Genomic DNA, 57,671 nt, shown 5'->3' on the forward strand with positions numbered 1-57,671 from the left:
AAGAGAAAAAAAACCGTCTAAAGAATACATAGAAGCTCTCAGAAAGCTGATCTATGTCCTGCATACTGAAAAACCAGCTGTTCTTGGAGGACTTACCCATTTTTTTGACCCATCAAGTCCCATGAGACCTGCTTTTTTTAAACTATACAGGCTAAACAATAAAATATATCTATACCTACTGAGATTGGATTTGTCCTTTCATCCCCATGACCATAAGATTACAAAAAGAGGAACCAATGATATAAGCTCCGCTTACAGTACAAAAAAAATAATCATAGAAGCTGATATAATTCCGGTAGATGAAATAGAAGAAAAAGATAATGGCAAGAAAGTTTTTTTAATAAGACAGGTCATTCCTGACACATGGATAGGAGAAACAGGCAGAGGATATTTTATCCAGGGCATATGGCTGGATAGGGATATAACCAGATTTTTTTCTTCCCTGATTTTTCCAGAAGGGGCAAGGAACTATCCGTATTATCCACTGTCATGTAAATACAGAACAATATGTATGTTCCCTCCTGTGTTAAATAATAGTGGCAGAAAACAGTATCTTATGCTATTATCGTATATACAGGATATTCTGGAACCATACATCGATGATATACTTGCTACGCTTAAAAAAGCGGAGTTTTCTACTGATATACCGGTTTATAGAAAAATAAAAAACAATATTCCTGAAAAAATTATTGTGCCGTGGGAAAAAATAAGTATAAAACGTTATTTAAACGAAAATAACATGCGGGAGTACAGAGTTGAAATCAATCGGCAATCTTAGAGGAAAGAAGGTGCTCATAATGGGACTAGGGCTGCATGGTGGTGGTGTTGCTGCAGCCCGATTCTGTGTGGAAGCAGGGGCTCATGTAAGTATAACAGATCTACGGGATGAGAAGACTCTTCAACCATCTCTTGATAAGTTAAAAGGACTTTCCAATATAGAATTTATTCTGGGAACACATAGGGAAGAAGATTTTAAAAAGGCTGACATTGTCATAAAAAATCCAGGTGTTCCCAAGAGCTCTCCTTTCCTTAAGCTGGCAAAATGTGTAGAAACAGACATATCGTTGTTTTTGCGCTTTTCATCATCTCCTGTACTTGCTGTAACAGGGAGCAAAGGAAAATCCACAACAGTATCCGCTCTACATCATATACTCTCTGCATCATTTCCGGATGCCAGACTTGGTGGTAACATCACACATTCTCCTCTCAATTTTTTAAAAGACTTAAAAGGTTGGGAACCTGTTGTACTTGAGCTTTCTTCATGGCAGCTGGGTGACCTGCAGGGTAAGGGGCTTCTCAATCCAAGAATATCTTTGCTGACCAATATTTATCCAGACCATCAAAATAGTTATCTTTCCATGCAGGAATATGTGGAAGACAAGCTCAATATCTGCCTGGAGCAGTCAGAAGACAATATATTTTTGTATCCCGCAGAAGATCCTTGGGGGCCATGGTGTGCAAAAAGAACAAGAGCAAGAACCATTGCATTCTATATGGACTCAGAACCAGAAAAGAATAAAGACGGATTATTCTTTAAAAAATCTTCTGCAATACTAAGATACGAGGGTAAGGAGAGAGAACTTTTCTCAGGAGAGCTAAAGATTCCTGGCAAGCATAATCGCATAAACATAGCGTGTGCAGCTGCAATGGCTTATCTTTATGGTATTGATAGAAAAACAATAGAAGAAAGAGCAAAGGATTTTTCCGGTATCCCCCACAGGCTGGAATATATAGGAAATATAAACGGTGTAAGATGCTACAATGATTCTGCTGCTACAATACCAGATGCTGTTGTTGCTGCGGTTTCTTCTTTCTCTGAGACTGTTCATCTTATAACCGGTGGTACTGATAAAAACTTGGATTTGTCTCCCTATATCAGACTAAAGGACAGGGGAAATAATATCTATCTTATAAGCGGCAGTGCAACAAACAGGTTGGTTCCTATTCTTATAAAACAGGGTATACAATTCAAAGGTCCTTTTATGAGTCTGGAAGATGCAATAGAAGCAGCTATCAGTCAGGCAAAAATAGGTGATGTGCTTTTGTTTTCTCCGGGGGCGGCATCTTTTGAAATGTTTAAGCATGAGTTTGACAGAGGCGATACTTTTAGAAAGCTTATACTAGAAAAATCAGTCTGATAAATCATTCCATAATCTGCTTATGTCATAGACCTCTATGTTGCCATCCAAAAAATCTGAAAACACAAGGAACTTGTCATCCGGAGATATGGCAAGCCCTGTAGGTTGGTTTCTTCCCCATACCCAATCCACAATGCTAAGGTCAGAAGTATCCAAGACATATACTCTGCCAAAATCAGGTCCTTTTTTTAGATAGGTTTCCGGATTGTTATGGCCTCTGGAAGATACAAATAGGAATTTCCCGTCGGAGGATATATCTATGGTATTGAGCTTAGGGCCTATGTATTTTTCTAGCAAAATTTTATCCGTCTTCAGTTCCAGCTTGGCTATTGTTCCTTTGTACATGTCGGATATGTAAGCAAATTCTCCATATCTGTCCATAACGATGTGTCTTCTTGCTCCAAATCCATTGTCTATAGTTTTTATGACTTCCTTTTTTTCTGTATCTATTTTTTCTATAAGTCCTTTCTCATAGTTGCATACATACAGATATTTGTTATCCTGGCTTATGGACATCCCTCTTGGTATTCCTGAGACTTTTATGCTGGATATCAGCCTGCCTGTAAGGGCATCCATAACCGCAATATCTCTTGATTCCCAATTGGAGATATATATTATTTTGCCTTTTCTGTCTGGACATATCACCTTGGGCCAGACTCCCGTCCTGTCTGAGGTGTAGAGGTAGTTTCCGTAGAGGTCAAAGATGTGTATCCTACCTGTTGTCATTTGAGATATCCACAGAAGTCCGTTTACAATAGCAGATTCTACAAAGCCTTTCTCTAAAGCAAACTGCTTTGGCACTTCTGCTCTCTTTATATAGGAGAAATCCTGTCCGTTAAATATATCCACACCATTGTCATCAAGAAGAGCAACATATAGATAGTGTCCGTCGGGAGAAAAGCTAACGCTTTTGGGTTGGCTTCCAGTGGGGTATTCTCCTATCAGAGAAAGGCGGGACGCCGTTCGGTATAATTTATCTTCTATATATGTAGGTTTTATGAGTTTTATATTGATACGCTTGTCGTAATACCCAGGTGCCCTGAGTATTAGCTCATATTTGCCATAGGGTAAATCATAGTAACGTATATTTTCTAAGGTTTTGTAGGGGGATAAAGGTTTCTCGTCCAGTAAAAGTACATAGTCGGTTGGGAATATTTTTAAAGACAGGGTTATTGCTTCTGCCCTTAAAGTAAAAAAAAGAGCGAGAAGTATAAAAAGAGTCTTTTTCATTGGAGAAGGGTCTACCTCCTAAACATTTTTTTTATGCGTTTATGATAAGTCTGTCTTATGTTCTCTGCAAGACGGTAAAATGAGTATGCTGCTTTATTTAAAGGGATATCCCAACAGCCCGCGCGCTTTACTGTTTTTCCTCCAAAACCGGTCTTAAAGCGATACAGACCATACATAGGGTGTGACGGGTCTGGTGCAGGCGGGATGCCATATAGGTCATAGTGTTTTAACCCTGCTTCTCTTGCCATCTTTATTGTTTCCCACTGTAATAAATACGTGGGCATAATGTTTCTGTGCTCATTGGAGCTTGCTCCATACAGATATGTCGCAGTGTCTCCATAAAAAGAGACTATGTTACCTGCAAGAAGTTTATTGCCATAAAAGGCTCCAAGGAGGAACAAGCTCGGGGTAAGACCTTCCCAGTTTTCTGCAAGCCAAAACAATTTTTTGTAATATTCTTTGCTATGGATACTTATCTTATCTCTTTTTGCAGTCTCTAGATAAAGCTCATACCATGCATCAAAATACTGCTCGTAAGGCAAAACAGCTATCCTTACTCCCTTTTTCTTTGCAAGTCTTATGTTATATCTAGTCTTCTTATGCATTGCAGAAAGTAGTTCTTCTTCAGAATAGTTCAAATCAAGAATAACTGTATCGGGAGGTTGTATATCCACAGGAGACTTTATAAAACCTGCCGGGGAAGTAGAATCTGGATGTTTTTCCCAACCGATGTCAATCCGGGTAAATATAATATTATAAGGAGATAAGGCTTCACAGGCAGAAGACAGGTCACAGATAAGCCTGTAATCTGGGCTAGCTTTATAAAAAGGATGTGGTATATAAGCAAGATAAGAGCCGCCTGCAAGTCTGCGATATAAGACAAGGACAGAGCTGCCATGGGAGGACTGCATAGCAAGAGCATCCCAGCCAAAGCATGCTTTAAAAGCCCCCCAGAACCCGCTTTGGAGCAGGTTGGGAGACTCTAGCTCTGCAAGATCTGTTTTTTTCCAGTCCACGTTTAACCAACGCTCCCGTTCTTTACCTTGACAGTAGAAAGAACAGTCTGTCCTGCAACAAGTCTCCTGCCTCCCACGGTTACGGCACCGTCTTCTACCTTTAACGGGATATCAAAAAACTCATCAATTGTTAGACGTCCGGCATCTGTATAAGAAGAAGGATCGTCCCCTTCTACAACAATAAGAGTCCCAGGCGACACATCATCGGCAAATATCACCTCTACAGTATCGCCTTCCTCTGCCGCAAGCAGCATTCCATTGCTCTTCTCTCCTCTAAGCTTTGCAGGCTGTAGATTCTTTACAACAATAACATTATGCCCTAGAAGTTCTTCTTCTGTATAATAGGGAACAAGACCGGAAACAATCTGAGACTCCTCTCCTCCAAAATCTATTTTCTCTATATATAGCTTTTCCGCATTGGGATGTCTTTTTATTTCCGTTATTTTTGCAACAACAAGCCTTACTTTTTGTCTGAATTTTTCATCCAAAGGAAGTTCTTTTATATCTTCACGCTCTTCCACTGTTTTCTCCTCTCTCTCGGATTGAGAGCCGGAAAATCTATCTCTGAGTTTAGATATCAGCTCATCTTCCAGCCTTGCAAAGAGAATCTCCGGCTGAGATATCTTTTCTATACCGTTACATATACCAAGATCAGCCCACGTAGCAGACACTCCTAGGAAGCCCATAATACGTTTTGCAGTGGCAGGAAGATAGGGCTCTATTAGAACAGCAAGATCCCTTACAAGATAAACAAGATTCTTTATAAGCCTTGCAGCTTTTTCTGGCTCTGTCTTTCTTGTCTTCCAAGGTTCACCTGCCTGAAAAGCCTTATTTCCCATATCTGCCAAGGCAAAGATACCACGCATAGCATCCCTAAGATTAGCCCACTCCAGCTTATCCGTTATGACAGCCTCCTGACTCCTTACCTCTTCCCAGAAAGACTCATCAACTGGAGCATCAGGAACCTTGCCATCATAAAATCTGGATACAAAGGACAAAGTCCTATTTACGAGATTGGAAAAATTACCAATCAACTCGCTGTTTACCTTCTCCTGAAAATCCTTCCATGTAAACATATAGTCAGAAGACTCAGGACGATTATAAAAAAGATAAAAACGCCACACATCTGCAGGAATACCGGTATCCATAGCATCAGTACCAAAAACACCGATACCCCTACTCTTGGAAAATTTACCACTCTCGTAGTTAAGATATTCTGTAGAAGACATAGTCTTAAGCATCGTCCAATTCTCACCCGTACCAAGAAGCGAAGAAGGGAAAATTACAGTATGAAAAGGAATATTGTCCTTTCCGATAAACTGATAAAGCTCCACCTCATCTGGATTTTTCCACCAGTCTTTCCACCTATCCGTTAAAGTAGCTGTTATTGATATATAACCTATTGGGGCATCAAACCATACATAAAACACCTTACCCTCAAATCCCTTCTTGGGTACGGGAACGCCCCATTTAAGATCCCTAGTAATACAACGCTCATGCAGTCCATCCCGTATCCAGCTCTCTGTCATCTTAACAGCATTAGTAGCCCATCTCCCTTCAACAGAAGCCTTCTTGATCCACTCTTTAAGCTTGGGAAGAAGAGCCGGAAGGTCTATATAAAGATGTCTGGTCTCCTTGAGAACAGGCGTAGAGCCATCTATCGCACTTCTGGGATTGATAAGCTCAGTAGGATCAAGGAGCTTACCACAATTCTCACACTGATCTCCTCTTGCATCCTCATAAGAACAATAAGGGCATGTCCCATGAACATATCTGTCCGCAAGAAACATCTCTGATTTCTCGGAATAAAGCTGAGTTATAGTTTTTTCTTTGATATAACCTGCCTTATCCAACTTGAGAAAAATATCCTGAGTAATTTGCGTATGTTCTGGAGTAGACGTCCTTCCCCACTTATCAAAAGCAATCTCAAACCACTTATACACCTCGGTATGAATCGCATGAAACTTATCACAAAGCTCTCTTGGACTTACCCCCTCCTCAAGAGCCCTTGTCTCGGTAGCAGTACCATATTCATCAGTACCACAAATATAAAGAGTCTCATAGCCCGCACTACGACAATAGCGCGCAAAAACATCCGCTGATAGAACCTGGATAAGATTCCCCAGATGCGGAACATTATTAACATAAGGCAAAGCAGAAGTAACCAATCTTTTCTTTTTCATAAAGTTACTATATGCATCAGGAAAACAAAGGTCAAGTCAATAAAAAACAATAAAACAAAGACTTAGTCAGCAAATCTAGCAGAAAACACTCCATTATCGGAAGACAGAATCAACACATCTCCGTCAAAAAACACACTGGCAGACTGTTCATTATAGGAAAAATCCACAACACTACCGCCCCTTTCTGACGGAAACAACTCCAAAACAGAATACAAATCCACAGCAACATCCTTATCACTATAGGACACAACAAGAACATTGGCACGAGAAGAAAGAGGCTCTACAACAACCCTAACTGGAACAGAACTATCGGAAACATCTCCACCATGAGAACCAGAATCAGAAGAAGCCCCCATAAGCTCAAACACAACCCTATCCCTATCCAAAAAACACTCATAAACAGAAGAAGGAGAAACAAAAACCCACTCTACCCCCCTTTCGGGAAGAGAAAAATAAGTAACAAGAGCAAAAAACAGATCCAACATAAACCCTCCTAGCCACCTAATTCATTTTACCAGAAAGCAGCACTACAATCCAGTAAAATAAAAAAAACCGAACGGGCTGTCCGCTCCAAAGAGCGTCCAGTCCTTTTTAAAGAAAAAAGCTGTCTGCAACGCAGACAGCCAAAAACAAGGAGGTATAGGAGGGAGTTTATATCAAAAAATCAATCCTTACGCTTTTTGGAAGCAACATCGAGATATACAGCAGCGATAAGCACAACACCTCTTACAATATACTGCCAGAAAATAGGCATATTCATAACACTCATACCATTTATGATACTTGCCATGATAAGAGAACCAACAATAGCACCGAATATGGTACCCTCACCACCCATAAGACTAGTACCACCTATAACACAAGAAGCAATAGTATCAAGCTCATAGTTAACACCAGCATTAACAGTACCAGCTGCAACATAACCCGTAAGAACAATACCAGCAACAGCGGACAATAACCCCATAAGCACATGCACCTTAAAAACAGTCAGCTTTATATTTATACCCGACAATCTGGTAGCCTCTCTGTTGCCGCCGACAGCATATACATAACGTCCAAAACGAGTATTATTGGCAATATACGTAACAATAAGTGCAACAACAGCAAGTAGAAGAACCGGCAGCTGTAGCCCTTTATACAAGTTCATATAAACAATATAAGCCAGAACAATAGCAGAGAAAAAACCCGCCTTTAAAAGATCTGTTGACAAAGAAGGAAGCTCAAAACCATATTTCTCTTTTCTCCTTCTTGACTCAAAAGTAAAGAGAAAAATCAGACCTATGATGATTGCAGCAAGTATTACCCCCGTAGCAGAAGAAAGATATCCTTGAGCAATATACACGAGAGAATCTTCTACTGGAACGATGGTCTTACCATTGGTAACCCCAAGAATACCACCTCTAAAGATAAGCATTCCACCCAATGTAACAATAAAAGCCGGAACACCAAGATAGGAAATAATAGACCCCTGAAATAACCCTATGAGGAGTCCTACCGCAAGCCCAACAATAATTGTAAGAACAGTAGAAATAATACCCATAGTATCCGCCGACATAGCCGGGAAAAGAGAAGGCAGCAAATTGGGGAATACCCTTGCCTGCATAAGCGCAACAACAGCACTTATAAAACCCGTAACAGAACCAACCGACAAATCTATATTACCCAGAACAATAACAAGAACCATACCTGTTGCCAGAAAAGAAATAATACTCATCTGACGAAAGAGGTTAGACATATTTCTGGGAGAAAAGAATATACCACCTGTAAGTACTGCAAAAAGAGCCCATATAAGCAAAAGAGCAATAATCATGGTATAGGTTTTAACATTTGCCCTTACGAGCTTCCTAATGCTGCTCCAGCTGTCTCTATAGCTTTTAACATCCTGCATAAAATCCTCCGCAATTATTGAAAAAGTTTTGTAGCAAGGGACATTATTCTTTCCTGATCAAACTCATTCCGCTCAAGAATTCCTGTTGCATGCCCCTCACACATAACCATAATCCTGTCACTCATACCCATAACCTCTTCCAACTCAGAAGAAATGAGGATAACAGAAACACCATTCTCCACAAGGTTATTTATGAGCTTATATATCTCATACTTTGCTCCAACATCTATTCCCCTTGTAGGATCATCCAATATAAGAACCTTGGGCTCCTTCATCAGCCACTTGGAAATAACGACCTTCTGCTGATTTCCTCCGCTTAACGTGTTAACAGGAACATGTAAAGAATGTGTCTTTACTGTAAGCCTCCTGGAATATTCCTCACACATCTGAAGCTCTTTGAGCTTATCCACATAACCAAAACCGGAGAACAAATCCATATTGGGAAGGGCTATATTCTTAAGTATAGTCTGCTGAAGAATAAGGCCCTGTGTTTTTCTCTCTTCCGGCACAAGACTTATGCCATAGTTCATAGCATCTCTTGCACGCTTTATAAAAAGTTCCTCGCCGTCAAGAAAGATTTTTCCACCTACAACATTACCATATTCACCAAAAATAGACATTACAAGCTCGGTCCGCCCGGAACCCATAAGTCCGGCAATACCAAAGACCTCACCTTTTCTTACAGAAAAAGAAACATCTTCTATAATACTTCTACCGGGTTTTTCCGGATCCTCTACGGTCCAGTTTTCTACCCGCATTATCTCATCACCGCATATAACATTTCTCTCTGGGAAACGCTCCTTCATCTCGCGGCCAACCATAAGAGCTATAAGTTCTTCCGTATTGGTTTTATCCGTAGGAACAGTTTTTATAACCTTTCCATCACGGAGAACTGTTATCTCATCCGTGATACGGAAAAACTCATTTAACCTGTGCGTAATAAATATTGTTGTAACACCTCTGCTTCTAAGTTTCTCCAAAATATTAAGCAAAGTATCAACCTCAGCCTCACTGAGAGCAGACGTAGGCTCATCAAGAATGAGGACTCTGGCATCTTCGGATAGCGCCTTTGCTATCTCCACCATCTGTTGTTTACCCACACTCAGATTACCAACCTTGGCAGCAAAGTGGATATCCAGCCCAAACTCATCAAGAAGCTCCTTTGTTCTTGCATAGAGCTTATCCCAATCAATTGTACCAGCAGGAGTAAGAGGCTCTCTTCCTAGAAAAATATTTTCGCCCACCGTAAGATGAGGAATAAGAGCTAGCTCCTGATAAACAATAGCAATACCTTTTTCTATAGCCTGCCTTATGGCTCCCTGCTCAAAAGCAATCTCCTCCCCCTCCAGATAGATTTTCCCCTCGTATGTTCCGTGAGGATAAACACCCGACAAAATCTTCATCAGAGTTGATTTACCTGCACCATTTTCTCCGCACAGACCATGCACAGTACCCTTTCTTACTGCAAAAGAAACATCTGACAGAGCCCGCACACCGGGAAAATCCTTGGTCACATGCTCGATTTGAAGTACATAATCACTACTACTCATTCGCAGCTCCTTTGCAAAAAGATGAGGGAGCCCTTACAGGGCACCCTCATTGTAAGTCCTTACGGACGGGGAGGTCTCTTATCCTCAGGAACTCCAGCATAAACAGCATCATATGACTGGAAACCTGTCTTTATAACCTCATTGTAAACATTGGTCTTATCAACCTCTACAACAGGCAGGAAGTAACAAGGAACAGAACCGCTAAGAGAATCATCAAGAGTAAGTTCAGAAAGCTTATAATCTTTTATCTCAGAATGATTTGCTTTTATATCCTGTCCCTGAGCAAGTTCAAGAGCAAGCTGGAAAGCAAGCGGAGTAAGCTTGCGGATATCCTTAAACACAGTCATTGTGAGCTCGCCTTCTACAATAGACTTACATCCAGCCTCTGTTGCATCCTGTCCAGAAATAGGTACTTTGCCTGCAAGCCCCTGAGCTTTAAGAGCCTGGAGAGCACCGAGAGCGGTACCATCGTTAGAAGCAACAACAGCATCAACCTTGTTGTTAGTAGCTGTAAGAATATTCTCCATAAGCTTGAGAGCATTAGCAGGATCCCAGTTTTCTACCCACTGGTCAGCAACAACTTTGATCTGGCCTTTGTCGATAAGCGGCTGCAGAACCTCCATCTGTCCCTGACGGAAGAGTATGGCGTTGTTGTCTGTCGGGCTTCCACCGAGAAGAACAAAATTACCACTATCTTTTACCTTGAGTATTCCTCTTGCCTGTGCCCTACCAACTTCAACATTGTCAAAAGACACATAAACTGCAATCTTGTCAGACTTTACAAGACGGTCATAAGCAATAACCGGAACTCCGGCTTCTGCAGCAGAAGCAGCTGCGGTAGCAGCAGCATCACCGTCCTGTGCGATAACAACGATTACATCGGCACCCTGAAGAACCATGTTTTCAATCTGGTCGTTCTGAAGCTTGGGATCCTGGTTGGCAACCTGAGTTATAACCTGAACACCCTTTTCCTGACCAAGCTTGGTAAAAAGTGCAGCTTCATTGGGCCAGCGCTCCGTAGCATAATCGGAAAAAGAAACACCGATTACAATACGTCCGTCATCCTTCTGACCATTGGCAAACATAGCCATAGGAACCAGAAGGAGTACCAGAAACAGAGCAATTAAGATACGTTTCATAGAACCTCCTCAAAGGATTAAGTTTAGAATAAACATTGCAAAGAGCGTGCCAACAAACCATACTCAATATAACACATTATATAATAACAAGATAAATAATATACAATAAATACACCTCACAAACCATGTGCAACACATGCCACATTTTTTTCTCAACATGTGCAAAAATTTACACAAAAATAAAACTTCACATATTCTAAAACTGTGTTATACTTTGCCATATGGGACAAACAGACAATTTTACAATTCTCATTGTTGATGACGAAGAAGAACTCTGCCAATCCCTTGGAGAATATTTATCCGCAATAGGCTATAATACTATAAGTGCAAACTCTGCGGACGAGGCTCTGGCAAAACTAGAAAACAGCATAGTAGATCTTATTATAATGGACATAAGAATGCCACAGAAAGACGGTATAACACTATTAAGAGAACTCCGTTCTTCCTTTGCCGCTTTTCCTATAATAATGATATCTGCTTATATATCCGTTGACAACATAGTACAGTCTATGAAATACGGTGCATTAAATTTCTATCAAAAACCGATAGATTTAAAAAAATTGTCAGATGAGATAAAGCAGCTTGCACAGGCAAAAAAAGCAAAAACAACTCAATCCACATACACACCCATAATAAGCAAAAGTCCAAGAATGGCAGAAATCCTGGACATAATAGAAAAAGCAGCACCTACGGAGGCTTCCGTTCTGATAACAGGAGAGAGTGGTACAGGAAAAGAACTTATAGCCCACTCTATTCACTATAAAAGCAACAGAAAAGATGCTCCCTTCTTAAAGCTCAATTGTGCTGCAATACCAGAAAACTTGCTGGAATCCGAGCTTTTTGGCTATGAGAAAGGCGCATTTACAGGAGCAGACAAACAATACAAAGGAAAGTTCGAACAGGCAGACAGAGGAAGCATATTCCTTGACGAAATAGGAGACATGCATCCCAACACACAGGCAAAAATATTACGCGTATTGCAAGAACAAGAAATACAGAGACTTGGAAGCAACAAGATAATACATACTGATGTAAGAATCATAGCAGCAACACATCAGGATCTCCCATCACTTATAAAAGAAAAAAGATTCAGAGAAGACCTTTTTTACAGACTATCCGTAATAACAATAGAACTACCACCATTAAGAGAGAGGAGAGAAGATATCATCCCTCTTTCCGAGTATTATCTCAAACATTTTTCTCTTATGTATAACAAAGAGATAAAAAAAATAGACAATGAGGCAAAAAATATTCTCATTGCACATGACTGGCCTGGAAACGTCAGAGAATTAAAAAACTGTATAGAAAGAGCAGTTATATTCTCATCAGGAGATACCATAACAATAGAAGAACTCCCTCCACAATATCACAATATACATACAAGCTACCAACTTCCAAATGAGACAAATCTTAACTCTGTGGTAGACGATTTATCCAAGGAAATAATACTTCAGGCACTCAAAAAAGCAGGCGGGAAAAAACAAAAAGCAGCAGAAATACTGGGGATACATAGAAAAACACTTTATAATAAACTTAAAAAACTCGGATTAGAATAAACATGGAAAACATTATTCTCTTCATGAGAAATATCCATTATAAAGAAAACAATACTGCTGTCTTAAATGGAGTGGACTTTGAGCTAAAAAAAGGAGAAGTCCATGCTCTTGTTGGAGAACACCGCTGCGGAAAAACCAGTCTGGTAAAGATACTCACAGGAGAAATAAGACCTGATAGAGGAGAAATATTTTTAAACAAAAAAAAAATAACAATAAACAACCCACAGGATGCCTACAAATATAAAATAGCAGCAGTGTATCAGAGCCCTCAGGTAATCCCCTCTCTCAATACCATAGAAAACATATTTATAACCCGCATGCCAAAGATGTGGAAAAACATAGATGACTACTATATCTATATAGAAAGGACCAGACAGCTTCAAAAACAGCTCAACACAAATTTTGACATATTTGTTCCTGCTGGAGACCTGGCAAGACCTGAGAAAAATCTCATAGACATAATGAGAGCCTTATCACACAATCCTGATATACTAATATTGGACGAAATTTCCAACAGACAGAGACAAGAAGAAATAGAAACGCTCTTTACAATTATAAAGAAAATGACAAAGGAAGGTAAAAGCGTAATATATGTAACCCCCAACGTTGATGAGATATTCTCCATAGCAGACAGAGTAACAGTCTTAAAAAATGGATATAGACAGAGCACTGACGAAGTACAAAAAATAGACAGTCTCAGGCTTTTTCGTCTAACATACTCGCTGATAGCAGAGATAGAAGAATCGGAAGATTCTTCTATCTTTAGCTCTACAAGACTGTATAACGAAAATTTTCTAAGAGAGCTTCCCATAGGGATAGTACTTATAGACCAAAACCATAATATGTTTTATATCAACCCCGCTGCTTCCGGGATGATTGACAAAAAAAACGACTTAAAGAAAGGAACAGCAATACACAACATAATAACAGAAGAAATAAGTCCCAAATCAGCACAAATTCTAAACAGCATATACACGGGCAAAAAAAGACAATGGACAGGAGTACCTTTTGGCAAAGCCATGTTTACTGACATAAGGGTATATCCCCTGGTAGAAAAAGAAGATTTTTTGGGACACATAATAATAATAGAAGACAAATCCAAAGAATACCATATACAGGAGTATCTTTCGTCAACAGAAAAAAGCTTTGCAACCGCAGAAATAGCAGCAGAGGTAGCACATGAGATAAACAACCCTCTGGGAATAATAAATACCTATATTGAGGTGTTAAAACTGCAGGAACTGCCGGAATCAGCCAATGAAAAACTGGGAAAAATACAAAAGGAAATAACCAGAATACAGGATTTTATAAGTTCTCTTACTCAAATAGCAGAAAAAAAACTGGAAACAAAAAAAGAAGTGGACATAGTTTCTCTAATAAAAGATACGATATTCCTTTTTCAGCATATCTTTGACAACAAGAAGATAAACGTAAGCACGCATTTTTCTCACAACAAAATAGTTCTTACAGGAGATGAAGGAAGGTTAAAACAACTGCTTATCAACCTGGTGCTAAACAGTGTGGAAGCAATTCTACACGGAGGATTTATAAAAATATCCGCAGAAGAAAACGACAACAATATAATAGTAAAAATACACGATAACGGACACGGAATACCAGATGATATAAAAGAAAAAATATTTACTCCTTTTTTCAGTACAAAACTAGGTAAGAAGACTACGGGTCTGGGACTTGCAGTATGTGAACATATTGCAAGTCTGCATAATGCAAAGATAGAAGTCGACAGCAAACCAGGAGAATACACATGCTTTAGCATTATATTTGACAAATAAACTTGTACTAAAAAACAAAACCATATATTATATAAAAAAGAGGAAAACATGAATAAAGTAAAAATCTCTGCGTTTCCCATAATAATATTGCTTGGTCTTATAATATCCGTATCATGCGAGAGTGTACCGGGAGAAAAAGACAATAAAAAGCTGGTTTTATCCGAAGAATTCTCAGATAAAGCTCTCAATCCTAGTTTATGGCAGTACAGCATATCCAATCCTGACTGGAGAAAAGGAATACACACAATATACACGAGCGCGGAAGAAAACATATACATAAAAGATGGTAAACTCAATATAAGCGCAATAAAAAACCCCGATACAAGGCAGTGGACAAGTGCAAGGATAAGAACAAAGCCAGAACTTGGCTGGAAATACGGCAGGATAGAAGTATCCGCCCAAATTCCTGCACAGCAAGGTACACGAGCATACATATCGTTATTGCCGACAGAAAAAACAGAGCTCTGGCCAGCATGCGGAGAGATAATACTCCTGTCAGGCACATACAAAGAAAACCGTACCATAGCAGAAGCAGGAATAGAGAACAAAATATACAACAGCCTCCTAGGGACAGAAAAAAAAGCAGGCTATGACATAACACAAAACAAAACAAAAGACGGTTTTCATATATTTGCTGTTGACTGGAGCCCTAACGAAATAAAATTCTATGCAGATGATAAGCTGATACTGAGCTATAAAAAAGAAGAAGATAGCTCAGCTCTATGGCCGTATGACAAAAAATACGGTATTGCTATAGAACTCATGATAACCAATCCTGAAATCGAGCCTCAAGAAAACCCCACACTCAGTATAGATTATATAAGGATATATCAGGCATCGCAAAATCAATAACCCGGATACACCATAAAAAAACAGAAAACGGGCTTTACAATCCCCACTCAAAAAACATAACATATCCATAAATACTCTTACAATGAGAGAAAAATGCCAAGCATAAGATATCCGAATAAAAAAAACCATACCCTGACATCTTTAATGCTTCCTCTCCTTTCTGCTGCTATGATGACACTAAGCATTCCCAATGAGCTGCTTTTCCAAGGGAATCCCCTGCTAGCCCCCATCGCCCTTACCCCCCTCTTTTTTTCTCTACTCGCAAGCACCCTTAGGCAAGCCAAACATTATACGCTCCTGTTTGGTATAAGCTTTACGGTAGCCGCAAACTATTGGCTAGCCAACTTTGGCGATTACTCCATCTGGACACTGGGAGGCGTAACCTTTGCCTACATAATATACTACAGCCTTCTATCCCCCTTGCTATGGCACGCAAGCCGTCAGGAGCCCCACATCCGCCCCATATTTTTTGCAGCAGTGTGGACAGTGTTCGAATACACAAGAAGCATAGGCTTCCTTGCATACCCCTGGGCACTCCTTGCCCACAGCCAACATAACAACCTCCCCTTACTGCAGATAAGCAAAATCCTCGGCATATGGCCAATAACATTCCTACTTGCATGGACAAGTGCAACAGCTGCCCAGCACATCCGTTTCCCCCACACACGCAGGCACACTATAAGAAACATAGCAGCAATAGCTGCACTCACAACACTCTTCCTCATATACGGAATAATAGAGCTCACCACCACCCCCCAGCCCGCAGCGACACTAAGAGCAGCACTGATACAGCAAAACGCAGACTCATGGCAGGAAGGCAACGAGACAAACAGCATACTTACTGCAGAAAACCTAAGCATACAAGCACTGAGAGAAACACCACAGCCCGAGATAATCATATGGAACGAAACAATTCTAACCTATCCCTATCAGTTTAAAAACTACTACGACACACACCCCTCCAGGTATCCACTCAACCGCTACCTTACAGACAGCAAAACACCTCTTCTTACCGGTATCCCTTACAGAGAAGACAGACAAACCTACTATAACGCCACAATGTTAATCTCAGACACACACAAAATCCTGGACTACTATGGGAAAAAACGTCTGGTACCCTTTGCAGAATACATCCCCTACTGGGAAAACCATCTTGTTCGAGACTTCTTTAAAAAAACAATAGGCATCTATGGCACATGGATGCCCGGCAAAAAAGACACAATCTACCATATAAAAACACGCATGGGAAAAATCATAAAAGCTGCAACCCCTATATGCTTTGAGGACGCATTTCCCGATATAAACAGCACCTTTATAAGAAAAGGAGCACAAGTTCTCATCAACCTGACCAACGACAGCTGGTCGGGCCAAAAATCCGCTCAACTACAACACTATGTACCGGCAAAAATGGTCGCAATAGAACTGGGAATAACACTTGTAAGAAGCACCAACAGCGGATACACAAGTGTAACAGACCCATGGGGACGCATCACAGCAGACCTTCCCATGTTTACAAGCACATACCTTGTAACAGATATTCCCATATACCATCCGCAGAACACACCCTACAGTAAGCTGGGGGACATCCTTCCACAGCTACTTATAATACTTATATTTATAAACCTGCTAAGACAAAAAAAGACCGAACGACTTACCTCTGCCATATAAAGATTCCCGGCAAGAATGGCAGAGGTAAGCCTGCCTGCGGCAGATATGCGACAGAACATCACGCAGTCAGCCCTGCACAACTTTTGCAAGGAAAAAGCAGGGGACGATATTGCGTCCCCTGCGTTCGGCATTATTTATTATCACGGCAGTCTTCGCACAGCCCAGTAAAATACAAGACATGACCTCTTATTGATATGTTTTTTTCTTTTTCCAGCTTATAAATAGTATCAGAGAGGGTGCAGTCAGAAAGGGGTAAAAAGCTGTGACAGGAGGTACAGTGAAACCAATGCTTATGAGAACCTGCGGCACTGCCCATATAATATTTTTCTGTACCGTGTTCCTCACAAGGAAGGACAAAGGACTGCAGATGCCCCTTGGCTTCCAGATACTTTAATGCTCTGTAGATTGTTGCCTGATGGCATGTCTCTGACATTCTTGCAAGTACTCCGGCTGCAGAAAGCGGAGTTTGCGCCTTTTTTACAATATCAAGAACACTCTGTCTTATTCGTGTCATACTCGATGCAGTCTCCCCAAAAGCATTCTTATAAGCCCGGCAAAGACAAAGACAAGACCGGCAAAAACAACAACAACAGCACCGGCAGGAAGGTCAAAGACCCAGCTCAAAAATATACCCGCTGTGGAAAAAAACAAGGAAAATAGACTGGCAAGTATCATCATACCAGAAAGGCTCTTGGCAAGATAGCTTGCCGTTCCCGCAGGCAGGGTAAGCATGGCTATAAGCATTATGATGCCCACAAAAGTTTGCAGAAGAACAACCGATATTGCTGTTATGGCAAGTATTATAAGAAAGATAGCCTTTGTTGGGATTCCCCTTGCCCTTGCAAAATCCTCGTCAAAAGCACTAATCATAATTTGCGGATAAAACCTTATTATTAGAGCAGCAACAATCAAATCAAGAACAGCAAGCATAATCAGGTCTTTAAAAGATATAAAGAGAATGTTGCCAAAAAGATAAGTAGATGGGTCGGTATAGCCTGGGGTTCTTGCCATAAAAAGCACACCTATACTCATACCTATGGCCCAGATCGCATTGATAACTGTATCCTCGCGCTGCTTCATCCTAAAAGAAATAAAACCTATGGTCACGGCTGCAATAAGAGCAAAAAGCATTGCCCCAAGCATAGGACTCATCCATGTAACAATATTGGTAGCAGAAAGGTAGAGCGCCATACCTATCCCGCCAAGTACAGCGTGAGAAATAGCACCTGCTAGCCCAGATATCCTCTTGACTGTTACAACTGTTCCCAAAGTGCCAAACAAAAAAGAAGACAATACACCCGCAATAAGAGCATTTCTTAAAAACGGAAAAGATGGATCAAGCAATACATTAAAGAAATTATTCTGCATCCTCTGCCTCCCCACAGCAGCTATTATCAGGCAAAACCTCGTTGTGTAGAACCTGCAGCACCTTACCGCCAAAAAGCTCTGGAGGAGACGCACTCGTAGCTGTAACCCTATGCTCCACAACACGCCTTCCCCGGCCCGGAGCAACAGGCTCTCCTATACATAGTACTCTGTCCACAAGAGATGAGACAAACTCATTATCATGCGTAACTATTAGAATGCTTGTCTTTCCCTTAACATTCTCAAGGATATCAAAAAACCTCTTCTCACTATCCGCATCCATATTTGCGGTAGGCTCATCAAGAACAAGCAGTTCCGGCTCTGCTGCAAGCGCCCGCGCAACAAGCACCCTACGCCTTTGTCCTCCTGACAACTCAGAATACTGGCGACCAGCAAGAGAATCGACCTCCATCTGCTTCATGGCACGCAGAACAACCTCATCCTCAACCCGACTCCACATAGAAAGCCCTGAGATTCTCCCCATTCTCACAACATCCTCAACCCTTATCGGGAAGACCTTATCATGCTCCATAGTCTGGGGCACATAACCTATCAGATGGCTCGCCTCTCCGACAGACCTGCCGAGTATAGTAATACTGCCATACGCAGGAGAAAGCAAACCAAGCAGAAGCTTGATGAGAGTGGACTTGCCAGCGCCATTGGGACCAACTAGGGCAACAAACTCCCCCTCGTGTATGTGAAAGGACACATCCTCTAGTACAGGAAGCCTCTCGTAAGAAAATCTTACTTCTTTGCACTCTATAATGATTCTCCTCATCATTTTTTACCTTCACAAGCTGCAGCCAGAGCAGAGCCCATTCTTTTTATATTATCAAGCCAATCCTCTGCCAGCGGGTCCAGCGACAGAACCTCGGCACCCACAGAGTCTGCAATAAGCCTGGCAGCCCTGTCAGAAAACTGGGCCTGCACAAAAACAGCACGCGGTTTTTCCTTCTTGGCAAGCTCTATAAAATCCGCAAGCTGAGAAGCAGAAGGCTCCTTTCCCCCCACTTCAACAGGCACCTGTCGTAGAGAAAACTCATCAAGAAAATAACCAAAGGACGGATGAAACACAAAAACCTTGCTTCCTGCAAGAGGCGCAAGCCTGTGGGAAAGCTCATCAAAAACCCTGTTTATCTCAGAAACAAGATTCCCATAATTCTTCTTATATAAGGACACCTTATCAGGAAACTCCTCTACAAGCGTATCGTAGATATTACGCAAAATTACAAGCGCAGCCCCTCTGCCAAGCCATGTATGCCTGTCAACACCATCAGACTCCTCATCCCCCTCTGCAGAATACTCCTCAACCTTCCTCGGCTTTATGCCTAAGGTAGCATCTATAATCTTAAGCTCCGGATACATTGCCATGACCTTCTCTACAAGCGCATTCTCAAAATCTACACCAGCAAGAAACCACAAACGCGCTCCAGAAAGAGAAGCAAGCTGGGACGGAGACGGCTGGTAAGAATGCGGACTCTGCCCATGTCCTACAAGAACAAACACATCTACACTATCACCGGCAATCTGCTCTACAAACCACTTATAAGGCAAAATACTTACAGTAACAACAGGCTTACTATCCCTGGCAACATCCACACTCCTATCTCTACAGGAAAAAAGAAGTACAATAAGCAAAACAAACACAATAAAATAAGTGCGCCTCATCTGTGCCCCCATAAAAATGCAAATCATTTGCAAAAAATATAAACACGTTTTATCAAAGCGGCAACAAATAATTTATACCGAACGCAGAAAGCGCACATGCAAAAGAAAATAAGAAAAAGCGCTTTCTGCTGCCTGCGGCAAATATACAGTATACAAGGAGAAATTATATTTCTGACTCTTACGCGGGACGCAGCCTTAAACGCTGCGCGTTTAAGGCGTTCGGAATAAAAAAACGGGAGCACTAGCTCCCGGAAGACATTACAAAACTATTCTATAGAAGTCCATTAATACTTTTTATCAGCATACTCAATCCAGCCGCCTGTTTTGACAAGCTCCTTCTCAAAACCACCAAGCTCAAAACTAAGACTCTTGGTTTTATCCGCAGTCTTAAAGATTATCTTCTGATTGTCAACGTCTATATCAGCCTCAACCTCTTTGCCTGCAAAATCTGCAAAAAGCTCATCCACCTCCGCAGCAGACAGCTCTATGGCAAGAAGACCGCAGTTAAACATGTTGCCGCGGAAGATTCTCGCAAAACCTGGAGCAATCACACAGCTTATATCATTGACCTCCAGCGCCCATACCGCATGCTCTCGGCTGGAGCCACAGCCAAAGTTCTCACGGGCAACAATAACCTTTACACCGGCAAGGTCCCTGCCTGGTTCAAAACCGTCAAGCTTTAGGTCTTCCAGAAGATAGGGCTTGAGAGCTTCCTTGGAGACCTCAGTAAGATACTTGGCAGGGATTATCTCATCCGTGTTTATATCTGCTCTGTCAAGGAACAATACCTTTCCGCCAAACTTAACACTCATTATTTTCTCCTTTACTCAGCCCTTAAACAAGGGAGAATTGCAAATTTTACCTTCTATGGCCGTTGCAGCCGCTGTCGCAGGGCTCATAAGATGAACCATTCCACCCTTGCCCATGCGCCCATTAAAGTTTCTGTTGGTTGTGGATGCTGCAACTTCTCCAGGTGCAAGCACACCGTTGCTCATGCCAAGGCAGGCCCCACATGTAGGGTTAGTCACACTAAAGCCAGCTTCCATAAAAACCTCAAGAAGGCCTTCTTTAAGAGCAAGTGCATAGGCACCCGGACTTGCCGGAGAGACTATCCCTCTTACTGTGTCCGCTATTTTTTTGCCTTTGAGAATGGAGGCTGCAATCCGGAGGTCTTCTATACGGCCATTGGTACAGCTGCCTATATACACCTGGTCAACAGGAGTGCCTTCCATCTCTCTTACTGTTTTTACCTGATCTGGTTTATAACCATAGGTAACCAGTGGTTCCAGCTCTGACACATCAAGTTCTATAACATCGGCATAATCTGCATCATCATCGGGAAGCCACTTGCTGTACTCCTCAAGAGCTGCTTCTTTATCAGAAAAATCATCCTTTATAAAAGGCCACAAATATTCAACCGTGGTCATATCGGGATAACAAATTCCGCTTGTCGCACCTGCCTCTACTGCCATATTGGACAGGGTAAGACGGCTCTCCATAGAAAAACTCTCTACAACAGGACCTGCAAACTCTATAACCTTATTGGTTGCACCGTTTACACCAAGCTTTGCTATGATTGCAAGAATAACATCCTTGGCATACACACCCTCTTTAAGAGTACCTGTTACATTTATTTTTATTGTCTCCGGCTTCTTAAAAGCACACACGCCCTTGAGTATACCAACCTCAAGATCTGTGGTACCTACACCAGCAGCAAAAGCACCAAAAGCACCGTGCGTACAAGTATGTGAGTCGCCCATAATCACTGTAAAGCCAGGCCGTACAAAACCCTTCTCCGGAAATATGGCGTGGCAGACGCCATTTCTCCCCACATCAAAGAATTCAATCCCATGTTTTCTTGACCAATCGCGCAAAATTTTTCCCTGTATTGCTGTCTTGGTATCCTTGGCAGGTGTTACGTGGTCTATAACAGCCTTGATCTTGCTCGCGTCAAAAACCCTGTCCTTACCCCTTGCAACAAGATCGTTGATTGCAATAGGGGTTGTTATCTCGTGACAGAAAACTCTGTCTAGAGAAAGCACAAACACATCCTGATAAGGGTTATCCACAACATGAGCATCAAAGATTTTTTCGGCTACGGTTTTTCCCATGTTCTTCCTCTTTTTATAGATTTTTAAGGTATGCAGCGGATATATTTTTTATAACACATATATGGAAACACGTTAAGAGGTAAAAAAGAAAGCTTGTTTTTACGCATAATAATGTCAACCAACATCACATAACTCAAAAATACTCAAAATTTATTGTAAAAAAGAAAAAAACAGTACAAAAAAATAGATAAAAACAGCATAATACAGGCAAATTAAGACAACCAATATCCATAAAACAACAAAAAAATAAAGGCTTTACAGAGTTTATCTCCACAAAAATCTTGAAAATTTTACAAGATGAGAGCATAATTGCCCTATGTTTGGTTTTGCAAGCGATAATACTGCCCCTGTTCATCCCCGTATATTTGAGGCCATGCAGAAGGCTAATATGGGATATTATCCTTCTTACGGGGAAGATTTGCTCACAGAAAGAGCAGTCCGGCTTCTGTGTAAGCTTACAGGCGCAAAAAATGCCTTCTTTGTACATACGGGAACATCCGCCAACATCCTTGGTATGGCTCCGTTTCTGCGTCCCTACAACAGCGTATTGTGCAGCCATATTGCCCATATCAACACGCACGAATGTGGCGCTTTGCAGCGTGCAACAGGTGCACGTGTTCTACCAATTCTGACAAAAGACGGCAAGCTTAGGACTGAAGATATAAGACCACAGCTTAATGCAACAGGCAATTATCACGAGTCGCAGCCTGCCATAATCTCCATAACCCAGCCTACGGAGATAGGTACTCTCTACTCACTTGCAGAGATAAAAGAGCTTGCAGACTTTGCGCACAAGCACGGCCTTTTGCTGCACATGGATGGAGCACGATTTTCTCAGGCAGCAGCAGCGCTGGGAATAAATCCGGAAGATATGACAAGCCAACAGGGAGTGGATATACTCTCTCTGGGGGGTGCCAAGAACGGACTTATGTATGGAGAAGCGATAGTATTCTTTAAACACACAGATGAAATACGCTACCACATCAAGCAAGGTATGCAGCTTGCATCCAAGATGAGATACATTGCAGCACAGTTTCTGGAGTTATACGGCACCGATCTCTGGCTTGAGCTTGCAGGAAAAGCCAACAAAATGGCAAAGATTTTGGAAAAAGGTCTTGATGCAAGAGGGATAAAAGCAGCATATCCGGTAGAAACCAATGCTGTCTTTGTACCGCTGAATCCCGCAACAAGAGAAAAACTGTTAAAAAAATATATGTTCTATGTGTGGGAAGAGGAAAAAGATATATGCAGACTCATGTGCTCATACCACACGGAAGAAAAAGAGATAGAGGATTTCCTTGCAGCACTTGATGAAGCCATGTGTTAGGGGCACTTATCCTCTGGTCTTCTTTCTGGTATGGAAGAAACCTCTTTTTTTTCTTTATAAGCTGTATCCGACAGGTATAGTCCGCAAAAGCAGTGTCCGTACTCTGCAATATCAGCCTCTGCATAAGCACAGGGACAGATAACATCACGGTCTTTATCAATATCATCCCAACTCTCCCGGCAGGGACAGAGAAAATATCCGTGGCGCTGATACTGAGAAAACATACCATCTACGAGGTCAGAAAGGAATCTAGCATCGTAGTTGAGCTTCCAGCCTTTTTTTTCTGCCACTTTCTTAACATAAGCAAAGACATCAGACACAGACTGAGGCTTCATAATAGGATATCCTCCCAATCCCTTTCTATAAAACCCACCAAAGCCTGAAGTTTACCGGAGTCATGCTCTATGGCAAGAAAAGGAAATCCAACTTTGACAGAAAAACGGCTTTTTAACTCGTCTTTTAATACTGTTCTTGTCTCCTTATCCAGAGTATCCACATCAAGCCAATCAAAGGGAAAGCCGTTTTCTTCCAGAAACTTTTTAGCCCGCCTGCAGAAACCACAGGTAGAAAGGCTGTAGAGAGTAAGTTTAAAGGGAGCTTTTCTGCTTCCCTCTGTTTTCTGCATCTTTATTTCTTCCATAATATAAGGCTACAACTGTAATGAGCAAAAGGCAAGTCTATGATTCTTCTTTTTGCACTTCTCTCATGAGCTGTTCTATCTCTTCCAACCGTCGCGTGAGGTTCTGTATTGTTCTCTCTATCCTGCTTCTCTCCTGCTGGAGTTTTTCTATAGGGCTTGCAGGTTCCTTCTCCTTCTTGATTGCTGTCTTTACCGCATGGGCAGGCTCACCTGCCTTGAGAGCTTCTTCTGCTCTTTTTCTCTCCTCCGGCTTGGAAAAAGAGACGACTGTCTTCATATTTTCATAGCCAATTTCTGGAGCAACATCGTAGGAGTAGACCTTTATAAGTGTGCTGGCTACTGTACGGCCAAGCCCCAAAACACGCTCCACATAGTCTTCAAATCTTGCTCCGTATTTTTGGCATAAGGACTCCGCCTTTAACAAAAGTCCACCAAGCTCTTTCATCAGTGTGCCGTTTTTTTCTATAAAGTCCTGCTTGATAGTGCGTGTAAGAGCAATAAATTCGTCATTGCTTATAAATATGTTGCTATATATGCCGAGCTCCTCCGCTCTTGCAAGAAGCTTGTGAAAAAGTGTCCAGAACTCCTGCGTATGAGCCCTGTTGGTAGCAGGAAGAGGAGAAGTGGAGAAATAAACATGATGAGCAAACTCATGGATAGCCGTATACATGAGGTCATTATCATTGTTAAAGTTTCTGTTATGTATGATTATCTCGCGTCTTTCCGGATAATATATACCATTGGCCTTTTTGCTTTGCTTACCGGAAAATATGACAGAAAAATCTATAGTATCCGGTTCTATTTGCAGCAGTTTTTCTTTTACCTGATCCTGATTCATAGGCTCTGAGTATAGAGAAAAACACAGGCACAGACAAGAGGAACATGGAATCTTTATATGTTTTACAGATTTTTTGATATTTGCTATACTGCAATCGTAAAGGAGCTAATATGAAAAGAATCAATAACCCTTATACAGGACTGGAAGGCTACAATTGTTTTGGCTGTTCTCCCCACAATATGCAGGGGCTACGTATGGATTTTTTTCTGGAAGGAGATACAGTAGTATGCAAGTGGAAACCTCAAACATATTTTGAAGGTTATTCCGGAGTGCTCCACGGCGGAATACAGGCAACACTACTAGATGAAGCAGCAAGCTGGGTTCTTTTTACCGTGCTGGGGACATCCGGAAGCACTACAGAACTCTCCGTACACTATAAAAAGCCCGTGATGCTTACAAACCAGGAGATAACCATAAAGGCACGTGTGGAAAAAACGGATAAGAACCTCGTGTATATCAAGGCAGAACTTATAGACAGCAATGGGACAGTCTGTACAAAAGCAGATATAACCTATTTCTCTGTTCCAGAACACATAGCAAGAAGGCGCTTTGCATATCCCGGGAAAGAAGCCTTTTTTGCAAAAAAAGAGATATAAGACAACATATAACAACAGCATACCTGATATTATTACTTATCAAGGATGAGATTATCGCCATCATGCAAAGCAAGGGTGTAGTTGATATTTTATACCCTTGTAACATAAAAAAAGCTGACTGCACACTATTTTTTAATTTATAGAGAAATAGTCTCATTTGGCTTGACGCTGTATTATAAAAGAGGTACTATAACAATGAGCTTGATTTAAAAACTAGGGTTCTGATTTTCTTAATCTTATTTTTATTTCTATATTAAAGAAACATTTTTTGTATCTTTCTGCTCTCCTATTGTTAATAGGATTTATGGATGGTTCTCCGTTTTGCGGAGAAAAAAGGATTTATTTTATGTCTTTTAAGATTTATGTTGGTAATCTCAATTACCAGACAAGTGAAGATTCTCTTCGTGATGCATTTGAGCAGTACGGTGAGGTAGAATCAGTAAAAATTATTACTGACAGAGATTCCGGCTATTCCAAAGGCTTTGGTTTTGTGGAAATGGCAGAACAGGAAGCAGGAGAAGCCGTGATAAGCGCGCTCAATCAGCAGCAGCTTGACGGCAGACAAATCAGAGTAAATCAGGCTAACGAGCGTGGAAGCGACAGACCTAGAAGAAACAGATCGGATTCTTATCGCTACTAAAAATATAGCTCATAAAGAATAGGCTGCCTTTACAGGCAGTCTTTTTTTATCTGCACAACTATTTCAATAATACAAACCAGCTTGTTATCCTTAACAGCCAGATAGAAAAACACAACAGAATGATATGATATATAAATTTTTTATCAAAAAAAGAACAGTACTACTATTTGTAGTATCAAAAGACAGGACATTAGGAATTTTATTTTGAAACAATGGTAAAACTTAACCATATCTCCTCAAAAAAAAAGATTTATGCGATAAAAATTTGTATACACTCCCAAAACGCGCTATTTTTTTATAAAAACATATTAAAGGAGGCTTGATATGAAAAGAAACATTATCTTACTGTCTTTAGTTGTGTTATTTTCTTTTACATCTCTTTTTTCCCAGGAAAAAGCATTAGGCTTTGACTCACTGCAGAGCTTAGCCAGCTTTGGCATTTTTACCAATGAGTTTGATGCTATGAGTGATGTTAATGTTCTTAGAAGTGCTCCGGGGTTTTCTTCTCTGGACAAAACCTATATTTTTGCCGGTGTCGCAAACTCCAGGCAGGGTACAGCATCTACAAATACCGATACCGGACCTCTTTTCCTGGCAGGATACTTTTCTCCCATCAAGATGTCCATGGGACTTTCTTTTGATTCTAGCCCTACAATATCAACTATTAACAATGGCACTTCTTCTGTTACTGCAACAAAGACAGTGGGAACCACCAACTACATATGGGAAAGCAGCATAACAGAAAATAAATATACCCTACAGTCAGAGGACATGAATATTTCTGGAGGTTTTATCCTGCCCACTGGACCTATTCTCTTAGGAGCAGGTATAAACTTTTCTTATAAATCAAATACATCAGGAATAGCAATAGACACCTATGCTCAGAATAACGGGGTTGAAACGGTCAAATACTACAGGGATGCGGCAGGAGCTTCCGCAGAGCCTGATCCTGTCCTAGATTATACGCATATAACAACCAAGACATCTCCAGACACTGTTATAGATACAGAAGTAACTGTCCCTGTTTATATTCCCCTCGGCGAGGTTGTTAAAGGATTGGGCATTTCTGCCCAAATGTCATGGAAAAACAGAAATCTGTCTTCTTCTATAGAAGAAAAATATCAGGTAGAAAGCAGTAGCACTTTTGCAGGGGCAACTATAAATAATAATCTAATAGAAGATTATGTAAATACCCTTGGGACCAATATAGAGGCTGTTCTTGAGATGAATCCTATCTTTGGCAAGAATAGTAAAAACAGGCTTGAGATCTATGGAAATGTGTCTTTTGAACTTCCCATACCAAGCGAGTATAAGAATATAACTTCCACAATAACTCTTGATGCCTCTGCAAATGCATCTGATTTTGACCAGACAGAGGTTACTCAGGTGAGAAAGGGTTTGCTAAAATATAGTGCAGAAGCAGGGGCTTCTCATTATTTTTATTATGATTTTGATAACTGGGCTGTTCTGGGCTTTAAACCGGTAGCAGGATTATCCATAGCCTATCAACCGACAGACGATTATTATATGGAAAAACAGATAACAATAAACAGAAGCGATGGTGCTACCGGAGCAAGCGACGGCACATGGGATGATGCCGTAGACAGCATTGCTGTAACGGAAAATCGTTATTATAACAATAATGATGGCTATCCACTGGAAATAAGAATGCCACTGAGTCTAGCAAGTTCTTTTAAATGGAAGCAAAAGGATTGGATTTTTGGGCTTACTTTTTCTAACAGAGTGGGGGTTACTCCTATATATTCTATAACAACAGACAAACAGGACATTATGGATAGTGTTAGCACGACTTATACGGGAGACCAGACTCAGCCGGCCCTTGATTCTACGGATATTAGTCATGTCTCTTCTTCTTCTGTTACCACAAGTCTGGATTGGTCTTTCGACTATACCAATACTATTATTCTCAACTTTTATCTTCCCAATGACATACGACTGGATGTTCTTTCTGTTGTTAATCTGCTGGAGATAAATAACTTGATTATACAGTGTATTATTCCCTTGCCTTAGTTATGTCATAACTGTCAGCGGGGAGCTTTATGCTCCTGCTGTCTTTGTGCTCTTATATGTATTTGCCAAGGGCAGGTCTTGTCGCAGCCATACAGACTTTTCTACATCATAGGCTGCGGCAAGACCGTTCGGTTTTTAAATATTACAAGTTTTATAATCTTTTCTCTTTACATCCCCATATATAGGTGTTATAGTCTTTATTACTAGGATATTGCACTATATATAGCGGAGGTCTTATGAAATTTAAAAGGTTTTTTACGCGGGGGATGTCTTCTCCTTACGATGGGATTGAGTGGGTGGAGAGAAAGAGTGAGATACGTGATCTTGACGGAAGGGTTATTTTTTCTCAAGAGAGGGTTGTTGTCCCTTCTTTTTGGTCTCAAATTGCAACGGATATTATTGCTCAGAAATATTTTAGAAAGGCAGGGGTGCCAGAGGATATTTCTCCCGATGGAAGGGAGTTCGATGCAAGACAGGTCTTTCATCGTCTGGCTTATACGTGGAAAAAATGGGGTGAGGATGCGGGATACTTTGACAGCGAGGAGGATGCCCAGATTTTTTATGATGAGATTTGTTATATGCTTGCTCACCAAATGGCAGCGCCCAATTCTCCTCAGTGGTTTAATACAGGGCTGCATGCTGTCTATGGTATAGAGGGGCCACCTCAGGGGCATTATTATGTAGACCACAAGACTGGCAAGCTCAAAAGGTCAGCGAGCGCATACGAGAGGCCTCAGCCACATGCCTGTTTTATTTTGGATGTAGAGGATGATCTTGTGGGAGAAGGTGGCCTTATGGATACGCTCCAGCGTGAGGCCAGGCTTTTTAAATACGGTTCCGGTACTGGAAGTAATTTTTCTAGAATCAGAGCTGAGGGGGAGCCTTTGAGCGGTGGTGGGGTGTCCTCCGGACTGCTTTCTTTTCTCAAGGTGTTTGACCGCTCTGCTGCTGCAATAAAGAGCGGAGGAACCACAAGACGTGCAGCCAAGATGGTTGTGCTTGATGTGGATCATCCAGATATCTTTAAATTTGTCAGATGGAAGGTGGAGGAAGAGTATAAGGTCGCTTCTCTTGTTGCAGGTAGCAGACTGGTTTCCTCTATGTCACGCAGGCTGCTTGAAGCTTTTTCATCATGCGGCGGGGATTATGAGGATGCTGTTCTTGTGACGGCCATAAGAGAGGCTATTTCCGCAGGGCTTCCTGAGACTTATATCCATCAGGTTTTACGTCTTGCAGAGGCTGGGATGAGTCCTGAGGATTTCCCAGTGTATTCTACGGACTGGGAAGGAGAGGCGTACAACACTGTGAGCGGACAGTCCTCCAATAATTCTGTACGCGTGTCTCAGGCTTTTCTGGAGGCTGTAGAGAATGATGGGGACTGGGAACTTACTGCACGCACAAGCGGTCAGGTGATAAAGGTAGTAAAGGCAAGAGAGCTATGGAAGGAGATTATCAGGGCTGCCTGGCAGTGCGCTGATCCGGGGATTCAGTTTGACAGCACTATTAATGAGTGGCATACCTGTCCGGCTGACGGAAAGATAAATGCTTCTAACCCCTGTTCTGAGTATATGTTTCTTGACGATACTGCATGTAATCTTGCTTCTATCAATTTCCTTCCCTTCTATGATATGGATTCAGGCAGATTTGATGTAGAGGGGTTTTCCCATGCTGTTGATTTATGGACTGTTGTGCTTGAAATAAGCGTAGTAATGGCTCAGTTTCCTTCCAAAACGATAGCGGAGAAGAGTTATCTTTATAGGACTCTTGGGCTGGGCTTTGCCAATCTTGGCAGTCTGCTCATGGTTATGGGGCTTCCTTATGACAGTCCGGAGGGACGTGCTGTTGCGGGAGCTCTCAGTGCAATACTGACAGGTCGTGCATATCACATGTCCGCAAGGATGGCAGCAGAGTGGGGTGCTTTTGCAAGATATGAGGCAAACCGCGAGCATATGTTGCGTGTTATAAGAAACCACAGGCGTGCAGCATATAATTCTGCAAGGGAAGAATATGAGGGGTTGTCCGTTACTCCTATAGGCATAGACCCGACGCTGTGTCCGGATTATCTTGTCAAGGCAGCAAGAAAAATCTGGGATGAAGCGCTCGAACTTGGAGAAAACTACGGATACAGAAATGCACAGGTTACGGCCATAGCACCTACGGGAACCATCGGGCTTCTTATGGACTGCGATACAACAGGGATAGAGCCTGATTTTGCGATAGTTAAGTTTAAGAAGCTTGCAGGAGGTGGATATTTTAAGATAATAAACCGCTCGGTACCCCCTGCGCTAAGAAAACTGGGCTACTCGGAGAAGCAGATAGAGGAGATTGTCCGCTATTGCGTAGGAGCGGCAAGTCTCAAGGGCTGCTCTGTGATATCTCATAAAAAGCTCAAGGAAAAAGGATTTACAGATAAAGAAATATCTGCAATGGAAGAAAGGGCAAAAAATGCCTTTTCTATCAAGGATGTTTTTGGTATATGGAATTTCTCACAGGAGACTTTGTCAAGGCTGGGGCTTCCAGAAGATGCGTCCAAGGATGCGAGCTTTGACCTGCTTGCTTTTCTGGGCTTTTCCAGGAAGGAAATTGAGACAGCAGAGGAATATATCTGCGGCTCCATGACACTGGAGGGTGCTCCGCATCTCAAAGAAGAGCACCTGTCTGTCTTTGACACGGCAAGTCCTGCAGGAAAAAAGGGAACACGCTCTATATCATGGCGCGGGCATGTGCTTATGATGGCAGCTGTGCAGCCTTTTGTAAGCGGAGCTATATCCAAGACAGTAAACATGCCGCAGAGCGCAAGCATCCGGGATGTGGAAGAAGCCTATCTTCTGTCATGGAAGAGTATGCTCAAAGCTGTTGCCCTATACAGAGACGCATCCAAGCTAAGCCAGCCACTTTCTGCAGTAAGTGGAGCAGGCGACGGAGCTGCGGAGGCCATAGCAAAAGCAGCAAGAATAAGGCTACAGCCTCGTGAAGAGCAATACGCAGAACAGGCAACAGAAATAAATAAGTCGACACAGACAACAAGTCTATCACGCGGACAGAGGGAGACTCTTCCATCCCGCAGAGCTGGCTACACTCAAAAAGCAAAAATAGGAGGACACAGTCTTTTTATCCGCACCGGAGAATATCAGGACGGCAGGCTGGGAGAAATCTTTCTGGACATGTACAAAGAAGGTGCAGCCTTCCGCTCTCTTCTCAACAGCTTTGCCATTGCAGTCTCCATAGGTCTGCAATACGGCGTACCTCTACAGGAGTTTGTGGATGCATTTGTCTTCACGCGTTTTGAGCCCAACGGCATGGTACAGGGACACCCCAAGCTGAGAATGGCAACCTCCGTGATAGACCTGATATTCCGCGACTTGGGCATCTCCTATCTGGGAAGAGATGATCTTGCACACATAAAAGAAGAAATATCCAGCACTGACATAAGCCACAACACGGAAGAGAAACAAGAAGAAAACACTAGCCACAAAAAAACAAAAAAAGAAGTCATAAGAGAAGAAGCCGTAAGCAAAGGCTACGAAGGCGATGCCTGCCCTATCTGCGGCAACTTTACACTTGTGAGAAACGGGACATGTCTCAAGTGCGAGACATGCGGAAGCACAACAGGCTGTTCTTAAAAACCATAGACCGAACGGCCGGACTGCGCCAGATAAGGCAAAGCTGCCAGAAAAAGGCGCAAGTCCGGCCTGCCTTCGGCAAATAAGAAGAAGCTAATATCAAAGACTCTGTTTTCCTATGCCGTAGGCAGCGGAGGACGCTTATGTGTCCTCCGCGTTCGGTATAAAAAATAATCCTATTGATTCTGTATATCCAAGGATAAAAAAAATATGATATAATTTTTATGAAAACCACTATGGTTTTCTTTATTAATAAGGGGGTAAAAATGAAAAGGCTGCTTATCTTTTTTTTTGCGATAGCTGCACTCGTATCATGTAATAAAGCTCAGCAAAAATACAACGAAAAAATAGACCCACAGGTTCTCCGTGAATATGTTTTTTCTTATACACAAGGAAGCCTGTCAAGACAGGGCAAGATAGAAGTTACTTTTTCTCAGGATATTCTTAAGGATTATAAAATTGGAGATGAGCTTCCTGATAATATCCTTACTATTTCCCCAGCTATAAAGGGAAAAACAACTAAGGAAACTAACCGTATTATTGTCTTTGAGCCGGAAAAAGGGTTTAAACAGGGAGTGTCCTATTCTTATACTGTATGGCTTAACCGCATTTTTGATAAAAAACCAAAGATAGACAGGTTCTCCGCAGAGATAAAAATACCGGAGATTGCAGTAAACTATCTTAATCTGCAAACTTATTCACAGGGCAACAGAAGCATAGAAATCCAGGGCAACCTGCGAATGTCGGATGTTGTGGATAATGATGCCCTAGAAAGGGCTCTAAAAACAGATATAAAAAAGCCAATAGAATGGGAACATGATGGAACAAATCACACATTCTCCATAAAGGATATTCCACAAACCAAGGAAGAACAGCGGTATAACATTTCTATTGACCTTTCTGCAGTGGGAGGAAAAGGCGAGGTAAAAAGAGAAGCAGTCATACCAGGCTTTGGCAAATTTGTTGTGACAAGGCAGGATTACCAAAGAGAAGAAGGAAAGCTTCTTCTTTATTTCTCAACTCCTATAGACACAGAACAAAACATCTCTTCCCTTATAACTTCATCAAACACAGAAATCAACACCAGTATAAACGGTAACATACTTTCCGTATTTTTCACCAGAATAAAGCCAGATACACAGAATACAACCATCAAGATATCAAAGGATTTAAAGAGTGTTTACGGTACATCCATGGAAAAAGATTATTCCACACAGATAAGCCTAAAAATAATTCCCAAGCCCAAGGTACAGCTCAATATCCAGGGCGGAATAATTCCGCAGGGGAAGGATGCTTATGTGCCGTTTAGGGCAATAAGTCTTAGGGCTGTAGATATAACCGTCATAGAAGTTTTTCCACATAATATGCTGGATTTCTACAAGAGGTTTGTGCAAATCAACTCTCAAAACAGTTCTTATATCTCTTATGTGGGAAGGCCTGTTGCAGAGTTTACTGTAAGACTGGACAGGTATACAAATAACAATCTTTCTACATTGGAAGATTATAAAATCAATCTGGCTGATTATATAGAGATTAATAAGCAGTCGGTCTATAGGGTAGAGATTGATTTTAACAGAAGGTATTTTATAGGCATACCGGAGGAAGATGCAGAAAAACTGAGTGATAAGACCTATGCAGATGACTATGAAACTCCCATAAAAAAGAATGATTATTACAGTGATTATTACTATTACAATGATGATTACTACAAAAGCATGGATCCATATACTACAACATACTACTCTGGTGGTAAACAACGTGTAGGCTGTTTTATTGCAGTATCCAATATAAGCCTGATAGCCTTTCAGAACAAGGGAAGCCTGTCTGTCATTGCTAACGATACTATGACAGGAAATCCTCTGTCCTCAGCAAAAATAGAGCTTTATAATCTCCAGGGAGAAAAACTTATAGAGAAAACAACTGACAATAATGGCTTTGTGTCATTTGAAACAAAGACAAAAGGTGCTTTTATAAAGGCAAACAAAGCAGACGAGTATGCATATCTGTATCTGAGCCCTGATACAATGATGGACATGTCCAACTACAATATTGGTGGTGAGGTAAGAGAAGATGATCTGGATGCCTTTATATATGGAGAAAGGGAGGTATGGAGGCCTGGAGACAATATCCATCTCTTCCTGATGCTTGAGGATAAGAAAGGAGCTCTTCCTGAGGATTATCCTGTAGTGGCAAGGCTTATAGACCCCAAAGGCAAAGTAAAGCAAAAGATAGTAAACTCCGAGCATATAAACCGTCTCTACTACTTTGTGTTTTCAACAGATCCTGATGATATGACAGGAAATTGGTCTGCTGTTTTTGAAGTAGGCGGGAAAGAGTTTACAAAAGCAATAGCAATAGAGACAGTAAAGCCCAATAGAATGAGAACAACGCTAACATTCCCGTCAGAAATAATACACCAATCGGAAGAAGGTATTCCCATATCAGTAGAAGTAAGCTGGCTCCACGGAGCTCCTGCAAAGGATACCAAGGTAAATATAAGCTATTCTTTATTTCCAGTAAAAACAAGCTTTGCCAATTATGAAGCCTATATTTTCGATAATCCTACTATAGATTTTCATTCTTATTACGATAAGGCTGCAGAAAAGAAAACTGACCAGGATGGGAAAACAAGTTTTACTTTTAAACCAGGCAATATAAAAGCACCAGGCTTTCTCAAAGCGGTTTTCCTATGCAGAGCATATGAAACAGGAGGAGATATAAGTATAAACACAAGCTCGGTCAAGTATTCTCCATATACACATTATGCAGGTCTAATGCTCCCAAGAGAAAAAGACAGCTGGTATGACTTTGAGAGCAAAAAAGAATATGAGATGAATGTAGTAAGTGTAACAGATGAGGGCAAACCCGCACCTAACAGGAATCTTAACATAACGATATATAAAATAAACTGGTGGTGGTGGTGGCATAAAGAGGATGATTTTACCAATTTTTTTAGAAAATATGATGCCAGAAAACTACAGAGCTGGAGAGTTACTACAGACAGCACAGGAGGAGCAAAACAGAAATTCTCCTTCGATGATGGTGGAAGATATCTCATATACGTAGAAGACCCAAAATCCGGACATGCAACAGGAAAAATAGTCTACACATCATGGTGGGGGAGGAATATGGCAGCTGTTACGGGCAATGCATCTGTATTGTTCTTCTTTCCAGATAAAGAAGAATATACCCCAGGAGAAAAAGCTAAGCTAAGCTTCCCTTCTTCTCCCGATGCAAAGCTTTATCTCGCAGTAAGCGATGCATACACAATAAAGAAACTCATTTATTTGGAAGCAGAAAAGGATAAAGATACAATAGATGTAGAGATTGACATAACAGATGACTTTGACAGCACCATGTATATACATGCATTCTTAGTACAGCCATATGATAACTTAAAAAACGACAGACCCATAAGGATGTACGGACTGCAGCCAATAAGGATAAAGAAAGAAAAATACAGTATAAGTCCTGTAATAGAAACAGATAAAAACTTCATGCCTTTTAAAACGGCAAATATCAAGATATCCGAGAAAAACGGCAAACCTATGACCTACTCCCTTGCAATAGTAGATGAGGGGCTATTGGATATAACCAACTTTAAGACCCCGGACCCGTATAATTATTTTTATGCCAAGAAAGCAATGCTACTCAATATCTGGGATACTTACGGATACATCATGTCCAGATCTCAGCTAAGTATAGGCAAAATACTCAGGCCGGGTGGCGGAGGCATGGAAGAAGAGCAAGAACAGAAAAAACAGGCAACCAGGTTTAAGCCGGTGGTAATAGTAAAGGGACCGTTTTATCTTCCTCCAGGGAAAACCATTAATCATGCAATAGACATACCCAATTATATTGGCTCAGTAAGGATAATGGTGGTTGCCCGTGATAAAAGCTCTTACGGCTCTGCAGAAAAGGCTGTTCCAGTAAAAGCATCTCTTATGACACTGGTTACTGCTCCCAGGGTTTCCAGATACGGTGATACCTTCTCCATACCTGTCAATATTACAGCCTCGGAGGAAATTATAGGAAATCAGGCAAAAGCATATATAGAAGCAGAAGGCGGAATAGAAATAGTAGGAGACAAGACCAGGTTGGTAGATATAAAAGAAGCAGGAGAGCAATACATATACTTTACCGCAAAGACAACACAACTGGGAATAGGGAAGATAACAGGATATGTGGAGGCAGGCAATCAAAAATCAGACTTTGATTTTGAGATAGATGTGCTGCCTCCAAGCGGACTGACTACAAGAGTTATAACATCTACCATAAACGGAAAATCGGCAGAAAGCTTTGATATCAATCCTATAGGCCTTGTGGGAGGCAACACATACAAGCTGGAACTATCCATAATACCTCCTATCAATCTGGAATCCAGGCTGCAATATCTTATATCCTATCCTTATGGATGTGCAGAACAGACAACATCCAGTGTATTCCCACAAATAATGCTCCCGGACATAACAAACCTGACAGAAAAAGAGAAAAAGGCAATAGAAGACCATATAAACATAGCCATAGAAAGGCTTACAGACATGCAGACATCCGATGGCGGGTTTGCATACTGGCCTGGGGAACGTTCTTATGATTGGCTTAGTAGCTATGTAGGACACTTTCTCATACTAGCAAAAAAGAAGGGCTACTATGTTCCATCTTATACAGCAGAAAATTGGCTGAATTATCAAAAAGAACTTGCAAGAGAATGGCAATATGACAAAGACAAATATTATCTCAACAATACCCAAGCCTACAGACTATACACTCTCGCTCTTGCAGGATATCCTGATATGAGTTCTATGAACAGGACACTTGCTGCGCTTAAGCAAGATGATAAAAACATCAGGGCAAAGCTGAGACTTGCAGCCGCATACGCTATATCCGGAAACAAGACAATAGCAAAAGATATAATATCAGATATTACGGATGTAAATGCTCTCATAGCGGGAGCATATGAGAATGATGATTATTGGTGGTATTCTTATGGCTCGGGACTAAGAGACCTTGCTATTGCTCTGGAAACCTTTGTCATCATACAGGATAAGGATAAAGCCTTTAAGATAGCACAGCATATTGCAGAAAGCCTCAACTCTGATAAATGGATGTCTACCAATACTACTGCATATTGTCTGTATGCTATAGCACAGTATATAAACTCCTCAGGAGACTCATCCAAGGTTATGGCAGAATATAGCTGGCAGAATAATATAATATCCATAGACTCGGATAAACCCATACAACTCATAACCCTTGATGGAGAAAAAGGAGGGAAACTCACAGTAAGAAACAAGACAGACTCTCCTATCCATACCAGAGTCATATCATCGGGATACCCACCACTGAGAGAAGCAAAACCTATGGAAAACCTTATAAAACTCGATGTGGAATTCTATGATAAAAACTCAAAGCCAATAAGTCCAAAAAACATAACACAAGGAACAGATATTATAATCAAAATCACGGTTGAAAATCCGTCAAACACAAAATACAGGAACATAGCTCTGTCACTTATAGTACCCAGTGGATGGGAGATTCTTAACCAGAGGCTCTTTGAAACAGCCATAACCAAGAACCAGAGCAGCTTTAGCTATCAGGACATAAGGGATGACAGGATATACACCTTCTTTGATATAGAGCCAAAAGAAAAGAAAAACTATGTTTTCCTCACAACAGCAGCATACGAGGGAGAGTTTTTCTTCCCATCGGTTCTGGTAGAGGAGATGTACAACCATGAAATCAGGGCAGAAAGTGCGGCATTCTTTACAAAAGTACTTAAAGCAGATAAATAAACTTCTAGATACACAGATAGCAGGGGAGAATATATCTCCCCTGCCCTTTTTATATCTGCGTACTATCATCACATCGCTATCATTATTTTTATCTGTTTTCTTCCTTATAATATACACTCTCTTTTACTGGCCTCTTCCAGATAAGCTTTTTGATGACCCCTACTGTACAGTAATCAAAGACAGAAACAACAGAATAATACAGACTATGATAGCAGATGACATGCAGTGGCGTTTTCCAGCTCCAGACAAATTACCGCAAAAATACATAGAAGCCCTCATAAGATATGAGGATAAACGCTTCTATCTCCACGGAGGGATTGACAGCGTCGCAATACTCAGAGCAATAAAGCTCAATACAAGCAAAGGAGCAATAATAAGCGGTGGCAGTACAATAACAATGCAGCTTGCAAGGCTGGCAAGAAAAGGACAAGCAAGAACAATCATAGAAAAAATAATAGAAGCATGGATGGCCATAAGGATTGAGAGAAAATACAGTAAAGAAGAGATATTACGGCTATATGCAAGCCATGCACCCTTTGGCGGGAATATAGTAGGTATAGAAGCCGCAGCATGGAGATATTTTGCGAGGCAGCTCAATGATCTGTCATGGGCAGAATCAGCATTTCTTGCTGTACTGCCTCAAGATCCTGCTCTTTTTTTTCAACCGCATGGCAAAGAAGAGATAAGAAAAAAGCGGGATTTTCTGCTGACACGACTATGGGTAGAAGGAAAAATTGATAAAGATTTCTTAAACCTGAGTTATCAGGAAGAAATACCTGATAAACTGTATGATTTTCCCACTCTGGCACCTCATCTTCTTGTAAGAGCAATAGAAGACGGACAAAGAGGTAAAATAATAAAAAGTACAATAGAGGCATCTCTTCAAACAGAAGTAAAAAGAATAGTAGACCAGTATTATACAGAACTTATGCACAACAATGTACACAATGCAGCAGCACTAGTCGTTGACCTCGCAACAGGAGAAGTTCTCGCATATATAGGCAATACACCGGAAAAAGATCCTGATTATGGTGGAAAAGTAGACTGCATAAGTGCAAAACGCAGTCCCGGCAGCACTTTAAAACCTTTTTTATACGCAATGGCTTTAACAAGTGGAGAAATACTTCCAACTCAATTGCTCCCAGATATACCCATAAGTTTTGGTGGTTTTTCTCCCCGCAACTTTCACAGAACATACTATGGTATAGTAGGAGCAGATAAAGCCCTCACAGAATCGCTCAATATACCCTTTAGCATACTTACAGCAAGATATGGTTACAGACGCTTTTACTCCATGCTGCAGAGACTAGGGCTAAGGCTGCCCTTTCCTCCAGACCACTATGGACTCTCCATAATACTAGGCGGAGTAGACATAAGTCTGTGGGAATTGAGCCAGCTATATGCAGGATTGGGAAGGTCAGCTAGAGGAGAATACGACGAGCCATTTTTCTCCCATACCTACATCATGGATAAAAAACCAGCAGTACTTGGAGAGGCAACAAAAAACATAATAGACAAGCCATCTGCAGTGATTACGCTCAATACATTAAAGGACTTGGCAAGACCGGGCATAGAAGCATCTTGGGACATATTTGCAAGAAGAAAAAAGATAGCATGGAAGACAGGAACAAGCTGGGGACAAAGAGATGCCTGGGCCATAGGACTCACCCCGCACTATCTCGTTGCTGTATGGGTAGGAAATGCAACAGGAGAAGGCAATCCTGTACTGCTGGGAGCAAAAAAAGCAGCTCCGCTGCTTTTTAACATATTCCGCAGTCTACCCTTTGAAGATGACTGGTTTACAATAGAAAAAGAAGAACTCTATCCCGTAGAAATATGCACAGAATCAGGCATGCGGGCAGGCTCGGACTGTCCTACTACAAAGATATCTTGGCTGCCTCCAGCAGCAGCAGAATCAGAGCTGTGTAAATACCATAAGCTTCTGCACCTGGACGCAGAAGGTAAGCATCAAGTTGACAGCTCAACATACCCTGTATCCCTCATGCAGCACAAAAGTTGGTTTATACTCCCACCACTCCAAGCATACTACTACCAAAAATCAGGCCATCCATACCAAGAACCTCCCCCCATATTAGGGCAACAGAAAAATACCGTAGAAATAGGTTATCCTTCTCCCGGCGCAGTCCTATACATCCCCATTGACCTGGATGGGAAACGCGAGCAGGTTGTTGCAGAAGCAGCCTGTCAGACAGACAGCCCCCTATACTGGCATCTTGATGGCAAATACCTGGGAGTAACAACAAGGGAGCACAGCTTTCTTCTATCCCCTCCTGCAGGAGAACACCGTCTCTACATCATAGACAACAAGGGTAACTCTGCATCAGTAGAATTTACAGTAAAAGAAACCATAGCAGAACAAAAAAAAGCAAGATAGTATACGCAAGGCTTTACAAAGCAGACAATTTCTGATATCTTTCTTCTACTTTTACAAGCAGGGGTAGATTATGGCACGCAGATGCGAAATATGCGGAAAAGAAACAAGAAGCGGTAACAGCGTAAGCCATGCGCACAACAAGACCAAGAGAACCTTTAAGCCCAACATCCAGAAAGTAAAGATAAACGACAATGGTTCTATAAAGAGCATAAAAATTTGCACACGCTGTCTCAAAGCAGGAAAAGTAGTCAAGGTTGTATAAAACACAAGTGCGCATAACAGAGCCTCCCTATTGGGGAGGCTTTTTTTATATAATCGAACGGCCGGACTAAGCTCTATTCTTAAAACAAGGTCAGAAAAGGGCTACATTCCGGCCTGCCTGCAGCACATAAAAAGAAAAGCAGGCAGAACCCTTGCTCTGCCTGCCCTATCTACTGCCGGAGGCAGCGCAGGACGCACTTTACTGCGTCCTGCGCGTTCGGTATAAAAAACACTAACCAATCATAGTCTTGATATCTTCTTCAACCGTGCTTATCCCACCAATGCCAAAGTTTTCCACAAGCACCTTTGCAACACCGGGAGAAAGAAAAGCAGGAAGCGTAGGACCTAGGTGGATGTTCTTGACACCAAGGGAAAGCAAAGCAAGCAGAACTATTACTGCCTTCTGCTCATACCAAGCTATGTTGTACACTATGGGCAGCTCGTTTACACTCTCAACACCAAAAGCATTCTTAAGTGCAAGTGCAGTAACTGCAAGAGAATAACTGTCATTACACTGCCCTGCATCCAACACACGGGGAATACCGTCTATATCACCCAGATTGAGCTTATTATACCTGTACTTTGCACAGCCTGCAGTAAGAATAACATTATCCGCAGGAAGAGCAGAGGCAAATTCTGTATAATAGTTTCTTGTCTTAAAACGACCGTCACAACCTGCCATAACAACAAACTTCTTTATCTTGCCCTGCTTTACCGCATCTACAACCTTTCCTGCAAGAGCCTTGACCTGTGCATGTGCAAAACCACCTACTATGCTGCCCTGCTCAAGCTTCTTGGGTGGCTGACAAGTCTTTGCCTGCTCTATTATCAAAGAAAAATCCTTCTGCCCGCCGGGCTTTCTGTCCTCTATGTGCTTTGCACCAGGATATCTTACGGTACCTGTAGTATAAAGCTTATCCATATAAGATGCAGATGACGGAGGAGGCACAAGACAATTAGTAGTCATAAGAATAGGACCAGCAAAGGCCTCAAACTCCTCAACCTGCTTCCACCATGCATTTCCGTAATTACCTTTAAAGTGAGAATACTTCTTAAAAGCAGGATAATAATGTGCAGGCAACATCTCGCCGTGAGTATAGATATCTATACCCGCATCCACACTCTGCTCCAGAAGCTCTTCAAGATCCTTGAGATCATGTCCACTTATGAGAATACCAGGCCTATCTCCTGCTTCTATGGAAACCTCTGTTATCTCCGGATTTCCATAAGTTTCTGTATTGGCTTTATCAAGCAAAGCCATAGTCGTAACACCTACGGAGCCGCATTCCATAACAAGACCAACAAGCTCATCCGCACCAAGACTGTCATCATCAAGAGCAAGAAGAGCCTTATCCATAAAGCGGATAACAGCATCATCCCTATAACCAAGAACAGCCGCATGGTGGGCATAAGCTGCCATACCCTTGAGCCCTATGAGAAGAAGCTCTCTCAAAGAACGCACATCCTCATTCTCAGTTCTCATAACACCGTACTGACTGCCAAGAGACTTCCAAGTCTCCACAGTCCCCTCGTTCCAGCGAACAAAAGCAGGCTCATCCGGCAGCTTACCAGCCTTTGCAAGCTCATCCCTAACATCTTCTCTAAGCTTTATTGCTGCAACAACCTTTCTTCCAAGGTCATCAGCATCAAAGTTGACATTGGTGATAGTTGTAAAAAGAGCAGAAATAATCTCATCCTCAAGAAGAGCAGCCTTATCAAGCCCTGCATCCATAGCAGCAGCATGATAAAAAGCAAGCGTCTTTACAACATGGATATAAACATCCTGCAGATTAGCAACCTCATCTGTCTTACCGCAGACACCCCTTACGGTACAACCCGTACCTTTTGCAGCTTCCTGACACTGAAAACAAAACATACTCATAAAACACCCCTAATATACAAAATTTTTATAGTTCTTATATTTCTACATCGGAGATGACATCTCCGTTAATGCCTATTACAACCTGCCTTATGGCAATATCAGAAGCAGAACGCCTAAGCGCCTCCTGCACAAGAAAAACAAGCCCTCTACAGCAAGGAACCTCCATAATAGCAACAGTAATACTTGCAATATTTGCCAGAGAAAAGATCTGAGCAAGCTTCTCAACATACTCATCCTGATTAGAATCCAACTTTGGACAAGCAATAACAAGCTTTCTACCCGTAAGCAACTTAGAATGGAAAGCACCAAGAGCAAAAGCAGTACAGTCTGCAGCAATAAGCAAATCTGCACCCACAAAATACGGCGCCTGCGGATGCACTAGACTAAGCTGCACAGGCCACTGCTCAAGCATGCTAGGCACATCGCCCACAGCAGCAGGAACCTGCGCTTTCTCAATACTCCTTGCCTGAGCAGAAGGACAACCTGCATGAGCATGAGACGGCCTCTCAAAATCAGGCACCTCAATATCGTTCTCTATAAGATAAGCAATAGCCTCCTTGAGAAGCTCCTTTTCTCCGTGCTCGGCAAGATGCTCAAGATGCGCCTTGATAACAGACATACCCTGCCTTACCATGTTGGCCATAACAGCCCTCTCATCATACGGCTCAGCCTCACGCTCCTCAAAAGTAAGAGCACCAAGAGGACAGTGCCCTATACATGCACCTAGCCCATCACAAAACAAATCACTGACCAGCCTGGCCTTACCATCAATAATCTGCAGAGCACCCTCAGGACAATTGGGGATACACTCTCCGCAGCCATTACACAAATCCTCATCTATTTTAATAATAGTTCTCTTCATAAAACCCTCCAACTCAACATCTGAGAAAAATATACGCCCAAAAGCTGACAAAAACCGTAACAAATGTTACACTTTTTAAAGAAACTTAGTATTTTTATAAGAAAATTTTATCAGAAAAAAGGAACAAACATGCAAAAAAACACAATACAGGAACAGCTGGCAAGAACCCCGCTATTTGCCAACCTGACAGAAAAAGAACTTGCAACAATATTTACAAGAACCATACCACAAATAACAAAACTAAACCCAGGTAAGACCCTTATACATCAAGGCGCAGAATACACACAACTATGGATACTCCTTTCCGGTACAGCAGAAGGCCGCATAACAGACTACAGCGGGAAAACAGTAACAGTAGAAAACTTCTCATCACCATGCATAATCGCTCCAGCAATACTCTTTTCAAAAAACCCCATTCTCCCTGTAGAGCTCATAGCAACAGACACAGGCAGAGCAGCAATAATAAGAAAAGAAGAACTGATAAACATCTTTACCCAGCACCCTACAGTCATGGAAAACTTCCTTGCCGACGTATCGGAAAAACTCATAACCCTATCCAGCCGCCTTTCCTTTGTACTCTTCCTAAACATAAGACAAAAACTGGCACGATATCTTCTTGCAATGCCACACACAGAAAACCGCATAAAACTCCCACTAAGCATAAGTGCACTTGCAGAATACTTTGGCACAAGCAGACCCTCGCTATCCAGAGAACTCTCCATACTCACAAAAAAAGGCATAATAAAAAAAGAAGGCAAATACATAACGATACTGGACAGAAAAGCATTAAAAAAAGAATTAGACCGAACGGGCAGGGACTAGGCAAAGTACAACAGCCATCCCCTGCCCTGCCTGCGGCACATAAAAAGAAAAGCAGGCAGCATGAAAAACCACCTGCAAAACCATCAAAATCAGCGTTCCCCAGTCTTCTTTATAATATGAAACCCAAACTGAGTCTTAACAAGACGACCGATAAGCCCCCTGGAAGCCTTGGCAACAGCCTCCTCAAAAGGCTTAACCATCTGACCGGGAGAAAACCAGCCTAGATCCCCCCCCTTGGACTTAGAAGGACAATCAGAAAACTCCCTTGCAAGAGACTCAAAACTGGCACCAGACTTAAGCCTCTTAAGAAGCTCCTCACCAAGAGCCTTATCCTTGACAAGAATATGACTAGCTCTCCATTCCATAAAAACTCCTGAAAACCAACAAAGATATTAAAATCCAGTCTAAAACAAAAAAAAACCCCTGTAAATAAGCACAAGAAAGGCAAACATACCATAAAAACATTGACGAATACTGTACAACGCCCTATACTTAAGTAAAATAGTAATATTAAGGATGCAAAATGAGATATTTACATGTAAAAATAATCATATATTCAATAGTTACAGCAATACTCATATCATCATGCGACATTGCTTCCATAACAGGAGAAGACAGCACTGACAATCCACCGACCATAGAAAGCTTTTCTGACAACGGAGATGGAACAGCAAGAGTATCGGCCACAGATGATAAAAGCATCAGCACTGTATTTATCAATTCTACTGACATAACAGCCCATAACACAGGCAGCAGTACATCATACATATCCGATATACCACTTTCTGAGGGAGATAATACCCTAGTAGTAACCGATTCTGCAGGGCAAACAGCAACAGCCCACATAAATATAGACCTAAATATAGCAGTAGGATTAAGCCTTTCTGCAACACAAGCAGAACACAATCATGACAGCAATACAGAAGTTACAGCAACAATAGACCCACAAAAACTATCATACTCCTATGGCAAGTTCTTTATTGACGGAACAGAAAAAGATACTTTTACAGGAAAATCCTTTGGCATCAATGTGGACTGGGTAGGAAACAGACAAATCAGTGTAATCCTGTACGATGACAAAGACAACATTTTGGGAGCCAGCACCTTATCACAGACACTAGAAGGCACAAATACTCCGCCGGAAGCACCTGTAGCCACAGGAGGAACTTTCTCTGTTATGTGGGGATATACTGCAGAATATACGGTCATCAAGTCCGATATCAACAATGATACACTTACACTGGAGACAGATATACCGGCATCTTTTACAGATATGGGCAGCTACTGGGATGTGGTTATAGATACAACAGCATACCCTTACCCCTATTCTATTATCATCATGCACCGTGCATATGACGGACATTCATACTCTTCTCAAGTTCCTGTAAACATAGAAATCACAGACCCCAACACCTGATGATAAAAACTAATAACATATCCCTTTAAGTTTTATCCCTGGACACTATGTCAAAAAAACATTGCATAAAAAATCTGCCAGAGGCAGGCAGCCCGTAAGGGCTGCCGTTCGGTTTATAAATAAAGAAATGATTTTACCCCCAATGATATGGTATAATTATAAAAAACATAAAGGACATGGATATGAGTAAAAGAAATGTTCTTATTTGCACAGTAGGAACAAGCTTGTTTTATGGTAATTTAAGCGGACTGACAGAAAAAACTCCCAATAGGCCAGACAACTGGGAAAATATAAAATCAGCTTATGAAAATAAAAATTGGACTCTGCTTGCAAGAGAATTATTAAAACTGCAACCATATGATAGAATTTGCGGGGCAGAGATTAATACTATTTATGACCTTATAGTCAAAAAAAGAAGAAACATAGATAAACTGTATCTGCTTGTTTCTGATACAGAAGATGGAGAAAACACGGGCAGAGTATTACAGGAATATTTTAAAAAAAATTCTATCATAAGAATATCAGAAGTAGAGTTCTCTAAAGTTGAGAAATTACAAGATAAAAAACCAAAAGATTTTAAGTCTCATGGCTTAAGGAATCTTATAAGAGAAATAGCACAAATAATACAGCGAGTTGGTGGACAAGAAAATGTTATGATCGATGCTACAGGTGGTTACAAAGCTCAGATAGCTATTGCCGTACTTATTGGTATTGCACTAAACATACCTGTGAGTTATAAGCATGAGCGGTTTTCAGAAATAATAGATTTTCCTCCGATGCCTATTTCCTTTGATTATTCTTTTCTGGGAGAATACTCTCAAATTCTTTCTATTATGGAAAAAGGTAATATTCTATCTGAGGAAGAAATAGAATTTACAGAATCTGGAGAAAAGATACTTGCATTGTTAGAAGAAATGGAAGAAGGTGGTAAAACCTTCTACAGCCTCAACTATATAGGACAAATTCTACTTACAAGCTATAGACTTAATAATAAAAAAAGAATAGAGCTAAGAGATGCAAGAGAAGAAGAAAGAAAAGAACCATCTTTTAGAAAAGACCATTATCCCAAAAACTTTATAGAGTATATGAGAAAAGTCTGGAAAGAGAATAAATGGATAAAAACTGCATATACTGTATCGTATAATAAACAGAAAGCTATAAAAGGAATAGGATTTAGTGTAAAAGAAATAGATGGTAAAAAAGAACTAGTAGCAACATATTGTGATAAGAATAATTTTGGAAGCCGCTTCAAAATCATATGTACAGATGACTCTGAGGATGTACTGACATGGGCAGCTCTAGAATTAAACACTAAATATGGTAAATATTAAATATATAATACACTCATACCGGTCAGGTCATCCATATGGCCGTATTTTATTATTGGAGATTATAGATATCTTAGAGAAATTTGATATAATTATATTATACAAAAAGAATTATAATATTTTGTTTGACATATAATATTAGCATGGTTTATTATAAGAATCATGCCAACAAAATTACAATCTGTTTCATTAGAATGTACTCTTTTTTTTGAAAAACCTGTAAGAATAGACAATTATCCTGCTTTTGTTATAAGAAGTATCTTGGGATATCACTTGCGCAGAATGCATTGCGTTTCTCACGGGACAGCATGTCATGAATGTGCATTCAAAAGAACCTGTGCTTATATTTTTTTGTTTGAGAGTATAATAGATAAGAATACTTCTGTATTGCCGGGGAGAGATCGAGCCAGCCAACCATTTAGAATAATTTGCAACGCAGAACCCAATACAACTGTAGAGAAATTGAGTTTGGAAATATGGTTATATGGCAAAGCTGTAGAATATATCCCTCATATTATCTTTGCTCTAAAAGAAGCTGGAAACAACGGCCTTTTTTCTGAGCGGGTACATTATAAACTTGAGATTAAAAACAATAAGGGTAATACTATTTTAGATAACAATAGAATAAAAGAAGAATTTATAGAGAAAGATATACTTGAGTATTCATTTGATAACAGACCAGTAGAAAATTGTTTTAAAATACAATGCATTACACCAGTGCGGTTTAAGGTCAATAACAAATACACTTCCAGTTTTTCTGCTGTAGATTTCTATCTAGCATCATTTAGAAGGATAAATACACTTTTTTCTTTATATTCAGAAGATCTAGAAAAAAGGTTTATTCCAGTAAAACCATTGGAAGAAGTAACAGTAAAAGAACCTTCTCTTAGATGGAAAGAGTATAAAAGATATTCTAGAAGACAAAAGACAACAATGAGGCTTGGTGGCATCGTGGGAAGCTTTACAATCCATGGAAGAGCACCACAATCTTTCTGGCAGACGCTCACGCTTGCAGAAAAGCTGGGGGTCGGCAAAAGCACTAGTTTTGGTTTTGGTCATATTGTAATAACAAAGGAGTGATTATGGAGCAATATAACGGTTTGAGCTACAAAGAAATAATAATAGCTGCTCTGTTACATGATATTGGTAAAATAGCACAGAGAGCAGAAGATAATACATGCAACATAAAAGAGATGGAAGCTCAAATCCTTCCAAAATCTAAAGTTGGGAATTATTATACACACAGGCATGCTCTCTATACCTACGGCGCCATGGAGAAATTATGCAAAGAAATAGGTAATAATATTGATATACGCCCTGGAGTAGTTGCAAGTCTTGCAGCAAGACATCACTCTCCGACACATTGGGCAGAACATATAATAGCAGAAAGTGACAGGCTATCAAGTGGTGCAGACAGGAAAGAAAACGAAGAAGATAAAGAACAAAGTAGCAATTTCTTAAAAAAAGCCAAAGAACAGGCATTGCTAAGTGTTTTTTCTTCTGTATCAATATTCAATAATAGGAAAAAAGAAAAGGTATATTACAAATTACAACCACTTACAGGAGAAAATGCTTATCCCAGTAAAGAGAGTAAATACAATCAAGAATGCTATAAAAAAATATGGGATGGTTTATATAACAGCATCATCTCAATCAAAGAAAAAGATTTTGATGATTATTTGGCAGCACTTGATTCTACACTAGAATATTGGACATGGGCGATACCTTCCAGTACAATAGACCAACCAGATATAAGCTTATATGATCATTCTCGCACAACTGCTGCTTTTGCCTCTGTTCTATATCAATGGCACAGTAAGAATAATAATTTGGACGAAGAACAAATAAGAAATAAAGATATCAAGAAATTTGGCCTCATAACTGGAGATATATCAGGAATACAAAACTATCTTTTTGATCTTAAAGATACAGAAAAAAGCACTAAGATACTAAGAGCAAGAAGTTTTGAAATTAGGGCTGTTACAGACTCCATAGCAAAATATATTTTAGATGAGTTTAATCTAAATAGATTTTGCATAATAAGTACAGCTGGCGGGCGTTTTACACTAGTTTTACCCAATCACAATGATGCTAAAACTACATTAGAAAAAATTAAACAAGAAATAGATGTGTTTTTCATAGAAAAACATCTAGGGAAAATTGCCCTCTGTATATCAGATATACAAGAATGTTCATATAATGACTTTATGATCAACAGTTCTAATAATACTGATTTTAAAAATACATTTTCTCTTCTACAAAAAAAATCATATATAAGTAAGCAACAAAAATTACATAGAGGCCTCAAAAAAAAAGGACATATAATAGAAGACTACTACAATGAGATTAATTCTGCTGCAAATGTATGTAAAATGTGTGATGTAAAACCAATAAAAAAAGAAGAAAACCATTGTGTTGACTGTAGCACTTTAATAAAAATAGGAGGAGCATTACCAAAAGCAAAATATATAAAATTAAAAGACGGGAATATACAATTATTTAGAGACAAAATAGAATTTTATTCTGACGAAAAAAATAATTTATCTTTATCCGGCATGTTATCTGTTAATACATATAAAGAAGGCAGAGGGATTATAAGACTACCTTATACTGTACCAGTAGATGGTAAAGAAGCATTGGATTTCTCAGAGATTGCAGAAAAAGCTGAGGGCGTAAAATATCTTGCAATATTTAAAGCAGACCTTGACAACCTTGGACTTATCTTTTCAGAAGGGCTTAATAATAATCTATCAATTTCCAGATATGCATCACTTAGTAGAATGCTGGACTTCTTTTTTTCTGTAAGAGTACGGGAACTAATAGAAACAAAAGAAGAGTGGAAAAACGCAATATATTGTGTCTATTCTGGAGGAGATGACTTATGTCTGATAGGAGCATGGGATAAGGTTTTGAACTTTTGCATTGAGCTGCAAGAAGATTTTAAAAAATATGTTGGTAACAATGAAAACCTCACTATATCTGGCGGAATAGCTTTTATCCACCAAGGACTACCAATAGCAAGAATGACAAGAAAAGCAGAAGAAGAGCTGGAAAAATCAAAGGATACAGAAAATAAGAACAAAATAACAATTATAGACATAACTGCAACATGGGAAGATTTTTCCAGTTTTATCAAGCTTGGCAAAGATATGAAAAACTGGATAAAAAAAGAGCTCATAAGCGCAAGGTTTATATATAGACTGTTAATATACTCTAGAATGGCAAAAAACTTTCTAGAAGGAAACATAAACAGTAAAAACATCCTTTGGAAAAGCCATTATACATATATGATAAAAAGAAATATTAAAAAGGAGGAAGAAGAGATGATCACAGAGTTAAAAGGACTAGCCGTAGAGGAGAAAAAAACAGTACTGAGCGGTATAGCAGCAACTTATGCATTATACAGCATTAGAGAAACAAAATAGGAGGAATAACATGAAAAAATTTTACAAAGATGACAACAAAACAATAAACCCAGAGTTGATAGAAGAAGCAGAGGAGAATGCAGGAAAAATATCAGGTATTAGCTCTACACAGATGAGAAGAATATTCAATCAATTTAAACACCTAAACAGTAGGATAGAAAAAGAAGGATGGGAAAAAATAGAACCTCTAGTAAGACTACAAAAAGCCCAATTGGAATATACCATAAAAAGGGCAATAAACTATAACAAAAAACACGAAGATCAGTGGGGAAATCTAAAAAAAATATTACAGGATGGTTTTGATAGAGTTAAGACAGCAGAAGATTATAAGGTGCTAACAATGTACATAGAGGCATTATACGCATATTTTTATGCAAATACTAATCAAAAAAATTAATCGAAATAAGGAGATAAATAATGAAATTAAAAGAAATAAAAACAATCACTGGGAAAATAGTTGTAAAGACAGGGCTTCACATTGGTGCAGGAAATGAAAATATAGAAATAGGAGGAATGGACAATCCCGTTATTAGAGATCCAGCAACAAAACTCCCCTATATACCAGGTTCTTCTATCAAGGGAAAAATGAGGGCATTACTAGAACTACTCTTAATATCTAAAGAGATAGTAAAAAATAATGGAGAACATTGTAAATGTGGAAAAGCAGACTGTAAAATATGCAGAGTTTTTGGTGCTGCTGTTGATAATAAAAACAACAACTCCCTTTACCGCGGACCCACAAGACTAATAATGAGAGACGCATATATCTCAGAAAAATTTAGAAACAATTTTGAAGCCATTATTATAGAAGAAAAAAATGAAAACAAGCTCAACAGAATAACAGCAGCAGCCAATCCACGTCCCATAGAAAGAGTAGTTCCTGGGGTAGAATTTGACTTTGAGCTTTCTTACAGAGTTTTTGACACAGGAGATGGAGGAAAAACTGATGAAGAATTATTTGAAACTGTTGTTCTTGCCGGTTTAACTCTCTTGCAAAACGATTATCTAGGTGGAGGTGGCAGCAGAGGGAATGGCCGTATTGAGTTTATAGGCCTCAAGGATAACGAGAACAACAATATAACATTACCCAATTTGAATTGGGATAATAAATAATGAATCCGGGCATAAATCATGAAAACCTATAAAGCAATTATTGAGCTCAAAGGAAAGCTTGTAACACCACTAATGGGTGATACAATATTCGGCCATATTATCTGGGGAATCGCACGCCATAACGATGCTGATTTTGTAAGTGATTTTATATCCAACATAGAGGAGAACCCATTAGTAGTATCCAACGCATTCCCCAGTGGCTATTTACCCAAGCCTATATTATCAAATATCAGGGACATGGATTATCTACAGCAAAAAAAACTAAAAAAAATAAAATATATACCAGAAGAAATATTTTTTGGAAACAAAAAAATATCTTCTAGTTCTATATTAGAACACTCAGAAAAGAAAAAGCAATACAAGATGCATATTACAGGAAGATTACGAAACACCTGTCACAGACTCACAGGAGGCACCATAGAAAATCAGGGTTTATACGAAATAGAAGAAATATGGTATGAGCCATCCAACACAACAGAAAAAACACCTTTTGATATATACATATGCACAGACTTAGAACAAGATACATTAAAACAATATCTTGATTGGGCTTTTGAGTGCGGCTATGGTGCAGATTCTTCTACTGGTGCTGGGAATATTTATGTAAAAGAAATAATCCCAATAGAATTTCCAAAGGAAGGTAACAGAGCAATGGCTCTTGGGCCTTTTGTCATAGACGACAACCAATACTCCCAATTGGATTTGCTTTCCAACACTATATTAAAAAGAGGTAAACTAGGGGATTACTTTGGGCAGATAACAAACCCATTTAAAAAACCAATAATATTTTATACAGAGGGTTCATCATTTTCTTGTGATAATAATAACTGTGTATACATAGGCAAATTGATAAAAAATATTCACACAGATAATAGAATAGTACATCAGGGATGGGCACCTGTAATTAGATTTAATGAGGAAGAGTATGAAAAAATATAAGCTAAAAAAACAATATAATACAGATATCAATAAAATCCCCGATGTTACAAAAAAATATAAGTTTGAATTAATGCCCCTGACTGCTATCCATATAGGAAATGGAGAAAGTATATCGCCATTCCAATATACTGTAGCAAGAAAAAACGGACAGAGAGAAGTCCTCATCTTCTATCCAGAAAAATTAATCCATTCATTATCAAAAGAAGACCTATCAGAATATTACAAATATACAGATAAAAATGATATAAAAGAATTGAGAGCCTTTTTGAGCAAAAAAGTAACAGCTAAGTTTGAAAGCTGTAAAAAATATACTGCAAAACCTAGCAATGAATTTGTAGAAAAATATAAACAAACAAAAACAGATATAAATAATATATTGGAGATAGCAGAAATATACAAAAACAATAACAGACTAGTAGTTCCTGGGTCTTCAATAAAAGGAGCAATAAGAACGGCTGTATTAAATAATATCGCAGACAGCTGCCAAGAACATAACATCAATAATAACAGGGAAGAAGTAGAAAAGAAAATATTAGGATATCATAGCGCAAAAGATGATCCTTTCAGGCTGATTTCTATAGAAGATGTATCATATCCAATAGAAAACAACCTTATTGTTAGCCCTTTAAAACTGGTACATTATGATGCAAGTATAAACACAAGAAGAATCAATATATATGCCGAAGCATTAAAAGGGCTTCTCATAGACTCCATACCTACAATAAGCAGTGGAGAAATAATAATTCATAATGAACTAGCAAATAAAAAAGTAGAAAACAAAATGGATTTTATATTAAAAAACGAAAAATATTATAATATAGAAAAATTAGCTGAATATATAAATAATTTTTTCTATAAAGTCTTTGAAAAAGAATATAAAAAGATAAGGCAAAGCTATCACGATGATAATATAAAAAAGACATATGACCAGATAGCAGAATATATAAAAGAAACAAAAGATAAGGGAGAAATATTATTACGTCTTGGGAGATGGAGTCATATAGAAGCTATGACAATAGAGAAAGTAAGGAGAAAAAAACATAGTAAAACCAGAACTCTAATGGAGTACAATGGTCAATTATATCCAATGGGATGGTGTACAATGAAAATATATAAATAAAGAGAGGAATAAATGGCCATATGTTTTTTAACATTTTTGGGTACAGGTAATTATGAAAAAGTAAGATATCAATGTCCAGATAATTCTATAATAAAGACAGCTTATGCGCAGATAGCAATTATAAACACATACAAAGATGAGCTAAAAGATAAAAACAGCAAAGTTATTGTCTTTGTAACAAAAGAGGCCAGAAGTCGTCATTGGGATACAGAAACTGGACTAAACAGAGAGCTAGAAGAATATATTCCTGCTGATAAGATCTTTGCTGTTGATATATCTTCTGTAATAGATGAGCAATCCGTATGGCAGTTATTTGATAATATTTTCAACAGCATTCCTTATGGTTCCGATATTTTACTTGACATAACTCATGCATTTAGATCTATACCTATGTTAGGTCTTGTGATAATAAACTATGCGAGAATTGTAAAAAATATAGATATAAAAGGTATATATTATGGTGCATATGATAGAGAGCTTACAGAGCCATACAAAATCATAGAACTTACCCAAGTGGACAGATTATTGCAATGGAGCAATGCTGTTAACAGCTATGCTAATACAGGAAATGCTTACCATATTGACCTTCTGGCAAATCAAATAATGAAAAATATAAAAACTGATCTAGAAAAGATGCAAGCTGCTTCAGAAAGGAGCCTTGCTCACTCTCTAAAAAAAATATGGCCTATTTTGAGTACTTGCAGGATAAAAGAAATCATAAATGGAAGAGTTTTTATTGATATAAAGAAGAAAATAGAGGAATTACATAATCAAGACGTATCCTACATAAAACCTTTGAGTACTTTGCATTCACAAATAGAGGATACAATATTAGATTTTGCCCCTGACTCAATAGGGAATATATTGCTAGCTGTAAGATTGTGCATCAAATACGACCTAATACAACAGGCAATCACTCTACTACAAGAAGGACTAATTACCATTATCTTGTATAATATAGATATAGATTATAACGCAAGAAATAACCGTGAAGCTGTCAACAGGTTCTTTACATATCTGGCAAAACCAGATACCAACAACACTCATCCAAAAGAAGAAGAACCGTACAAAGAAACCGGCAAAGAACTGGATAAACATGAGTATATTAAAAAATTTATAAAACCTTGCAACTGGTTAAAGGACCTTAGAAACGACATAAACCACGCAGGACTAACAGAACAGAAAATAAATCCAGAAACTTTTATGACAAACATAAAGAAAATTTTTAGAGACATTCTAGAAGTACTTAGCACAGAAAAACATATAAAAAATATGCAACTTGTAGAAGTTGCAAATAAAATACTTAGAGAACAATAAAAATATGTTTCCTTTTAAAACCAAAACTCCCGAGTTCTTTGACAAATACTGGTTGAGGGATTACATATGAGTGGGGGTAGTATGTAAGTCCCTGAGAAAGCCAGTCATACCTATATTTCTGGGGGATACATGGGAACTGTTTATGTTGTTTCTGATCATGGAAAAATGGTAAAAGAAGATCAAGCTCTATGCTTCTATTCCAGAGATGGAAGTTCTAGAAAGATATTTATCCATAGAACTGATAGAATTATCATAATAGGTTCTGTTGCTATTACTTCCAATGCATTAAAACTGATAATGAGACACAAGGTAGATACTGTTTTCTTAAGCAAGAATGGACGGTTTAATGGCAAGCTAGAATTCTCAGATGGAAAAAATGTGTTCTTAAGAAAAAAGCAATATGATTTATTAGAAAATGAGAATAAAAAAATAGAGATAATAAGATCCATTATACGAGGTAAAATAAGAAATCAGATATCATTTATGCAAAGAATCAATAGAAAAAACGATAATGTAGGGATAGAAAGAAACATTAGAGAAGCACAGAAAAATCTTTCTGCAATAGAAAAAACCAGCAATATAGATGCACTGCGAGGATACGAGGGGTACGGATCTAAGTTGTTTTTTTCTTCTTTAAAAGAAAACATACTTCCAGAATGGGCTAATTTTAAGGGAAGAAGCATGCATCCTCCCAAGGATGAGGTAAACGCTGTATTGAGTTTTTTATATACTCTTTTATTATACAGAATCGATGCTGCCATAATGATAGAAGGCCTTGATCCATATGTAGGATATCTGCATACCCTAGACTATGGTAAACGAGCACTCTGCTTTGATCTTATAGAAGAATACAGAACTAGTATTTGTGATACTCTCACATGTGCTTTATTTAACCTCGGGATATTAAAAAAATCAGATTTTATAGAGAAAGATTTTTCATCATATGATGATGAGTATCCAATAGACAGTGATGCCAGAGAAGAAAAAATAATAGAAACAGAAGAAAAAATATACGGAATAATACTAACCAAAGAAGGGCTTAAGAAAGTAGCACATCAGTTTGAGGAAAAGATGCATACATTGATATTTTATCCCCCCTTAAATAAAAAGATATCATATGAAAAGATTATAATAGAACAAATAAGGCACTTCAAAAGAGTTATTATAGGAGAAGAGGCAGAATACAAACCTTTTGTGATAAAATAATATCATGCTCAGATTAATATGTTATGATATCAAAGTTGATAAACCCAAGAGACTCAGACAAATAGCTTCTATATGTGAAAGATATGGTATAAGGCTACAGAAATCTTGTTTCCAAGTTGATGCTGATGATGAAAGATTTAAGAATTTATTAAAAGAATTGAGAATAACCATAGATCCAAAAAAAGATTCTATAGTAGCCTATTCTATATGCGAAGACTGCATAAAACTTTCTAGATTATCAGGTCCAGAAAAGTTTATTAATCCTGATGAGGTTATTTTCTTATGATAGCAAAGCATAGATGGATATTAATATACGACATTAAAGACGCCAAGAGACTTAGAAAAGTTGCAAAATTATCTGAGTCTTATGGTCTTAGAGTACAAAAATCCGTTTTTGAGCTTTATGCGGATAGAAAAACAATAGAACACATAGAAAAATCAATAAAACATATTTTAGAGGATGAAGATTCACTTGCAATAATCCCCTTGTGTATAAAAGACTGGGAGAAAACGGTACGCTATGGTTTAGAAAACAAAGAATACTATGACCCTAAAGAGGATGACAAAGAAATATTTTTATAACATGGCATCGCCAACCTGCAGGATTCTAAAAAAGCTTTATTTTTGACAGAGGTTAGCGCAACTTTGTTATTATTTATAGTGTAAGGATTAATTATATGAAAAAAATTGTTTTTGACAAAAAATACAGAAAAATTGCTTTTTATACAAAGAAGTATGCGAAACATAAGAATCTACTCGTTGTATTGCAAAAAAATACAAGAGATAGTATTCTGAATTAGAGACCTGACCAAAGGGATTACGACTCGTTCCTATTCCAATACATAAAACACCCCCAAAAAAAATTCTGAATTAGAGACCTGACCAAAGGGATTACGACCTGTGTGTCCACAGGCTCTTTTGATTTCGTAATTAGATTCTGAATTAGAGACCTGACCAAAGGGATTACGACACAATTTTCGGTTTAACAACTTTTACGATTTCTATAGTATTCTGAATTAGAGACCTGACCAAAGGGATTACGACAGACTTCAATTTCGAAGTCTCGATGCTCCTCTATAAATTCTGAATTAGAGACCTGACCAAAGGGATTACGACCCTACTAACAGCTTCTTTATTGTTTTTACTCCAATAATTCTGAATTAGAGACCTGACCAAAGGGATTACGACAAAAATTTTCTGTGTCCTGATTTTTTCTGCCCAAGCTAATTCTGAATTAGAGACCTGACCAAAGGGATTACGACGCAGACAGGAAAAAGCGATCATACTCATCTTTTACAAGATTCTGAATTAGAGACCTGACCAAAGGGATTACGACCTTATCCTCCGTTCTCCATCCTTTCCAAGCTTGCACAATTCTGAATTAGAGACCTGACCAAAGGGATTACGACGATTGTCAAGACTTCGATTTCGAAGTCTCGACGATTTATTCTGAATTAGAGACCTGACCAAAGGGATTACGACCAGGTAGCTTGTACCATATAGCAACCTGCATGCAACAATTCTGAATTAGAGACCTGACCAAAGGGATTACGACAACTAAATTGGTCAACCTTTTATCACTCATAATATCCATTCTGAATTAGAGACCTGACCAAAGGGATTACGACAAGTTTTTGTTTACCATAAAACACCTCCAAAATAATTTAAATTCTGAATTAGAGACCTGACCAAAGGGATTACGACCTTATGCTGTTTCCAATATTCCAGAAACACACTACCAGATTCTGAATTAGAGACCTGACCAAAGGGATTACGACACTATTTCTTTTCTTATACGAAACTTCCCACCTTGATTCTGAATTAGAGACCTGACCAAAGGGATTACGACTTACTTTATTCTTTTTATTTCTATCCATTCCTCAAATTCTGAATTAGAGACCTGACCAAAGGGATTACGACCTTATATAACCAGATGTAAT

At 39.7% G+C, this 57,671-nt stretch carries 46 protein-coding genes and 1 CRISPR repeat array (2 of these 47 cut by a window edge); of the genes, 27 read left to right on the top strand and 19 right to left on the bottom strand.

Annotated elements, in window-relative coordinates; translation table 11 throughout:
• Positions 1 to 778, top strand: the 3' portion of a protein-coding gene (locus tag WKV44_00275; protein ID MEM5946972.1) for a hypothetical protein. The gene continues 176 nt to the left of window position 1, outside the view; only the last 778 of its 954 coding nucleotides appear in the window; its start codon lies off the left edge, out of view; the stop codon is at positions 776 to 778.
• Positions 756 to 2,138, top strand: coding sequence for a UDP-N-acetylmuramoyl-L-alanine--D-glutamate ligase (gene murD / locus WKV44_00280; protein MEM5946973.1), 1,383 nt, complete (start codon positions 756 to 758; stop codon positions 2,136 to 2,138). The genes WKV44_00275 and murD overlap by 23 nt, the downstream gene beginning before the upstream one ends.
• Here murD and WKV44_00285 read toward each other — a convergent pair.
• From WKV44_00285 to WKV44_00315, 7 genes are all read right to left on the bottom strand, one after another.
• Complete coding sequence (locus WKV44_00285; GenBank protein ID MEM5946974.1) at positions 2,130 to 3,368, bottom strand: beta-propeller fold lactonase family protein; 1,239 nt, start codon at positions 3,366 to 3,368, stop codon at positions 2,130 to 2,132. The two genes, murD and WKV44_00285, sit on opposite strands and share 9 nt — an antisense overlap.
• A gap of 11 nt (positions 3,369 to 3,379) precedes the next feature.
• Entirely contained in the window at positions 3,380 to 4,384 is a 1,005-nt protein-coding gene (locus tag WKV44_00290) for a peptidoglycan bridge formation glycyltransferase FemA/FemB family protein (GenBank protein ID MEM5946975.1), read from the bottom strand.
• A 2-nt stretch (positions 4,385 to 4,386) separates the two neighbouring features.
• The gene (metG, locus tag WKV44_00295) at positions 4,387 to 6,567 is read right to left on the bottom strand and encodes a methionine--tRNA ligase (protein MEM5946976.1); all 2,181 of its coding nucleotides are present in this window, start codon (positions 6,565 to 6,567) and stop codon (positions 4,387 to 4,389) included.
• A 62-nt stretch (positions 6,568 to 6,629) separates the two neighbouring features.
• A complete protein-coding gene (locus WKV44_00300; GenBank protein ID MEM5946977.1) occupies positions 6,630 to 7,052 on the bottom strand; it encodes a hypothetical protein in 423 nt (140 codons plus the stop codon).
• 179 nt (positions 7,053 to 7,231) lie between these two features.
• Positions 7,232 to 8,455, bottom strand: coding sequence for a sugar ABC transporter permease (locus WKV44_00305; protein ID MEM5946978.1), 1,224 nt, complete (start codon positions 8,453 to 8,455; stop codon positions 7,232 to 7,234).
• A 14-nt stretch (positions 8,456 to 8,469) separates the two neighbouring features.
• Entirely contained in the window at positions 8,470 to 10,005 is a 1,536-nt protein-coding gene (locus WKV44_00310) for an ATP-binding cassette domain-containing protein (protein ID MEM5946979.1), read from the bottom strand.
• Positions 10,006 to 10,064: 59 nt separating this feature from the next.
• The gene (locus WKV44_00315; protein MEM5946980.1) at positions 10,065 to 11,144 is read right to left on the bottom strand and encodes a substrate-binding domain-containing protein; all 1,080 of its coding nucleotides are present in this window, start codon (positions 11,142 to 11,144) and stop codon (positions 10,065 to 10,067) included.
• A gap of 221 nt (positions 11,145 to 11,365) precedes the next feature.
• Between WKV44_00315 and WKV44_00320 the strand changes: the two genes are divergently transcribed.
• The 4 genes from WKV44_00320 to lnt all read left to right on the top strand — a co-directional run bounded on the left by WKV44_00320 (position 11,366) and on the right by lnt (position 17,013).
• Complete coding sequence (locus tag WKV44_00320; protein MEM5946981.1) at positions 11,366 to 12,700, top strand: sigma-54 dependent transcriptional regulator; 1,335 nt, start codon at positions 11,366 to 11,368, stop codon at positions 12,698 to 12,700.
• 2 nt (positions 12,701 to 12,702) lie between these two features.
• Entirely contained in the window at positions 12,703 to 14,493 is a 1,791-nt protein-coding gene (locus WKV44_00325; GenBank protein ID MEM5946982.1) for an ATP-binding protein, read from the top strand.
• A gap of 48 nt (positions 14,494 to 14,541) precedes the next feature.
• A complete protein-coding gene (locus WKV44_00330) occupies positions 14,542 to 15,345 on the top strand; it encodes a glycoside hydrolase family 16 protein (protein MEM5946983.1) in 804 nt (267 codons plus the stop codon).
• A gap of 168 nt (positions 15,346 to 15,513) precedes the next feature.
• On the top strand, positions 15,514 to 17,013 hold the full coding sequence (lnt, locus tag WKV44_00335; protein ID MEM5946984.1) for an apolipoprotein N-acyltransferase: 1,500 nt from the start codon (positions 15,514 to 15,516) through the stop codon (positions 17,011 to 17,013).
• Between the two features lie 130 nt (positions 17,014 to 17,143).
• Here the strand turns inward: lnt and WKV44_00340 are convergent, their stop codons facing one another.
• The 6 genes from WKV44_00340 to WKV44_00365 form a co-directional block, all read right to left on the bottom strand.
• On the bottom strand, positions 17,144 to 17,527 hold the full coding sequence (locus tag WKV44_00340; protein MEM5946985.1) for a transcriptional repressor: 384 nt from the start codon (positions 17,525 to 17,527) through the stop codon (positions 17,144 to 17,146).
• The gene (locus tag WKV44_00345; protein ID MEM5946986.1) at positions 17,524 to 18,381 is read right to left on the bottom strand and encodes a metal ABC transporter permease; all 858 of its coding nucleotides are present in this window, start codon (positions 18,379 to 18,381) and stop codon (positions 17,524 to 17,526) included. Before WKV44_00345 ends, WKV44_00340 begins: the two co-directional genes overlap by 4 nt.
• The gene (locus WKV44_00350; protein ID MEM5946987.1) at positions 18,371 to 19,159 is read right to left on the bottom strand and encodes an ATP-binding cassette domain-containing protein; all 789 of its coding nucleotides are present in this window, start codon (positions 19,157 to 19,159) and stop codon (positions 18,371 to 18,373) included. Before WKV44_00350 ends, WKV44_00345 begins: the two co-directional genes overlap by 11 nt.
• Positions 19,156 to 20,046, bottom strand: coding sequence for a zinc ABC transporter substrate-binding protein (locus tag WKV44_00355; protein ID MEM5946988.1), 891 nt, complete (start codon positions 20,044 to 20,046; stop codon positions 19,156 to 19,158). Before WKV44_00355 ends, WKV44_00350 begins: the two co-directional genes overlap by 4 nt.
• Before the next feature lie 284 nt (positions 20,047 to 20,330).
• Positions 20,331 to 20,858, bottom strand: coding sequence for a 3-isopropylmalate dehydratase small subunit (locus WKV44_00360; protein ID MEM5946989.1), 528 nt, complete (start codon positions 20,856 to 20,858; stop codon positions 20,331 to 20,333).
• Positions 20,859 to 20,873: 15 nt separating this feature from the next.
• Entirely contained in the window at positions 20,874 to 22,157 is a 1,284-nt protein-coding gene (locus WKV44_00365; protein ID MEM5946990.1) for a 3-isopropylmalate dehydratase large subunit, read from the bottom strand.
• A gap of 316 nt (positions 22,158 to 22,473) precedes the next feature.
• Between WKV44_00365 and WKV44_00370 the strand changes: the two genes are divergently transcribed.
• A complete protein-coding gene (locus WKV44_00370) occupies positions 22,474 to 23,484 on the top strand; it encodes an aminotransferase class I/II-fold pyridoxal phosphate-dependent enzyme (protein ID MEM5946991.1) in 1,011 nt (336 codons plus the stop codon).
• Here the strand turns inward: WKV44_00370 and WKV44_00375 are convergent.
• The 3 genes from WKV44_00375 to WKV44_00385 are packed head-to-tail and all read right to left on the bottom strand — an operon-like array spanning position 23,481 to position 24,962.
• The gene (locus WKV44_00375; GenBank protein ID MEM5946992.1) at positions 23,481 to 23,819 is read right to left on the bottom strand and encodes a ferredoxin-thioredoxin reductase catalytic domain-containing protein; all 339 of its coding nucleotides are present in this window, start codon (positions 23,817 to 23,819) and stop codon (positions 23,481 to 23,483) included. The genes WKV44_00370 and WKV44_00375 overlap by 4 nt on opposite strands.
• Positions 23,816 to 24,124: a glutaredoxin family protein gene (locus WKV44_00380; protein MEM5946993.1), complete on the bottom strand. Its 309-nt coding sequence runs from the start codon at positions 24,122 to 24,124 to the stop codon at positions 23,816 to 23,818. The genes WKV44_00375 and WKV44_00380 overlap by 4 nt, the downstream gene beginning before the upstream one ends.
• Positions 24,125 to 24,161: 37 nt before the next feature.
• Entirely contained in the window at positions 24,162 to 24,962 is an 801-nt protein-coding gene (locus WKV44_00385; GenBank protein ID MEM5946994.1) for a hypothetical protein, read from the bottom strand.
• A gap of 110 nt (positions 24,963 to 25,072) precedes the next feature.
• Between WKV44_00385 and WKV44_00390 the strand changes: the two genes are divergently transcribed.
• From WKV44_00390 to rpmB, 7 genes are all read left to right on the top strand, one after another.
• Positions 25,073 to 25,558 (top strand): PaaI family thioesterase, encoded by a 486-nt coding sequence (locus WKV44_00390; GenBank protein ID MEM5946995.1) that lies wholly within the window; start codon positions 25,073 to 25,075, stop codon positions 25,556 to 25,558.
• Positions 25,559 to 25,904: 346 nt separating this feature from the next.
• Entirely contained in the window at positions 25,905 to 26,198 is a 294-nt protein-coding gene (locus WKV44_00395) for an RNA-binding protein (GenBank protein MEM5946996.1), read from the top strand.
• Positions 26,199 to 26,522: 324 nt separating this feature from the next.
• Complete coding sequence (locus WKV44_00400) at positions 26,523 to 28,229, top strand: hypothetical protein (GenBank protein MEM5946997.1); 1,707 nt, start codon at positions 26,523 to 26,525, stop codon at positions 28,227 to 28,229.
• Between the two features lie 236 nt (positions 28,230 to 28,465).
• On the top strand, positions 28,466 to 31,852 hold the full coding sequence (locus WKV44_00405; GenBank protein MEM5946998.1) for an adenosylcobalamin-dependent ribonucleoside-diphosphate reductase: 3,387 nt from the start codon (positions 28,466 to 28,468) through the stop codon (positions 31,850 to 31,852).
• A gap of 266 nt (positions 31,853 to 32,118) precedes the next feature.
• Entirely contained in the window at positions 32,119 to 37,644 is a 5,526-nt protein-coding gene (locus tag WKV44_00410) for an MG2 domain-containing protein (protein MEM5946999.1), read from the top strand.
• Positions 37,586 to 40,039: a penicillin-binding protein 1C gene (pbpC, locus tag WKV44_00415; GenBank protein MEM5947000.1), complete on the top strand. Its 2,454-nt coding sequence runs from the start codon at positions 37,586 to 37,588 to the stop codon at positions 40,037 to 40,039. Before WKV44_00410 ends, pbpC begins: the two co-directional genes overlap by 59 nt.
• A gap of 70 nt (positions 40,040 to 40,109) precedes the next feature.
• The gene (gene rpmB, locus WKV44_00420) at positions 40,110 to 40,301 is read left to right on the top strand and encodes a 50S ribosomal protein L28 (GenBank protein ID MEM5947001.1); all 192 of its coding nucleotides are present in this window, start codon (positions 40,110 to 40,112) and stop codon (positions 40,299 to 40,301) included.
• Between the two features lie 231 nt (positions 40,302 to 40,532).
• Here rpmB and hcp read toward each other — a convergent pair whose 3' ends face one another.
• Both hcp and WKV44_00430 read right to left on the bottom strand, forming a co-directional pair.
• Complete coding sequence (hcp, locus tag WKV44_00425) at positions 40,533 to 42,182, bottom strand: hydroxylamine reductase (protein ID MEM5947002.1); 1,650 nt, start codon at positions 42,180 to 42,182, stop codon at positions 40,533 to 40,535.
• Between the two features lie 34 nt (positions 42,183 to 42,216).
• On the bottom strand, positions 42,217 to 43,044 hold the full coding sequence (locus WKV44_00430; protein ID MEM5947003.1) for a 4Fe-4S binding protein: 828 nt from the start codon (positions 43,042 to 43,044) through the stop codon (positions 42,217 to 42,219).
• A 129-nt stretch (positions 43,045 to 43,173) separates the two neighbouring features.
• Here WKV44_00430 and WKV44_00435 point away from each other — a divergent pair, with 129 nt between their 5' ends.
• Entirely contained in the window at positions 43,174 to 43,866 is a 693-nt protein-coding gene (locus tag WKV44_00435) for a Crp/Fnr family transcriptional regulator (protein ID MEM5947004.1), read from the top strand.
• A gap of 89 nt (positions 43,867 to 43,955) precedes the next feature.
• On the opposite strand, the gene WKV44_00440 is transcribed toward WKV44_00435, so the two are convergent.
• The gene (locus tag WKV44_00440) at positions 43,956 to 44,231 is read right to left on the bottom strand and encodes a peptidylprolyl isomerase (protein MEM5947005.1); all 276 of its coding nucleotides are present in this window, start codon (positions 44,229 to 44,231) and stop codon (positions 43,956 to 43,958) included.
• A 158-nt stretch (positions 44,232 to 44,389) separates the two neighbouring features.
• Here WKV44_00440 and WKV44_00445 point away from each other — a divergent pair, with 158 nt between their 5' ends.
• From WKV44_00445 to cas2 (WKV44_00500), 12 genes are all read left to right on the top strand, one after another.
• Positions 44,390 to 45,283, top strand: a complete 894-nt coding sequence (locus tag WKV44_00445) for a hypothetical protein (GenBank protein ID MEM5947006.1) — start codon at positions 44,390 to 44,392, stop codon at positions 45,281 to 45,283.
• Between the two features lie 182 nt (positions 45,284 to 45,465).
• Complete coding sequence (locus WKV44_00450) at positions 45,466 to 46,614, top strand: putative CRISPR-associated protein (protein MEM5947007.1); 1,149 nt, start codon at positions 45,466 to 45,468, stop codon at positions 46,612 to 46,614.
• 159 nt (positions 46,615 to 46,773) lie between these two features.
• Positions 46,774 to 47,691, top strand: a complete 918-nt coding sequence (gene cas6 / locus WKV44_00455) for a CRISPR system precrRNA processing endoribonuclease RAMP protein Cas6 (protein ID MEM5947008.1) — start codon at positions 46,774 to 46,776, stop codon at positions 47,689 to 47,691.
• Positions 47,692 to 47,693: 2 nt separating this feature from the next.
• Positions 47,694 to 50,036, top strand: a complete 2,343-nt coding sequence (gene cas10, locus WKV44_00460) for a type III-A CRISPR-associated protein Cas10/Csm1 (protein MEM5947009.1) — start codon at positions 47,694 to 47,696, stop codon at positions 50,034 to 50,036.
• Positions 50,037 to 50,046: 10 nt separating this feature from the next.
• Positions 50,047 to 50,433, top strand: coding sequence for a type III-A CRISPR-associated protein Csm2 (gene csm2, locus WKV44_00465; GenBank protein ID MEM5947010.1), 387 nt, complete (start codon positions 50,047 to 50,049; stop codon positions 50,431 to 50,433).
• Positions 50,434 to 50,453: 20 nt separating this feature from the next.
• Entirely contained in the window at positions 50,454 to 51,149 is a 696-nt protein-coding gene (gene csm3, locus WKV44_00470; GenBank protein MEM5947011.1) for a type III-A CRISPR-associated RAMP protein Csm3, read from the top strand.
• Between the two features lie 18 nt (positions 51,150 to 51,167).
• Positions 51,168 to 52,088, top strand: a complete 921-nt coding sequence (locus WKV44_00475) for a hypothetical protein (protein ID MEM5947012.1) — start codon at positions 51,168 to 51,170, stop codon at positions 52,086 to 52,088.
• Positions 52,075 to 53,208, top strand: a complete 1,134-nt coding sequence (gene csm5, locus WKV44_00480; GenBank protein MEM5947013.1) for a type III-A CRISPR-associated RAMP protein Csm5 — start codon at positions 52,075 to 52,077, stop codon at positions 53,206 to 53,208. The genes WKV44_00475 and csm5 overlap by 14 nt, the downstream gene beginning before the upstream one ends.
• 12 nt (positions 53,209 to 53,220) lie before the next feature.
• Positions 53,221 to 54,525, top strand: a complete 1,305-nt coding sequence (gene csx2, locus WKV44_00485) for a TIGR02221 family CRISPR-associated protein (GenBank protein ID MEM5947014.1) — start codon at positions 53,221 to 53,223, stop codon at positions 54,523 to 54,525.
• Positions 54,526 to 54,654: 129 nt separating this feature from the next.
• Positions 54,655 to 55,731 carry a CRISPR-associated endonuclease Cas1 gene (gene cas1, locus WKV44_00490; protein ID MEM5947015.1) on the top strand — a complete coding sequence of 359 codons (1,077 nt, stop codon included), beginning with the start codon at positions 54,655 to 54,657 and terminating at the stop codon, positions 55,729 to 55,731.
• A 4-nt stretch (positions 55,732 to 55,735) separates the two neighbouring features.
• A complete protein-coding gene (gene cas2, locus WKV44_00495; GenBank protein MEM5947016.1) occupies positions 55,736 to 56,017 on the top strand; it encodes a CRISPR-associated endonuclease Cas2 in 282 nt (93 codons plus the stop codon).
• A complete protein-coding gene (gene cas2 / locus WKV44_00500; protein ID MEM5947017.1) occupies positions 56,014 to 56,313 on the top strand; it encodes a CRISPR-associated endonuclease Cas2 in 300 nt (99 codons plus the stop codon). The genes cas2 (WKV44_00495) and cas2 (WKV44_00500) overlap by 4 nt, the downstream gene beginning before the upstream one ends.
• Before the next feature lie 206 nt (positions 56,314 to 56,519).
• A CRISPR array of direct repeats spans positions 56,520 to 57,671; the repeat unit is 36 nt; unit sequence ATTCTGAATTAGAGACCTGACCAAAGGGATTACGAC; it runs 353 nt beyond the window's last position.

The organism is Spirochaetia bacterium 38H-sp (assembly GCA_039023545.1).
Lineage (GTDB): Bacteria > Spirochaetota > Spirochaetia > Winmispirales > Winmispiraceae > Rarispira > Rarispira pelagica.

Coding starts and splice junctions, on each gene's coding strand:
- WKV44_00340 (MEM5946985.1), bottom strand. CDS start 17,527: ATGACACGAATAAGACAGAGTGTTCTTGATATTGTAAAAAAGGCGCAA.
- WKV44_00300 (MEM5946977.1), bottom strand. CDS start 7,052: ATGTTGGATCTGTTTTTTGCTCTTGTTACTTATTTTTCTCTTCCCGAA.
- cas10 (MEM5947009.1), top strand. CDS start 47,694: ATGGAGCAATATAACGGTTTGAGCTACAAAGAAATAATAATAGCTGCT.
- WKV44_00310 (MEM5946979.1), bottom strand. CDS start 10,005: ATGAGTAGTAGTGATTATGTACTTCAAATCGAGCATGTGACCAAGGAT.
- WKV44_00320 (MEM5946981.1), top strand. CDS start 11,366: ATGGGACAAACAGACAATTTTACAATTCTCATTGTTGATGACGAAGAA.
- lnt (MEM5946984.1), top strand. CDS start 15,514: ATGATGACACTAAGCATTCCCAATGAGCTGCTTTTCCAAGGGAATCCC.
- WKV44_00345 (MEM5946986.1), bottom strand. CDS start 18,381: ATGCAGAATAATTTCTTTAATGTATTGCTTGATCCATCTTTTCCGTTT.
- WKV44_00325 (MEM5946982.1), top strand. CDS start 12,703: ATGGAAAACATTATTCTCTTCATGAGAAATATCCATTATAAAGAAAAC.
- WKV44_00450 (MEM5947007.1), top strand. CDS start 45,466: ATGAGTAAAAGAAATGTTCTTATTTGCACAGTAGGAACAAGCTTGTTT.
- WKV44_00355 (MEM5946988.1), bottom strand. CDS start 20,046: ATGAGGCGCACTTATTTTATTGTGTTTGTTTTGCTTATTGTACTTCTT.
- WKV44_00395 (MEM5946996.1), top strand. CDS start 25,905: ATGTCTTTTAAGATTTATGTTGGTAATCTCAATTACCAGACAAGTGAA.
- WKV44_00390 (MEM5946995.1), top strand. CDS start 25,073: ATGAAAAGAATCAATAACCCTTATACAGGACTGGAAGGCTACAATTGT.
- hcp (MEM5947002.1), bottom strand. CDS start 42,182: ATGAGTATGTTTTGTTTTCAGTGTCAGGAAGCTGCAAAAGGTACGGGT.
- WKV44_00305 (MEM5946978.1), bottom strand. CDS start 8,455: ATGCAGGATGTTAAAAGCTATAGAGACAGCTGGAGCAGCATTAGGAAG.
- WKV44_00400 (MEM5946997.1), top strand. CDS start 26,523: ATGAAAAGAAACATTATCTTACTGTCTTTAGTTGTGTTATTTTCTTTT.
- WKV44_00350 (MEM5946987.1), bottom strand. CDS start 19,159: ATGATGAGGAGAATCATTATAGAGTGCAAAGAAGTAAGATTTTCTTAC.
- cas2 (MEM5947016.1), top strand. CDS start 55,736: ATGCTCAGATTAATATGTTATGATATCAAAGTTGATAAACCCAAGAGA.
- metG (MEM5946976.1), bottom strand. CDS start 6,567: ATGAAAAAGAAAAGATTGGTTACTTCTGCTTTGCCTTATGTTAATAAT.
- WKV44_00375 (MEM5946992.1), bottom strand. CDS start 23,819: ATGAAGCCTCAGTCTGTGTCTGATGTCTTTGCTTATGTTAAGAAAGTG.
- rpmB (MEM5947001.1), top strand. CDS start 40,110: ATGGCACGCAGATGCGAAATATGCGGAAAAGAAACAAGAAGCGGTAAC.
- csx2 (MEM5947014.1), top strand. CDS start 53,221: ATGGCCATATGTTTTTTAACATTTTTGGGTACAGGTAATTATGAAAAA.
- csm3 (MEM5947011.1), top strand. CDS start 50,454: ATGAAATTAAAAGAAATAAAAACAATCACTGGGAAAATAGTTGTAAAG.
- WKV44_00405 (MEM5946998.1), top strand. CDS start 28,466: ATGAAATTTAAAAGGTTTTTTACGCGGGGGATGTCTTCTCCTTACGAT.
- csm5 (MEM5947013.1), top strand. CDS start 52,075: ATGAAAAAATATAAGCTAAAAAAACAATATAATACAGATATCAATAAA.
- WKV44_00365 (MEM5946990.1), bottom strand. CDS start 22,157: ATGGGAAAAACCGTAGCCGAAAAAATCTTTGATGCTCATGTTGTGGAT.
- WKV44_00440 (MEM5947005.1), bottom strand. CDS start 44,231: ATGGAATGGAGAGCTAGTCATATTCTTGTCAAGGATAAGGCTCTTGGT.
- WKV44_00330 (MEM5946983.1), top strand. CDS start 14,542: ATGAATAAAGTAAAAATCTCTGCGTTTCCCATAATAATATTGCTTGGT.
- WKV44_00430 (MEM5947003.1), bottom strand. CDS start 43,044: ATGAAGAGAACTATTATTAAAATAGATGAGGATTTGTGTAATGGCTGC.
- WKV44_00385 (MEM5946994.1), bottom strand. CDS start 24,962: ATGAATCAGGATCAGGTAAAAGAAAAACTGCTGCAAATAGAACCGGAT.
- WKV44_00380 (MEM5946993.1), bottom strand. CDS start 24,124: ATGGAAGAAATAAAGATGCAGAAAACAGAGGGAAGCAGAAAAGCTCCC.
- WKV44_00445 (MEM5947006.1), top strand. CDS start 44,390: ATGAGATATTTACATGTAAAAATAATCATATATTCAATAGTTACAGCA.
- cas1 (MEM5947015.1), top strand. CDS start 54,655: ATGGGAACTGTTTATGTTGTTTCTGATCATGGAAAAATGGTAAAAGAA.
- WKV44_00475 (MEM5947012.1), top strand. CDS start 51,168: ATGAAAACCTATAAAGCAATTATTGAGCTCAAAGGAAAGCTTGTAACA.
- cas2 (MEM5947017.1), top strand. CDS start 56,014: ATGATAGCAAAGCATAGATGGATATTAATATACGACATTAAAGACGCC.
- WKV44_00360 (MEM5946989.1), bottom strand. CDS start 20,858: ATGAGTGTTAAGTTTGGCGGAAAGGTATTGTTCCTTGACAGAGCAGAT.
- WKV44_00370 (MEM5946991.1), top strand. CDS start 22,474: ATGTTTGGTTTTGCAAGCGATAATACTGCCCCTGTTCATCCCCGTATA.
- WKV44_00410 (MEM5946999.1), top strand. CDS start 32,119: ATGAAAAGGCTGCTTATCTTTTTTTTTGCGATAGCTGCACTCGTATCA.
- cas6 (MEM5947008.1), top strand. CDS start 46,774: ATGCCAACAAAATTACAATCTGTTTCATTAGAATGTACTCTTTTTTTT.
- WKV44_00435 (MEM5947004.1), top strand. CDS start 43,174: ATGCAAAAAAACACAATACAGGAACAGCTGGCAAGAACCCCGCTATTT.
- WKV44_00315 (MEM5946980.1), bottom strand. CDS start 11,144: ATGAAACGTATCTTAATTGCTCTGTTTCTGGTACTCCTTCTGGTTCCT.
- csm2 (MEM5947010.1), top strand. CDS start 50,047: ATGAAAAAATTTTACAAAGATGACAACAAAACAATAAACCCAGAGTTG.
- WKV44_00285 (MEM5946974.1), bottom strand. CDS start 3,368: ATGAAAAAGACTCTTTTTATACTTCTCGCTCTTTTTTTTACTTTAAGG.
- pbpC (MEM5947000.1), top strand. CDS start 37,586: ATGAAATCAGGGCAGAAAGTGCGGCATTCTTTACAAAAGTACTTAAAG.